Genomic DNA, 57671 nt, shown 5'->3' with positions numbered 1-57671 from the left:
TCGTCATCGGCGTCTCGGTCGGCATCGTGACGTTCATCAGTGGCGGTATTCGCCGTGCGACCGAAGTGCAGCAGGCAAAGGTCGGTGAGCTAGCTTCGGGTGTCGAGCGAGCGGTCGGTTCAATTCGCACGATACGTGCGGCTGGCGCAGCCGCTCGCGAGCAGGCCGCGATTACCGAAACGGCCAGCGATGCCTACGACGCCGGAGTGAAAGTGGCGAAAGCCTCGGCCTTCGTCGTGCCGATCGCTGGCGTGGCTCTGCAACTTTCACTTCTCGCTGTGCTCGGCGTGGGCGGGTTCCGAGTGGCATCCGGCGCCATCACTATCGCGAGTCTCGTGACGTTCGTCATGTTCCTCTTCTTCTTGATCCAGCCGCTCGCAACATTCTTCGGTGCGATCACCTCGGTGAATCAGGCTTTGGGCGCGCTCGGACGCATCCAGGAGGTTCTCGACCTGCCCACAGAGACGCAGCAAGATGCGCAGTTGGCCGCGATCGTGCGTTCAGAGGCTGTCCCGACTAGCGCCGGCATGGCGGCTATTGAATTTCGCGACGTGCACTTCGCCTACCCCGAAACCGTGGTCGAAGCGCGGCGCAAGGCCGAAGCCGAAGCACGTGCACTGCTCGAAAGCGTGCACGTCGAGGCGTCGGCGGTCACCGTTGGCGACGAAACGGCGACTTCCGGAACAGACGAAACCGAGAGTGTGCTGCAGGGCGTTTCGTTCTCGGTGCCGCGGGGCGCGCGTGTCGCACTCGTCGGCCCATCCGGTGCTGGCAAAAGCACAACGCTCTCGCTCATCGAGCGCTTCTACGACCCCACTTCAGGCGCGATTCTGCTGGCGGGTGAAGATGTGCGCACCCTTGAGCGCGATGCTCTTCGCGCGCAGCTGGGCTATGTCGAACAAGATGCGCCCACGCTCGCTGGCACGCTGGGCGAGAATCTTCGCCTCGCCTCGCCCCACGCGTCTGACGACGAGTGTGAACGGGTGATGCGCGCCGTCAATCTTGGAGACGTTCTCGATCGAAGCGCCCTTGGACTCGAAGCCCCGGTGGGCGAATCGGGCGTCAAGCTTTCGGGCGGCGAGCGTCAGCGACTCGCGATCGCGCGCGCGCTGCTCGCGGCTCCGCCCATCCTGCTGCTCGACGAATCGACATCATCGCTTGACGGGCTCAACGAACAGCGCATGCGCGAAGCCATCGATGCGGTCGCTGCGGGGCGCACGCTCATCGTCATCGCGCATCGGCTGTCAACCGTCGTCGACAGCGACCTCATTGTGGTGCTTGATCGCGGCAAGGTCATCGGGCAGGGCACTCACTCCGAGCTGATCGCCTCTACCCCGCTCTACCGAGATCTCGCCAAGCACCAGCTGCTGGTGTGACCGGCGGGGCGCGCCCCGGCTAGGCGCGTTGCAGGCGGTAGCGCAGTGCCGAAAGCTCCGCCCACAACGGCGCCGGCACTCGTCCGTCGAAGGTGCGGTAGAAATCTTCGGTCAGCTCAGACTCCCGCATCCACGAGTCGCGGTCAATCGAGAACAGTGCCTCAACGTCGGCGTCCGAGATTTCGACACCGTCCAAGTTCAGCTCGTCAGTCTTGGGCAGTCGACCGACCGGGCTGTCCACCGCGCCGACCGAGCCTTCCACGCGGCGAATGATCCAGTCGATCACGCGGGCGTTGTCGCCGAAACCCGGCCACAGGAAGCGTCCATCATCGCCCTTGCGGAACCAGTTGACCTGGAAGATACGCGGGGCGCGATCGAAGCGCAGCTTCTGACCGATGCGCAGCCAGTGCCCGAAGTAGTCGGCCAAGTTGTAGCCGCAGAACGGGAGCATGGCGAACGGGTCGCGGCGAAGCTCGCCGACGGTGCCCTCGGCTGCGGCAGTGCGCTCGGAAGAGATGTTAGAGCCCATGAAGACTCCGTGCGTCCAGTCGGTTGCCTCAACGACGAGCGGAACGTTGGTCGCTCGTCGCCCACCGAAGAGGATCACGTCAAGCGGCACGCCCTCAGGGGCGTCCCAATCGGCGGCGATCTGCGGGCACTGTGATGCGCGAACGGTGAAGCGTGAGTTGGGGTGCGCGGCAGGGCGTCCCGAATCTGGCGTCCACGGCTTGCCTTCCCAGTCGGTGAGCTTGGCCGGCGGGGTATCTGTCAGACCTTCCCACCAGACATCACCGTCAGGACGCAAGGCAACGTTGGTGAAGATGGTGTTGCCCCAGAGCGTCTCGACCGCAGCGACGTTGGTTGACTCCCCAGTTCCGGGAGCAACGCCGAAGAACCCAGCCTCCGGGTTGATCGCCCACAGACGTCCGTCGTCGCCCGGGCGCAGCCACGCGATGTCATCACCGATGGTTTCTACACGCCAGCCGGGAATCGTGGGGCGAAGCATCGCGAGATTGGTCTTGCCACACGCCGAGGGGAAGGCAGCGGCCACGTGGTACGCCTTGCCTTCGGGCGAGATGACGCGGATCAGCAGCATGTGCTCGGCCAGCCAGCCCTCGTTGCGGCCGATCACCGAGGCGATGCGCAATGCGAAGCACTTCTTGGCAAGAATGGCGTTTCCGCCGTAGCCAGAGCCAAACGACCACACCTCGAGCGTGTCGGGAAAGTGCACGATGTACTTCTCGTCATTGCAGGGCCATGCGACATCTTGTTCGCCCGGCGCCAGCGGAGCACCCACCGAGTGAACCGTCTTGACCCAGGGCGCGCCGTCTGCGATCTGACGCAGCACATCGGTGCCGACACGGGTCATGATGCCGATTGAGACTACGGCGTACGCGCTGTCTGTGATCTGAACGCCAATGTGCGAGAGCGGGCCCCCGACCGCACCCATCGAGAACGGCACGACGTACATGGTGCGGCCACGCATCGATCCTTCAAACAGCGGGTTGATGGTGGCGCGAATCTCGTCGGGCTCAGCCCAGTTGTTCGTCGGACCAGCGTCGGTCTCGCGTTGCGAGGCGATGAAAGTACGCGCCTCAGTGCGAGCAACGTCGCTCGGGTGAGAGCGCGCGAGGTACGAGCCTGGTCGCCATTCCGGGTTGAGTTTGATGATCTTGCCCTCGTCGACCATCTCGCGCAAGAGGGCATCGTTCTCGGCACGCGATCCGTCGACCCAGTGCACTCGGTCTGGCGTGGTCAACGCCGCGACCTTGTCTACCCAGGCGACGAGATCTGCCATCCCCTCGCCATACACCGCGGGCATCTCACCGAATGTCGGCACGGTCTTGATGGTCGGCCTGGTGGTCTGCGGGACGATGTCTGCGATTGCCATGATTGCGCTCCTCTGCGTAGCAAATCGGTTCTGTTCCTCAAGATTGCGCCAGAATCAATGGGAATTTCTAAGAAATATGGCGTCAAGAACTTGATTTCTTTCGCTATTCTGAAGGAATGGCACCTAGCGCAATCGAGTTGTCCACTCTTGGCCATCGCATCCGGCATCAGCGCGTGTCGCGGGGGTACACCCTCGACGAGCTGGGGGCTCTTGTGGGCGTGGCAGGCAGCCAGCTGAGCCTCATTGAGAACGGCAAGCGCGAGCCGAAGCTCTCGCTGCTGCAGTCCATCGCCGGTGCCACCGGAGTCGACGTCACCGAGCTGCTTTCGACCGAGCCTCCGAATCGCCGAGCAGCACTTGAGATCGAACTGGAGCGGGCACAGTCGAGCACCGTCTTTCGTCAGCTCGGCATTCCGCCGGTCAGGATCACCAAGAGCACGAGCGACGAGACCATCGAGTCGGTGCTCGGCTTGCATCGCGAGCTGCAGCGCCGCGAGAGCGAAGCGATTGCGACCCCCGAAGAAGCACGTCGAGCAAATACTGACCTGCGCCACAAGATGCGTGCGGTTGACAATTACCTGCCCGATATCGAGAAACTCGCTGAAAAGCAGCTCAAGGCGGCCGGTCATGTCTCTGGTGCACTGACCCACCGCACCGTGAGCGTCATGGCTCAGCAGCTCGGCTTCGAACTCATCTACGCGAGCGATCTTCCTCACTCCGCGCGCTCCGTCACGGATTTGGAGAACGGTCGCATTTACCTGCCACCAGCATCCATCCCCGGTGGTCACGGACTTCGCTCAATGGCTCTGCAGGCGATGGCCCACCGACTGCTCGGTCACACCAGGCCGAGCGACTACGCCGATTTTCTTCAGCAGCGCCTCGAGATCAACTACTACGCCGCATGTTGTTTGATGCCTGAAACAGCATCGGTCGCTTTTCTCTCGCAGGCGAAGAAAGACCGCAACCTCGCCGTCGAGGACTTTCGTGACGCGTTCGGCGTGACGCACGAAGCAGCCGCTATGCGACTCACCAACCTCGCGACGGTTCACCTCGGCATCCGTCTTCATTTTCTGCGGGTGGATGGCTCGGGAGCCATCTCGCGTGTCTACGAAAACGACGATCTGCCCCTGCCCACCGATGTGACGGGTGCGGTCGACGGTCAGATCGCGTGCAAGAGGTTCTCAGCACGGGCTGCCTTCGCCGAGCAGAACCGCACCACCGAGCACTACCAATACACCGATACCCCCGCCGGCACGTTCTGGTGTTCGACGCAGACCGGCTCTACGTCTGACGGGGAGTTCTCGATCACCGTCGGCGTGCCGTTCGACGATGCTCGCTGGTTTCGCGGACGCGAAACCCAGAAGCGCGCGACCTCGCACTGCCCCGACGAGACCTGTTGCCGTCGGCCCCCGGCCGAAGTCACCGAACGCTGGGCGGGCAAGGCGTGGCCAAGTGCCCGCGTACATATGCAGATGTTCTCGCCGCTGCCCCGCGGGACGTTTCCCGGCGTAGACGACAACGAGGTCTATTCGTTCCTCGACCGTCACGCGTGACCAAAGGCCGCTAGCCGCGCTCGTCGTAGGCGGCGCGCGCGGCTTCAACCGCGGCATGGTTCTCAATGGCCCACTGACCGACGGCTTCAGCAATGGCGATGAACGTGCCGCCGAGCTGAGTGAGTTCGTACTCGACGCGCGGGGGAACTTCTGCGTGCACGGTGCGATTGATCAGCCCGTCTCGCTCGAGCTGCCGCAGCGTGCGGGTCAACATGCGCTGCGAGATCCCGGGGATGTGCCGCTGCAGCTCGCTGAAGCGCAGCCGTCCGCCGCGCAGTGTCGCGATCAGCAACAGCGACCATTTGTCACCCACCCGGTCGAGCACCTCGCGGATGGCCCGACCTCCCACCTCCGGGTCGCTCGCTCGCCCACAGGAATTCTCATATGCCGTCTGGGTTACCTCGATCGGGTCGTTCAACGTCATGACGTGTTCCTCACTTACACTCGTGTGCCTTTTGCAACACCGTCATCAATGACTGATGATGAGGTTACTTACTTATCGTAACCGACCTACTCAAGGGGAACTTCTTGATCATTGCACTGTGGATTCTGAACGGCATACTCGCCCTCGCATTTCTCGCGGCCGGCGCCATGAAGGCGCTGCGCTCAAAAGACGCTCTGCGTGCCAGCGGCGGCATGGAATGGGTCGACGGCTTCAGCCCGGCCGCAATTCGTCTGATAGGCGTCGCAGAAGTGCTGGGCGCGGTCGGACTCATCCTGCCGCTTCTCACCGGCATTGCGCCCATCCTTACGCCGATCGCTGCCACCGCGCTCACGATTCTCATGATCGGGGCTACGGTCACGCATGCACGCCGCCACGAGAAGGTTGTCCCGACGCTGGTTCTGACAGTGCTCACGATCGCGAGTGCGATCCTCGGCTTCGTGGTCGTCCTCGGCTGACGACGGCAGTCCTCGCAGGCGCACCGCGGCGAGCGCGGTGCGCCTGCGTCAGACGTGCGCAGCTAGGCGTGCGGGTTGGGTGTCAGCGTGTACTTGGTCTGCAAGTACTCGTGAATGCCTTCAGCCCCGCCCTCGCGCCCGAGGCCTGACATCTTCCACCCGCCAAAGGGCGCTGCGGCATTCGACACCACGCCGACGTTGAGGCCCATCATGCCGGTCTCGAGCTTGTCGATCATGCGCTGTCCACGCGACAGGCTTTCGGTGAAGACGTACGACACCAAGCCGTACTCCGTGTCGTTCGCGATGCTCACCGCTTCATCTTCGGTGTCGAAAGGCACAATCGCCAGCACCGGCCCAAAGATCTCTTCACGCAGAATGTCGCTGCCGGGCTGCACATCTGTCACAACGGTCGGCTCATAGAAGGTGCCCGGGCCATCGACTGCCTTGCCGCCGGTTTTGAGCTGTGCGCCGCGTGAGACGGCGTCTTCAACGAGCGATTTCGCCTTTGCGACCGCACGGTCATCGATCAGCGGACCAATGGTGACCCCCTCTTCGGTACCTCGGCCGATTGCGAAACCTTCGACTCGCTCGGTGACACGTCGCGCGAACGCTTCGGCAACGGAACGGTGGACGATGAAGCGGTTTGCCGCAGTGCAGGCTTGACCGATATTGCGGAACTTGGCGAGCATCGCACCCTCAACCGCTTTGTCGAGATCGGCATCGTCGAACACCACGAACGGTGCATTGCCACCGAGTTCCATCGAGGTGCGAAGCACCCCATGGGCAGCTTGTTCGAGCAGCTTCTGACCGACACCCGTCGAACCGGTGAACGACAGTTTGCGCAACCGCGGGTCGCGAATGATGGGCTCCGAAACAGCGCCCGATGTCGAGGTCGTGAAGACGTTGACAACCCCCTTGGGCAGACCGGCATCTTCGAGCAGCTTCACAAAGTAAAGGGTCGTCAGCGGTGTCAGCTCGGCCGGTTTGATCACGACCGTGCAGCCTGCGGCGAGCGCCGGCGCGATCTTGCGGGTAGCCATGGCCAGCGGAAAATTCCACGGCGTGATGAGGAAGCACGGCCCGACCGGATGCTGCGTCACAATCATGCGACCAGTGCCCTCGGGGTTTGCAGCGTACCTGCCCTGCACCCGCGCTGCCTCTTCGCTGAACCAACGCAGGAACTCGCCGCCGTAGGCCACTTCACCTCGGGCTTCTGCCAGCGGCTTGCCCATCTCGATGGTCATGAGAAGGGCGAAGTCCTCTTTGCGCTCCTGCAGCAGGTCGAACGCACGACGCAGAATCTCGCCGCGCTCTCGCGCTGGTATCGCCGCCCACGCCGGGAAGGCATCGGCAGCAGCATTCATGGCTGCCTTGCCGTCGTCGACACCGGCATCGGCGATCTCTTTTACGACGAGGCCCGTCGCCGGGTCAAAGACCTCGAGTGTGTTGCCACTAGCGGCAGGCCGCCAGTCTCCGCCGATGAACAGCGAGTCGGGAACGGCTGCCAGCAGATCGGTTTCACGGTTGTCAGTCATTCGAGACCCCTTCATCAATCGGATGCCGCAGCGAACGGCGGTCGCCTACGGTCCCATTCTGCCGGGATTGCGCACTCACCCCGATATACGTGATGTACAGATGGCGCTACCCGTTCGCCTCTGCGGAGGCCGCTAGTACGACTCGGAGACGAGCGCAATGTCGTAGTGGGCGATTCGCTGCGGAACGCCCTCGAATGCCGCCGCTCGAGCTGCGGAAGCGACGTACACCTCTTCGAGCGCGAGGAACTCTTCTTTGGTTCCCTCGATGCTCACCGCCCACACGAACTCGTTCGATTCGCGCAGTCCGTAGGCGAACTCGATGGTGAAGCCCGCCGCGGGGCGAACCTCGGGCATGCAACCCTGCCACCAGGCGACGAATGCGTCGTACTCTCCGTCAACAAGGGCATAGCGGCGCAACTGAATCGTCTTCATTCTTCGATCATGCCAGCGACACGCATCGGCTCGCGCGCATATACTCAAAGTGTCCAGCGGTGTATTCCCCCGCCGGTGCTCGGAAAAGGGGCACGCAGCCGACGCTTGAAAGCGAACGCGAGACACATACGGAATCTCTGCTCCGTCGTCTCGAAAGGCTTTGTCATGCCCACTGTTCCTATGACCACCGTTTCTGCCCACGTCGCTCTCACCCTCGGCCGCCACGTCGACCATGTCTTCGGTGTGATGGGCAACGGCAACGCCTACTTTCTCGACGCACTGGAGCGATCGACTCGAGCGCAGTTCACCGCCGTGCGCCATGAGGCCGGCGGCGTTGTTGCAGCTGACGCGTTCTGTCGAGCGTCGGGTCGACTGGCTGCGGCCACCGCTACGTACGGTGCAGGCTTCACCAACACGCTGACCGCACTCGCCGAAGCAGTGCAGGCTCACGTTCCCCTGGTGCTGGTCGTCGGCGATGAACCGACCTCAGGCCCGCGCGCGTGGGATGTTGACCAGATCGCAATGGCATCTGCCGTCGGCGCGCGCACCTACACGGTGGGGCGCGCCGATGCCGCCGCCACGACTGTGATCGCCATCGAGCACGCGCTGACCTACCGCGTTCCCACCGTTCTCGCGATCCCCTACGACGTTGCCGCCCTCGACGCTGGCCCCGTTCCCGCCGCTCCCGATCCTCGCGTGCCTGCACCTCTCGCCCCGCGCGGAGCGTTTGCTGAAGCCTCGGTACGCGAACTCGCTGATGCGCTGGCTACCGCGAGCCGCCCGTTCCTGCTCGCGGGCCGCGGCGCGTGGATCTCAGGTGCCCGAGACGCTCTCGGGCACCTCGCCGACCTCACTGGGGCTGTAACGGCTTCTACCGCCCTGGGCCGCGGCATCTTTCCGCGGCCCGAGTTCGATCTCGGAGTCACCGGAGGTTTCGGCGCTGAGGGTGCGATGGAACTCGTGCGCGAAGCCGACGTCGCTGTGGTGTTTGGTGCGTCGCTCAATCAGTTCACCATGCGCTTCGGCGACCTATTCGCTCCCGGCACACGCGTCTTCCAAGTCGATGTGGCGCCAACAGCGACCCATCCGCACGTTGCCGGGTTTGTTCGGGCGGATGCTGCCAGCGTCGCCGAAACACTCGTGACCGAACTCATCGAAGCCAAGTCTGAGCCGAGCGGTTGGCGCGAATCGATCGATATCGCCGCGTTGCGGGCTTACGAACAGGGCGACTCGGTTGCCGCTGACGGCCGCCTGGATCCCCGCACCGTGGCCAACCGCATTGGTGAACTTCTTCCGCAGGACCGTGTGGTCGTGTCTGACGGCGGCCACTTCATCGGCTGGGCGAACATGTACTGGCCAGTCGCCTCGCCCGACCGCCTGATGATGATCGGCACCGCATTTCAATCGATCGGCCTCGGCTGGCCGTCTGTGCCCGGTGCAGCTCTCGCCAGGCCCGAGTCGACAATCGTTCTGACCACGGGTGATGGCGGCGGCCTGATGGCGCTTGCTGACCTCGAATCTGCCGTGCGCGTTGCTGCTGGCCGCGGAATTGCCGTGGTGTGGAACGACGCCGCATATGGCGCCGAAGTGAATCTCTACGGATTAAAGGGACTTGCCCGCGAACCCATGATGATCCCTCAGGTCGATTTCGCGGCGCTGGCCAGCGGTGTCGGCGCCGAGGGCGTTGTGGTGCGCACCATGGCCGACCTCGAAAGGCTCACCACGTGGACCGCGGAGCCCGAGGCATCCCGACGATTCCTCGTGCTCGACTGCCGAATCTCGGGCGACGTGATCGCGCCCTACCAACAGGAGATCATCCGCGTGAACTCCTGATCGCAGGGATTCACCCCTCGAAGACCGGCGCGAAGAAGTCTGCGAGTGCGGCAGGATCGCTCAGCGGAAGAACGGCCGCGACGTATTGATCGGGACGCACGACCACGACGACGCCGTCTCGCGACAGTTCGCGCTCGGCAAAGATGTCTGCGTCGTTCCAGTCGGTTTCTCCGGCTGCGAAGACTTTCTCCCAATCGGTGAGGGCGAGTGGACCCGTGCACGGGCGAAACAGTTCGGGCACGGCATTCCAGTCGACCTCAGCGGGCGACTGCTGATAGATGACCTTGATATCGAAGATCGCGTCGACATCGCTCTGCGAAGGGGTGAACTTCTTCAGCGGAGACTCGGGCGCGTTCGCAACCCACTCCGCCCAGCGCGAGAGCTGAGAGCCCTGCCCCGCGGCTGCCGCATCGGCGAACGCATAGATGCGCCAACGGCCATCTGCGGTCGCGTGATGGCCGAGATGAATCGCATTGCCGTCGCACACGAGCGACACCCGTGCCGACTTGAAGCGCTTGCCGAGAGGGAACCCCTCAGCCAGATGCTGGTGCGCAGCATCCATCACGATTGCCGACGGCCCGTACTGGGTCATGAACCCCGAGGGAAACTCCGCCGTAGCGAGGTAGTGCGTGGCGAGGTCTTGCGGGTCGGTGATCTCTTCTGGCTTGCGCGCCATGAGCGATGACCACTCTTTGTCGAAGTCGATCAGCTGCTGCGCGACCGGTTGCCGCTCCGCGGAATAGGTCGACAGCAGAGTCTCGGGGCTGAGCCCGGTAAGCACCGAGCCGAGCTTCCACCCGAGGTTGAAGCCATCTTGCATTGACACATTCATGCCCTGCCCGGCCTTCGCACTGTGCGTGTGGCAGGCGTCACCTGCCAGGAACACGCGCGGCGAGCGGTCATCCCCCATCGGCACATCATCGAACTTGTCGGTGACCCGGTGGCCGACCTCATAGACGCTGTGCCACGCGACCTGCTTCACGTCAATCGAGTACGGGTGCAGAATCGCATTGGCCTTGCTTATGACGTCTTCAATCGGAGTCTGGCGCACGCGATGGTCATCATCTGCTGCGACCTCACCCAGGTCGATGTACATGCGGCTGAGGTATCCGCCCTCTCGCGGAATGTGGAGAATGTTCCCCGCGGCAGAGTTGATCGCGCATTTCGTCCGCCAATCGGGAAAGTCCGTATTCACCAGCACATCCATCACACCCCAGGCATGCGCCGCGCTATTGCCCGTGTGCTTTCGACCGATCGCCTCGCGCACGCCACTGCGAGCGCCGTCACAGCCGACAACGTACTTGCACCGAACGGTGTGCTCCTCGCCCTCTCGCTCACCCGCCGTAGAGCGCACACGCACCTCGAGAGGGTACTCCTCGCCGTCGTGACGGGTGAGCGACACGAACTCGAGGCCATAGTCGGGCACGATGCGCCCAGGACCCTGCGCCGCAGCTTCTGCGAAGTAGTCGAGCACCCGCGCCTGGTTGACGATCAAGTGAGGAAACTCGCTGATCGAGTAGGCGTAGTCCGGGGTACGCGAGGTGCGAACGATGTTCTGTGGGTTCTCGGGATCGGGCCCCCAGAAGTTCATGTAGGCGATGTTGTACGCCTCGGCCACGATGCGCTCGGCGAATCCGAAGGCCTGGAACGTCTCCACGCTGCGCGGTTGGATCCCATCAGCCTGGCCAAGTGGCAACCGCCCGCCTCGACGCTCGATAATGCGCGTCGAGACGGACGGAAAGTGCGACATCTGGGCTGCGAGCAGCATGCCCGCGGGGCCGGAGCCCACGATGAGAACCTCGATCTCGGTCGGCAGCTGGTCGGGGCGATCGGTGCCGATCGCCGCGGCCGGCTGGAGGCGCGGATCGCCTGACACATACCCGTGGTGGTGAAACTGCATGCTGCCTTCTTCGGTCGACTTGACTCGGGTGCCGAGGGCTACGCCCGCGACATCCCGTAGATCGGGCTCTTGGTCTGCTCAGCTTCGTGATCCGGACCGAGCGGAATGCCGGAACGGTCACGCAGCAGCAGGGTTGCCGCGAGCCCGATGCAGGTCATCCCAGCGAGATACCACGTCACCGAGTCGGTCGATCCCGTCGCCTGCACGAGAGCGGTGGCAATGGTCGGAGCGAATGCTCCACCGAGGATTGCACCAAGGGCGTACGAGATCGAGACACCCGAGAATCGAATCGATGCTGGGAACAACTCCGAGTAGAGCGCTGCTTGCGGGCCGTAGGTGAAACCGAGGCCGATAGTGAGGATCGCCAGCCCGAAGAAGAGCGACATGATGTTGCCGGCATTGACAAGCGGGAACAGCAGGAAGACACCCGCAAGCTGCAGAATCCACCCGATGATGTAGGTGTTGCGTCGGCCCAGTCTGTCTGAGATCCAGCCAGCGAAGAACGTGGAGATCAACCAGGTGACTGCCGAGGCAGCAACCGCCCACAGCACGGGTCCACGCTCGAGCCCAACCGGTCCGTCGGGGTTTGTTGCGTAGTTCTGAATGTATCCACCGGTCGTCATGTAGCCGACCGCGTTGTTGCCGGCGAAGACCAGCGCGGCGATGAGAACGAGCATGGTGTGCTTCTTGAACAGCTGCACGATGGGCATGCGTGTCTTCTCTTTGCGCTCGGCGAGCTCGGTGAACACCGGGCTCTCCTCGACATGACGACGCACCCAGTAGCCCACGATGATCAGAATGAACGACAACAGGAACGGCACGCGCCAACCCCACTCGATAAACGCGTCACCCGGAGCGATCACGGCCATCAGCGCCATGATTCCCGATGCGAGCAGCAAACCGATCGGCACGCCGATCTGCGGCGAGGCGCCGAACATTCCGCGCTTGGCCTTCGGGGCGTGCTCGACTGCCATCAGCACCGCGCCGCCCCACTCGCCACCGGCCGAGATTCCCTGCAGGATGCGCAGGGCCACGAGCAGGATCGGTGCCGCGACGCCGATCTGCGCGTATGTAGGCAGCAGACCAACCAGAGTGGTCGCTCCGCCCATCAACACCAGTGTGAAGACAAGCACGACACGACGGCCGTATTTGTCACCGAAGTGACCCGCGAGGAAAGCACCGAGCGGGCGAAACAAGAAGCTCAGGCCCACGGTGGCGAACGAGAGCAGCAATGCCGCCTGCGCGCCCAGTGGTTCAAAGAAGATCTGACTGAAGACCAGACCAGCGGCCGCGGCATAGATGAAGAAGTCGTACCACTCGACGGTGGTTCCAACGACTGTCGCGAACACCACGCGTCGCCTGTCGGCTGACGTGGCAATGGTGCCCGTGGGGGTGAAGCCCTGTGGCGCGGAGGGGGAAGCGGACATCGTACGGTGACTCCTTCGTCATTCGAACCAGCGGGGTGGGCGGTCAAGAATGAGCACTTGCTCGCCTGCCGTCGATCATATACGATTTCAGATATCACGCAAGAGCGAGGGAGCTCATGAACGAAACCACACCGTCCGAGCCCGCATTCGACGACGCCCGTTTCGCCGCGCTCCCCCAGCGGCCGGGCAAGATCATCGCCGTCCACCTCAGCTACAACTCGCGAGCAGATCAGCGCGGCCGCACACCCGCTTCGCCGTCCTACTTCTTCAAGGCATCGAGTTCCGTCGCCGCCTCAGGAAGCACGATCGAGCGCCCTGCGGGCACCGAGCTGCTCGCTTTCGAGGGCGAGGTAGCGCTCATCATCGGAACTGCGGCTCGTCATGTCAGCACCGCCGAGGCATGGAACCACATCGCCGCGATCACCGCAGCCAACGACTTTGGGCTCTACGACCTGCGCGCAAACGACAAGGGTTCCAACGTTCGCTCGAAGGGTGGTGACGGCTACACCCCGATCGGACCACTGCTGATCGATGCTCGCGATGTCGACCCCGAAGCCGTGCGCGTACGCACGTGGGTGAACGGTGAGTTGGCTCAGGACGATACGACTGCGGGCCTCATCTTTCCGCTGACGCAGATCATCGCCGATCTCTCCCAGCATTTCACTCTCGAGCCGGGTGATGTGATTCTGGCTGGCACTCCGGCAGGCTCGTCGGTGGTCGTACCAGGCGACATCGTCGAGGTGAGTGTCGACGCGGCCGGCGCAAGCTCGGGACGACTCGTGACCCGAGTAGTGCAGGGCGAGACTGCGTTTGATGAATCTCTCGGTTCGCTGCCCTCGGTCGATGAAAAGCAACGCGTCGAAGCGTGGGGCTCCGCCGAGGCTGCGGGCGTCGCGGAGGTTGCGCCGGCTCCAGCCCTCACAGCCGAATTGCGCGAGAAACTCCATCGCGTGCCGGTCGCCGGGTTGTCTGCTCAGCTGCGCAAGCGTGGGTTGAACAACGTCACCATCGATGGCGTGCGCCCCCTGCACCCCGAAGCCAAACTGGTTGGCACCGCGAAGACGCTTCGGTTCGTTCCTCACCGCGAAGACCTGTTTGCGTCGCACGGCGGTGGCTATAACGCTCAGAAACGCGCGTTCGACTCTGTTGGCGACGGCGAGATAATCGTCATCGAGGCGCGCGGCGAGACCGGGTCAGGCACTCTAGGAGACATCCTGGCGATCCGTGCGCACGCGCGCGGCGCCGCGGGCATCGTCACCGACGGCGGCGTGCGTGATGCCGACGCAGTGACCGCGGTGGGCATCCCGGTATACACCGCGGGAGCGCACCCGGCGGTGTTGGGTCGGCGCCATGTGCCGTGGGATCTCGATGTCACCATCGGCTGCGGCGGCACCACGGTGCAGCCTGGCGATGTGATTGTGGGCGACCGCGACGGCGTCATCGTGATTCCCCCGAGCCTCGTCGAAGAGGTCGTAGATGCCGCCCTCACGCAAGAAGACGAAGACGCGTGGATTGCCGAACGGGTCGCCGAGGGCAACGCACTCGATGGCCTGTTCCCGATGAACGCTGAGTGGCGGGCACGCTTTGAAGCCGCCCACACCGAGGAGCCGCAATGAACGCGGCATCCACCAAGAGCAAATCCCAGCTGGCCTACCACTGGGTCAAGGAGCGCATCTCGAGCCAGGAGTTCACTCCCGGCTACCGACTCGTGTTGGGCAGCATCGCCAGCGAGCTCGATATGAGTGTCGTTCCGGTGCGCGAGGCGATCCGTCAGCTTGAAGCTGAGGGACTGGTCACCTTCGAACGCAATGTCGGTGCACGCGTATCGATGGTTGACGACACTCAGTATCGCTTCAGCATGCAATCGCTCAGCATCCTCGAAGGCGCCGCCACTGCCTTAGCCGCACGTCGCCTCACTGTGGACGACATCCGTCGCGCACGAGACATCAACGAACTCATGGTCGAGACGCTCGACCACTTCGATCCGCGCGCCTTCACCCGACTGAACCAAGAGTTTCACGCCACGCTCTTCGCCACCTGCGCGAACCCCCGGCTGCTTGAGCTGGTCGAAGCAGAGTGGGGCCGACTCGGGCACTTGCGTGATTCCACCTTCAGCTTTGTGCCCGGTCGCGCTGCCGAGTCGGTGCGCGAGCACGAGAACATCCTGCAGCTCATCGAGAACAGCGCACCGCTCGGCGAGATCGAGAAGGCCGCCCGTCGTCACCGATCAGCGACCCTCGATGCCTACATGATCCACGAGCATCCCGACGAGACCCTCGGCCTGCCGGCCTTCTAACCATCTCCCCCGGAGGAAATCATGACTGACACCACGACAGCGCACGACGCAGCACGCTATGTGCCCGCGGATCTTCCCACCCGCATTCAGCACTACATTGACGGCGAGTTTGTCGACTCTGTCGACGGCGACACCTTTGAAGTACTCGACCCGGTATCGAACCAGCCCTACCTGCGCGCGGCGGCGGGAAAGAAGAGCGACATCGACCTTGCGGTCGCTGCCGCACGCCGCGCGTTCGACGAGGGGCCCTGGCCGCGCATGCTGCCCCGCGAGCGCAGTCGTGTCTTGCACCGCATCGCCGACCTCGTTGAAGCGCGCGACGCCCGTCTGGCCGAGCTCGAGAGCTTCGACTCGGGTTTGCCCATCACGCAGGCGCTCGGCCAAGCTCGTCGCGCGGCGGAGAACTTTCGCTTCTTCGCCGACCTGATCGTGGCGCAGGCCGATGATACCTACAAGGTGCCCGGCCGCCAGATCAACTACGTGAACCGCAAACCGATCGGTGTCGCGGGCCTCATCACCCCGTGGAACACCCCCTTCATGCTGGAGTCATGGAAGCTCGGGCCCGCCCTCGCCACCGGCAACACCGTTGTGTTGAAGCCAGCCGAGTTCACCCCGCTCTCGGCGTCGCTGTGGGCCGGCATCTTCGAAGAAGCGGGCCTGCCCCAGGGAGTCTTCAACCTTGTCAATGGCCTTGGCGAAGACGCTGGCGATGCGCTCGTGAAGCACCCTGACGTTCCGCTCATCTCGTTCACCGGTGAAAGCAGCACGGGGCAGCTGATCTTCGGCAACGCGGCGCCATATCTCAAGGGTCTGTCGATGGAGCTCGGCGGCAAGAGCCCCGCAGTAGTCTTCGCCGACGCTGATCTCGACGCGGCCATTGACGCGACGATCTTCGGAGTGTTTTCTCTGAACGGCGAGCGCTGCACTGCTGGCAGCCGCATCATTGTGCAGCGCGAGATCTACGACGAGTTCGTCGAACGCTATGCCGCCCAGGCAAAGCGCGTTGTCGTGGGCTATCCGCATGACCCCGCCACCGAAGTCGGCGCGCTGGTTCACCCCGAGCACTACGACAAGGTGATGAGCTACATCGAGATCGGCAAGAGCGAGGCACGCCTCGTCGCCGGCGGCGGGCGCGCTGCCGGCTTTGACGAAGGCAACTTCGTGTCACCGACGGTGTTCGCCGATGTCTCCCCCGACGCGCGAATCTTCCAAGAGGAGATCTTCGGGCCCGTCGTTGCGATCACGCCATTCGATACCGATGAAGAGGCGCTCGCGCTGGCCAACAACACCAAGTACGGGCTGGCCGCCTATCTCTGGACCAACGACCTGAAGCGGGCTCACAACTTCTCGCAGTCGGTGGAAGCGGGCATGGTGTGGCTGAACTCGAACAACGTGCGCGACCTGCGCACCCCGTTCGGCGGAGTAAAGGCGTCGGGCCTCGGGCACGAAGGCGGGTACCGCTCGATCGACTTCTACACCGACCAGCAAGCGGTGCATATCACCCTCGGCAAAGTGCACAACCCGACCTTCGGCAAAGGCTAAGCCGCAAAAACCGGATGCTGCGCCGACTCATCCCGCCGCAGCATCCCTCCCCTTCTCTTTTTCTCACGCAAGGACGCTGATATGACCGACAAAACCCTCACCTCCTCCGGTTTCTATGTCTCGCAAGAGGCGCCGATCCACTCGGCCAACCCCGTGGCGACCCCCGCGGCCTCGCCGCCCGACATTCTGCGATGCGCTTACATGGAGCTCATCGTCACCGACCTCGCCGCCTCTCGCGAGTTCTACGTCGATGTGCTCGGGCTTTATGTCACCGAAGAAGACGACTCAGCGGTCTACCTGCGCTCCACCGAAGAGTTCATTCACCACAATCTCATTCTGCGAAAGGGCGACATCGCCGCCGTCGCCGCATTCTCATACCGCGTGCGCGCCCCAGAAGACCTCGACAAGGCGGTCGCGTTCTATTCAGAGCTGGGATGCCGCATCGAGCGTCGCGAGCAAGGCTTCGTAAGCGGCATCGGCGACTCGGTGCGCGTGACCGATCCGCTCGGGTTTCCGTACGAGTTCTTCTACCAGACCGAGCATGTGGAGCGGCTCTCGTGGCGGTATGACCTGCACACCCCGGGAGAGCTGGTGCGTCTCGACCACTTCAATCAGGTCACCCCCGACGTACCCCGCGCAGTGAAGTTCATGCAGGATCTCGGCTTTCGCGTCACCGAAGACATCCAGGATGACGAGGGAACCGTCTATGCGGCATGGATGCGACGCAAGCCCACCGTGCACGACACCGCCATGACCGGCGGCGATGGCCCTCGCATGCACCACGTCGCCTTCGCGACGCACGAAAAGCACAACATTCTCGCCATCTGCGACAAATTGGGCGCCCTGCGTCGCTCCGACGCGATCGAGCGTGGACCCGGCCGCCACGGTGTGTCGAACGCGTTCTACCTCTATCTGCGCGATCCTGACGGACACCGGGTAGAGATCTACACGCAGGACTACTACACCGGCGACCCCGACAACCCCGTCATCACCTGGGACGTGCACGACAACCAGCGTCGCGATTGGTGGGGCAACCCCGTCGTTCCGAGCTGGTACACCGAAGCATCGCTGGTGCTCGATCTCGATGGCAATCCGCAGCCCGTGGTGGCACGCACCGATAGCAGCGAGATGGCCGTCACGATCGGCGCCGATGGCTTCAGCTACACGCGTCCTGATGAAGACTCCATGCCCGAGTACAAACAGGGCGAGTACAAGCTCGGCCACCAGCTGTAACGTCGAAGCGAGGAGACCACATGCTGACAGCTGACCAGATCGCCGCGCTCGCGAGCGAGCTCGCCGAAGCCGCAGACTCACGCACGGTGATGCCACGCATCACCTCGCGCTACCCCGACGCGACGATCGGCGACTCATATGCCATCCAAGGGGTGTGGCGCGATCAGCAGGTCGCCTCGGGGCGCCGCCTCGTCGGGCGCAAGATCGGTCTCACTTCGAAGGCGATGCAGCAGGCTACGGGCATCAGCGAACCGGACTACGGTGTGATGTTCGACGACACCGTGTGGGCGAACGGTTCCGTGATTCCCTACGACGACTTCTCGAACGTGCGAATCGAAGTAGAGCTGGCGTTCGTGCTGAAAGAAGCCCTCACCGGACCGCACTGCACCCTCTTCGACGTGCTGCGCGCGACGGAGTATGTGACGCCCGCGCTCGAGGTGCTCAACTCTCACATTGAGCTTGAGGGTCGCACGATCGTCGACACCATCAGCGACAACGCCGCCTACGGCGGCATGGTGCTCGGGGGAATACCCATGCGGCCCGACCAGATCGATCTGCGCTGGGTGTCGGCGCTTCTCTACCGCAACGAGACGATCGAAGAGACCGGCGTTGCCGCGGGCGTTCTCAATCATCCCGCTACGGGCGTCGCATGGCTGGCGAACAAGTTGCACCAGCACGGCGCGCGACTCGAGGCTGGCGAGATCATCCTCGCCGGTTCGTTTACCCGCCCGATGTGGGTGAAGCGTGGCGACAGCGTGCTGTGCGACTACGGCCCCATGGGCACCATCACGTGCAGATTCGCCTGATCACCGCTCGCCCCTGCCAAAGACAGGACTGACATGCCGCTTCGACTAGCTCCCACGTTCCGCGATGCACTAGCGAACGCCGACCACCCGCTCGCGGGCATCTGGGTGTGCTCAGCCTCGCCGGTGTCGGCCGAGATCTGCGCGGGATCGGGCATGGACTGGATGCTGATCGATGGCGAGCACTCCCCCGTCGATCTGGGTTCCACGCTCGCCATCCTGCACGCAGTCGCTGCCTATCCGATCACACCCGTGGTGCGCGTCGCGAGCCTCGATGCGGTGACCATCAAACAGGTGCTTGATCTCGGCGCACAGAACCTGCTCGTACCGATGATCTCTTCGGCAGCCGAAGCGCACGCTGCAGTTGCCGCGGTGCGATATCCGCCTCGCGGCAAGCGCGGCGTGGGATCGGCGCTGGCACGCTCGGCGCGCTGGAATCGTGTCGACGGCTATCTCGAGAATGCCGATGATCATGTATCGCTCTTTGTGCAGATCGAGACTTCGGCAGGGGTGGATGCGGCGGCCGAGATCGCTGCCGTCGATGGCGTCGACGGCGTATTCGTCGGCCCCAGCGATCTGGCTGCGTCGATGGGATTGCTCGGCCAGCAGACTCACCCTGATGTCGTCGCCGCCGTCGTATCGACATTCGCTGCGGTGCGTGCTGTGGGCAAGCCGGTGGGAGTGAATGCTTTCGCCGAAAAACAGGCACAGGCGTACGTCGATGCGGGCGCGGACTTTATCGCCGTCGCCGCCGACGTCTCGCTGCTGGCTCGCGCTTCAGAATCGTTGGCGCTTCGATGGACGCCGGCGGTATCTGCTGAGAAGCGAGCGTCGTACTAGCTGGCGCCACGCCGCCGATCTCGCCAACCACACTCGGCGCAGTTACGCAACCGAGACACAGTGACGGTGAGTCCGTGGGATGCTTGCCGCATGAATAGGGAAGTCACCAGCCGCATTGTGCTCGATGTCACCGAAGCCGCCGATCTCGTCTTCGCCGTCGCCGTCTCAGACCATTACCAGCCGGTGACTGAAAGCTTCGAGGTCACCGTCGACGGCACCGCTATCGACAGCGAGGAACTCGCTGATGTGTCGGGCACTCGATTGAAGCGAGTGCGGCCAGGTGCGGGGCGCCTTGAGATGAATTACCACGCCGAGATCTCGGGTGCTGGGGCAGCCGATGAACCCACCGATACCGACCTGCTCGTCTACTCACGGCCCAGCCGCTATGCGGAGTCTGACGCACTCGCTGCGACGGCGTTTGCCGAGTTTGAGGGCATCGATGACCCCGCCAAGCTGCTCAAGGCGGTGTCGTCGTGGGTGGGTACGCATCTGGCCTACGTGAGCGGCTCCAGCTTGCCGACCGATGGAGCGGTGCGCACTCTGCTATCTCGTCAGGGCGTCTGCCGCGACTTCGCACACTTGACGATCGCGCTGTTGCGGTCGAAGGGAATCCCTACGCGACTGGCGGCCGTATATGCGCCTGGGCTCGACCCCATGGACTTCCACGCTGTCGCCGAGGCGTGGGTCGACGGCGCCTGGTGCGTCGTCGATGCCACCACGCTCGCACCGAGGTCATCGCTCGTGCGCATTGCGACCGGCCGCGATGCTGCCGACACGGCATTTCTCAACATCATGTCGGGGCGCACCAACCTGGTGAGTCTCGATGTCATGGCCACCGCAGACGAACTGCCCGCCGACGACCTCGACAAACTCGTGTCCATCTCCTAGTCCAGGGTGCGTGGCCGCCGAAGCCATGACAATCTAGGGGTATGAAAGCTTGGGTCGTGCGCTTTGCGGCGCTGTATGTCTACAACATCGCCGTGCTGTTGGTCATCGGCCTGCTCACGCCCGCAAAGGTGGGCTTCCACGTCTTCTGGGCCGCCGTCATCATGGTGCTCGCCGAAATTCTCGTGAAACCGTTCGTGCTGAAGATGTTCGCCAAATCAGCGGCCAAGTCTGCAGCACAGCGCACGCGTGTGGCCGAAGGCTTTGTTCAAGCGTTGATCGTGCTCGCCGTGGCAGCGATCATCTGGGTGATCGTCATGCTGCTGTCTAACGTGAACGCGGGCGGCAGCTGGTTCTGGGCGTGGGTGCTCCCCCCGGTTCTCATCACGATCGGCTGGTGGATCTACTCGCGCGTCAACAAGAAGTTCGAAGAACAAGCCGGCGCCATCTATGACCGCGCAATGGGGCCAAAGCCCGGTGCCGCCGAAGCTGCCCCGGCCACCACGCGCGTCGATACCGCCGCCGCGCACCAAGAACTGCACGACGGTCTCACTCCCGAGCAGCGAAAGATGCTCGACGACCTCGGCAAGAGCTGAGACGTGTGAGGGGATGCTGCGACCCGCGCGGCACCCCCTCGACAAGCGTTTCTGCTAACCGGCCATTCGCTCCGCCGCTTCGACGACGTTGGTCATCAGCAGAGCAACCGTCATCGGGCCCACGCCGCCGGGGTTCGGCGAGACGAAGCCCGCGACCTCTGCAACATCGGGATGCACGTCTCCGAACACCTTCGATTTGCCGCTCTCAGGGTCTATCTCGCGGGTGACACCGACATCGAGCACTGCCGCGCCCTGCTTGACGTGCGCCGCCTGCACGATGTGCTTGACGCCCGCCGCGGCGACGATGACATCAGCTTGTTGCAGGTGATGTGCCAGATCAGCCGTTGCGGTGTGTGTGAGCGTCACGGTCGCGTTGATCTCGCGACGAGTCAGCAGCAGCCCGATCGAACGGCCGATCGTGACGCCACGACCCACGACGACGACGTGCTTGCCATGGAGGTCATAGTCGTTGCGCAACAGCAGTTCGATCACGCCCCGCGGCGTGCACGGCAGCGGCGAGGTGATCGGCGAATTCACGTTCAGAACAAGCCTGCCCAGGTTTGTGGGATGCAAACCGTCAGCATCCTTCGCAGGATCGATTCGCTCCAAAATGGCATCGGTATCGATGTGCTTGGGGAGCGGCAGCTGAACGATGTACCCGTGGCAGTCTGGGTCGTCGTTGAGCTCATCAATCAGCGCCTCCACGTCGGACTGGGTGGCATCGGCCGAAAGCTCACGCTGGATCGAGTTCATTCCGATCGCTTCAGACTGGCGGTGCTTCATGCCGACGTACAGCTGAGATGCGGGATCGGCGCCCACGAGCACCGTTGCGATACCCGGCGTGATGCCCCGTGTCTTCAAGGCGGCAACCCGTTCGCGAAGCTCCTCGTTGATCGCGCCGGCTGCTGCTCGACCGTCGAGTTTGAGTGCAGTCATGCCCGCGGTGCCTTACTGCTCAAGGCCCGGGTAGAGCGGGAAAGCCTCGGTGAGCTTCGCCACGCGTGCGCGCAGCGAATCGACGTCAGCGCCCGGCAGGAGCGCCAGCGCAATGACGTCGGCGACCTCGGTGAACTCCGCGTCGTCAAAGCCGCGCGTTGCAAGCGCGGGCGTTCCGATACGCAGCCCCGACGTGACCATCGGCGGCCGTGGGTCGTTGGGCACCGCGTTGCGGTTGACGGTGATCTGGATCTCATGCAACAGGTCTTCGGCCTGCTTTCCGTCGATCTCAGCGTCACGAAGGTCGACGAGCACGAGATGCACATCAGTACCGCCAGAGCGCACCGCGATGCCAGCATCCTTCACATCTTGTTGCGAAAGGCGCTCGGCGAGAATATGTGCGCCGCGCAGGACTCGCTCTTGGCGCTCCTTGAACTCGGGGGTCGCAGCCAGTTTGAACGCGGTCGCCTTCGCCGCGATCACGTGCATGAGTGGGCCGCCCTGCTGACCGGGGAAGACCGCAGTGTTGATCTTCTTCGCGATGTCGGCATCGTTTGTCAGGATGAAACCAGAGCGTGGACCCCCGATGGTCTTGTGCACGGTCGAAGAGACCACGTGCGCGTGGGGAACCGGGTTCGGGTGCAGTCCGGCAGCGACCAGTCCGGCGAAGTGCGCCATGTCTACCCAGAGCAGCGCGCCGACCTCGTCGGCGATCTCACGGAACTTCGCGAAGTCGAGCTGTCGCGGGTACGCCGACCAGCCAGCGATGATGACTTTGGGCTTGTGCTCGACGGCCAGGCGACGAACCTCGACCATGTCGATTTCACTGGTCTCAGCGTCGACGCCATAGGCAACGATGTTGAACAGTCGACCCGAGAAGTTGATCTTCATGCCGTGGGTGAGGTGACCGCCATGGTCGAGCGAAAGCCCGAGCAGCGTGTCGCCGGGGCGTGCAATGGCGTGAAGCACCGCGGCGTTGGCCGATGCGCCGGAGTGCGGTTGAACGTTGGCAAACTCAGAACCGAACAGCGACTTCGCGCGCGAAATCGCAAGTTCTTCAGCGACGTCAACCTCTTCGCAGCCACCGTAGTAGCGGCGGCCGGGGTAGCCCTCGGCGTACTTGTTCGTCAGTACCGAGCCCTGCGACTGCAGCACCGACACGGGCACGAAATTCTCAGATGCGATCATCTCCAGATAGCCGCGCTGACGGTTGAGCTCCTTTTCAAGAACCTCAGCGATCTCGGGGTCTACCTCGGAGAGAGGGGCGTTGAAATACTGATCGGTCATAGCGATCTCCTGACACGGCGTTTCGGATAGCGGAAGTCCACATCGGCCCAGGCGTACGGTCGAATGCCATTGTCAGCCGCTCCCCGGTGGGTGCCCACCTGAACGCCAGTCGCGACTCTTTGAGCATAACGGATGGCGGCGGCGCGCACCCTAGCAATCCGACCGTGCAGTCACACGGCGCGAACCGACAGCACGATCGCATTTCCCGGCGCGAGTAGCGGCATCGCAAGACCGCCAGCGAGAAGCACACTGCCTGGAAGGGTTGTTCCCGCCCCAAGCCATTGCGGCGGGGCATCTTGGATGCTCGTGGGTGTGACTCCGAAATCGACGACTTCTACTCGGTATCGCCGCGAGGCATCGAGACCGGCGCACTTCATCGTGGGCGCTAGCGCCGCCCCGAAGCCCGCCATCGCCGCGTACGAATAGAGCGCTTCGCGCTGGTCGCGGCTGACTATGCCATGAACGAGGACCGAATCGTCCGCCTCGTCTGTCCGCACCGCGCGGCCGGAGTGCAGAAGATGGCGATGCTCCTTGTAAATCTCAGCCCAACGGGCGAGTGCCGAGCGGTCAACATCGGAGATTCTGGTCAGGTCAGCTTCGATTCCTGCGTGGGCGAAGAGTGCTGTCGCAAGGCGAAAGGAAAGCTCAGAAACTCGGCCGGTGGTGTGTGCGCGCGCGTCGCCCACGTGCGATCCCAAGAACTCCGGCGGAATCAGCACGCCAGTCCACCGCTGAATGCGCTGGCGCTCGAGTGGGTCGTTCGAGTCGCTGGGCCAAAACCGGTCGACACGACGAAGAATGCCGAGGTCGACGCGGCCGCCGCCTGATGCACATGACTCAATTTCTACGCGTGGATGAGCTGCACGTATTTCATCGAGCAAGGAGTACAGCCCTGCGACTTGATCTCTGGTGTTGTCGACGAGCAAGTCGCGGTTGTGATCCCATTTGAGATAGGAAATCGGATACTGGCAAAGCAATGCGTGCAGGCGCGTGAAGAGGTAGTCGCGCACCTCAATCAGGGAAAGGTCAAGCACGTGTTGCCAGCGCCAGGTAAGTGCGACGTCATTGGTGAGTAACCACTCCGGGTGTTCTCTGGCAAGATCAGAGTCGAGGCTGACCATTTCCGGTTCCACCCACAGCCCGAATTGCATTCCCGCAGCGATTACCCGATCAGTCAACGGCCCGAGACCGTCAGGCCACCGCGCAGCATCCACGGTCCAATCGCCCAATGCGCGCTTGTCGTCTGTGCGCCCGTGAAACCAACCGTCGTCAAGCACAAAGCGCTCGATACCCACCAATGCGGCAGCTTCGACGAGCGGCTCGAGACGTTCGATCGACTGGTCGAAGTACACGGCCTCCCATGTGTTGAGGGTGAGCGGCCGGGCGCCGCGCGCACCCGCCCAGCGGCGAACGTACTGGTGTAGGCGGTCGGAAAGCCCGTCGATGCCCGCATCGGAATATGTCGCGACTACCTGAGGAGCGCTGTATTGCGCGCCTGGTGCGATGGTCACTTCCGAAAAACGCTCGCCTGCTCCGAGCGTGGTCGAGCCAAGGGGCGAGCGCTCATACCACTGGCGTGTGTCGCCGCTCCAGGCAACGTGCGTTGACCAAATCTGACCATGCCGAAAGTCGAATCCCGCCGTGCCCGCCATCATGAGGAACGCGTCGTCATGGCCGCCCCGACCATGGCGCGATTCACGTGACCAGACGCCTCGGCCCGGACGAATACGTTGAGGCGCACGCTCGTGGGTCCAGTTGCCTGCGAAGTCGAGAACTTCCGTTGCGTTAGCAGAAATGGGCAACACGATCGCGCTGTCGCGCAATCGTAGGCTTTGATTCCCGGCATTCGTTATTCGTTGTTCAACCAGCAATACGCCGTCGCGGGTGAGCGTGAGCTTCAGATCGATGCGAGCATCGCCGCTCGCGACCACGATCTCAAGAGTGTCGTCGCGTCGAATAGTGCCCTGGTGATGCAGCGTGGGTGCGCCCCCCGCGACGGTGAGCGAGGGCATCCCGCTCCATCCGTTGCTGAGAGATGCCACCAGGTGTTGCCGGAAAGGCCGGTCGATGGAGCTGGGCGCCGTTGCTGGCAGAGATGCCTCAGCGTATGAAACACAATCAGCGTCTGAAATCTCGCCCAGATCTTCACCCCAGTGAAGAAGGGCGGGCACCTCCGTGCCGCGAGAGTCGAGGAGAACACTGACGCCCGCGGCACGAAGGTGGTGAATCACTATTCGCCTACTCTGCCACCGGAATGGACTGAGCCTCAAGCGTCGAGATTGTCGAAGCTTGTGCCGATTCCAAAGCGTCGAAGAGAGTGCCCTGACCGGTCACCGCCTGCTGAAAACCGTCGGACACATCGGCGTACGTCTGCGTCATGGTCGGCCCCCAGACGAAATCGGGGTTGACCTGAGCGGCTGCATCAGCGAAGACGTCGTAGATCTTCTGTCCGCCGTAGAACTCCACGCCTTCCTGAAGCGAGGGCAGGTCAAGACCCGCAGTCGTTGCCGGGTAGATGTTTGCCGACTCATTGAGCGCGGTCAACGCCTCGTCGGAGGTGTTGAGCCAGAGTGCAAACTTGGTCGCCTCGTAGAGGTGGTCGGTTCCTTTGAACACAGCGACAGACGAGCCGCCCCAGTTTCCGGAGCTTTCGCCGCCAGCTTCCCACTGCGGTGCTGCAGCGACTGACCAGTTTCCGGCGGTGTCGGGTGCGCCACTCGCGATGGAGTTTGCGCCCCAAACCGCGGAGTTCCAGCTCCAAACTTCGCCAGAGTTGTAGGCGTTGTTCCACTCTTCGGTCCATGCCGGGTAGGTCGAGACAAGATCTTCGTCAAGAAGCTCCTGCCAGTATTCAGCGACCACGGTTGACTCGTCGGCGGTAAGGTCAACTGTCCACGCGTCGCCGTCGTTGCTGAACCAGTCGCCGTTTGCCTGCCACACGAATCCAGCGAACTGGTTGATGTCAGCTGTGGAGAAGTTGGTGATGTAGCCACCAAGATCACGGATCGTTTGAGCCGCTTCTTTGTACTCGTCCCAGGTCGTAGGAACAGGAATCTCGTTCTCTTCGAACAGGTCGGAGCGGTAGAACAACGCCATCGGCCCGGAGTCCTGCGGAATGCCGTAGACGCCGTCTTCGCTGCCCAGCGTTACCTGACCCCAGGTCCACGGAATGAACTCAGCCTCGGCCGCGACAACATCTTCACAGCCCGCGAGGTTTTCGAGGCCATCCTGTACGCGGAAGCTCGATAGGGCGTCGTACTCGATCTGACCGAGATCGGGTGCGTTGCCTGCTTCGAGCTGGCTGAAGAAGCTCTGGTAGGTACCAGAGTTGCCGTTGGGGCCTGTCTGAACCTCTACCTGAATATCGGGGTTCTCCGCATTCCAGGTGGCGACGGTCTCCTCGATGCCCGGGATCCACGACGTGAATTCGAGCGTCACATCGCTGCCCGCGGGCTCGCACGCCGTGGCGCCTGCGGCGGTGCCGTCGGAGTCGCCTGTGCTACTGGCGCCGCACCCTGCCAGCGTCATCGCGCTGAGCAAGGCGACGCCGGTGACGACTGCTCTCTTGGTTATCTGCATGATCTTCCTTACTTCGTTGTGTGGTGGAGGGACTTGCTGCTGAGCGTCGGTTGAACACCGACGGCGGGGACTTACTTCACGGAGCCGGTGCCGAGTCCGTTGCGCCAGAAGCGCTGAAGAAAGAGGAAAGTGATGATGAGCGGGATGATCGAGATGAAGGACCCGACAAGAACGTAGGTGCGCAGCTCAGGAATCTGATTGAGCTGCGTGTTCCACGCGTAGAGGCCATATGTGACGGGGAACAGTTCTTCACTGCGGAGCATGATCAGCGGCAGAAAGAAGTTGTTCCAAATTGCAACAAACTGAAAGAGGAACACGGTGATCAAAGCGGGCATCATGAGACGGATCGATACTGTAAAGAACGTACGAACCTCGCCCGCGCCGTCAAGTCGGCTGGCTTCGATGAGTTCGTCGGGAACACTTGCCCCCGCATAGATGCGGCTGAGGTACACCCCGAATGGGCTGACGATGCTCGGCAGCAGCACTGCCCAGAACGTGTTCGTCAGATTGACCTGGCTGAAGATCAAGAACAGCGGCAGCGCGAGCGCGGTTGCGGGCACGAGCACGCCACCCAACACCACGTTGAAGTAGGCTTCGCGACCGCGAAACTGATACTTCGCGAGCGCGTAACCGCACATGCCGGCGAAGACGGTAGCCAATAGCGCGCCGATGCCTGCATACCCGGCAGAGTTCACCAGCCACCGGAGGTAGATTCCGTCTCCATAAGCAAAGAGGTCTTGCACGTTTTGCACGAAGTTCCAGTCGGCGAACCACAGTGCATTCGTGGTGAGCAGTTCACCACGATCTTTGGTTGCTGCGATGAACAGCCACCAGATGGGTACCAAGAAGTACAGCGTGAACACGGCCATGACGACCAGTGCTACGGTGCGCGACACCACACTCTCGCGTGGCCCGCGGGGGGAGAGATCGTCGGCGGTAGCGCCGCGCGTGCGAGTCAGCATGCTCATCGTTCTGCCTTTCGCTGCGTGAGTCGAAGGAACGTGAACGACAGCACACACGTTGCGACGGCAAGCACCACTGAGAAGGCTGCCGCGAGGTTGACATTGGGGATCGCGCTAGTGGCGTACACGGTCATGTTCGGTGTGAACGTGCTTGACACGGCCGAGCTGAATGACCGGAACACTTGGGGTTCAGCGAGCAGCTGCAAGGTGCCGATGATCGAGAAGACTGCGGTGAGCACAATGGCAGGAGTGATCATAGGGATCTTGATAGACCACGCGATGCGCACCTGACCGGCACCGTCCAGCCGAGCTGCTTCGTAGACTTCGCTCGGAATGGCCAGCAGCGACGAGTAGATGATGAGCATGTTGTAACCCACGAAGACCCACGTCACTACGTTCGCGATCGACCACAACACGAGCTCGGGTGAAAGAAAATCGATGCTGCGAGTGACATCGGTGAAAGGCGAGAGATTGGGCGAGTAGAGGAACCCCCACATGATCGCCGCAATGACCCCCGGCACGGCATACGGTGCGAAGAATGCGAGCCGAAAGAACCGCTTTCCCTTCAGTACTGGCGAATCAAGGAGCAACGCGAACAGCAACGCGAGACCAAGCATGACCGGCACTTGCACAATGCCGAATAGCAACACCCGCCCCACTGATTCCCAGAACGGACCGTTCTCGAACACCAGGAGATATTGGGTGAGTCCGCCGAACACCTGCCGCGGTTCGCCGTAGGTTCCATCGCGCTCGACGACCAGCAACGACTGCCAGATGGCATAGCCGATCGGAATCAAGTAGAAAAGCGTGAACAAGACGCTGAAGGGAGCCATGAACAACGCGATGGAGCCGCGATGCTGAATCTTCGGTCGTGGTAGACGAGGCGTCGACCTCTTGTTGCCTCGCGTAACGAGCAACTCTGTGGCGGTCATACAGCCGCCCCCTCTCTGATGATGCGAACCGCCCCGGCGGGTACATCGATGTGACCGACGACCGGGCTGCCCGTGATGATTTCGTTTCCTTGGCTCTGCACAGCGATCGCCTCGTCGGCGTGGTTGATGACGAATAGATACGAGTGGTCGGCGCCAACCCGCCTGACGACCTCAAGTTGTGAGAAGTCTCCATTGGCGACTGCCGCCGGGCGAACGTTCGCCGCTGCGGCCATTTCAGCCATCACGTTCTGGTAGCCCGCAGGCTCCAGTTGTGTCGCCACGTACCACGCAGTGCCGCTCCCCCACGCGTTGCTGGTGATGGCGGGATGCCCATTCGACGGACCGTCAGAAAACTCTGCGTGGGTGAGGGCCGTGATTGCACGACCGCGCTCTGACCACAGCCGCGAACGTTTTCCATCTGACAACGTGAGCACTTCGCCAGGCTCCACGGGCGCAAATTCTTCGATGCGAATACCTAGGGCTTCACGAAAGGGGCCCGTGTATCCACCAGTGAACACGCGATCGTTCTCGTCGACGGTGCCGCTATAGAAGGTGATGAGCGCGATACCGCCATCCGCGATCCAATCGGTGATCACTTTTGCATCACTCGCGCCCACAAGATGTAGGCCTGGAACGACGACCATCCGGTACTGCGACAGGCATGCTCCGGGCGGGACAATATCGACCGTGATGCCGAGCGCGCGTATTGCGGAGTATGCCGCGTGAATTTGGTCGAGATAGCCAAGCGATTGGCTCGGCCTTGACTCGGTCTGGGTCGCCCACCATGACTCCCAAGAGAAGATGATGGCGGCGTGCGCTTCCACGCGCGTTCCGGCAACTTCTTCGAGCTGATGGATCGTGGCTCCGAGCGCGGTCATTTCACGCCACAGGTCGGTGTCTACGCCCGCGTGCGGCAACATTGCCGAGTGAAACTTCTCACTCCCCTGCACCGATGCGCGCCACTGAAAGAAGCACACGCCATCTGCGCCGCGAGCGACGTGTGTAAGTGAATTTCTTGTCATCTCGCCTGGCATTTTCGCGAGATTCAGCGGTTGCCAGTTCACCGCGCCCGTGGAGTGTTCCATCAGAAGCCACGGGGCGCCTTGAGCGAGTCCACGCGAGAGGTCCGCAGCGAATGCGAGCTCCATGGTGGGGGCGGCCAAGCGCTGGTCAAGATAGTGATCATTCGCGACGATGTCGACATCGTCCGCCCACGACCAGTAATCCATGTTCTCGATATGCGCGGCAACCATGAAGTTGGTCGTCACCGGGATGTCGGTGAGCGTGCGCAGAACTTCAGCCTCGGCTCTGTAATGGTCGAGCAATTCGTCAGAGCTGAAGCGGTGAAAATCGAGCTCCTGACCGGGGTTGCATGTGGACAGTGTCGCGCGCGGCGTGTGCACTTCGCTCCACGCCCCGTAGGTCTGGCTCCAAAACGCCGTACCCCAGGCTGCGTTGAGCGACTCGAGGGTGCCGTATTTGTCCTGCAGCCAACGCCGGAAGGCGATCGCGCTTTCATCGCAGTAACAAAGAGCGTTGTGGCACCCAAGTTCATTTGACACGTGCCACAGCGCGACCGCGGGGTGTTGCGCATAGTGGTTCGCTACTGCCGTCACCAGACCAAGTGCAGCCCGGCGAAAGTCTGGTGAGCTGGGGCACCATGCCTGTCTGCCGCCGTGATAACGTCGCGTCCCGTCTGCGGCCATTGGCAGAATTTCTGGGTGAGCGGTCGTGAGCCACGCCGGCGGCGAGGCCGTTCCTGTACCCAGATTCACTCTGATGCCCGCGGCATGCAAGCGACCGATCACGTCGTCCAAGCGCGCGAAGTCAAAGTCTCCAGCGCGAGGCTCAACGTGAGACCAACCGAATATGTTGATCGCGACCAGATCGACGCCCGCGTCTCCCATGAGCGCAATATCTTCGTCCCACGTTTCGGGATCCCACTGCTCAGGGTTGTAGTCACAGCCAAACGCGATGCCGTCGTGTTCGAAGCTGCGGCGCGACAGGTCGGTCATGGTCTCCTCGGATCTGTGAACGTGCACAGATCCGTAAAGCTTTCCTCTGCATCGAGGGTCTGTGAACGTGTACAGACTTACATGTGACCGAGGACTTGTCAACAAATTCGCAAACACTGTGCGCGTGCACATACGATGAGCAGCGTGGAGGCAAGGAATCGTCGCCGGCGGGCAACCGTAAAAGATGTCGCTCTTGAGGCGGGCGTTTCCCGCGGCACGGTAAGCCGGGTACTGAACGGGCAGCCATACGTTTCTGAAGACGCGCGGACCGCTATCGACGCCGCTATCGCCAAGGTCGGGTTCATCCCAAACCGTGCGGCGCGTAGCTTGGTCCTGCAACGCTCCCAAGCGATCGGGCTCATCGTGCATGAGCCCCATTCACTGTTCGTCGAAGACCCGAACATTGGGTCAATTCTGATGGGTGCGAATGCAGCGCTCTCCGAAGCCGACTACCAGATGTCGACCCTCATTGCGGACACTCCTCGAGACGTCGACCGGCTGGCGAGATACCTCAGCGGCGGCCTCATCGACGGCGTCATCATCGTTTCTGCCCGTGTGGGCGACCCCATCACCGAAGCAGTTGCGAGGCTAGATCTCCCCGCGACCTTCGTCGGCCGCCCGCGCGACATTGGCAGCGCTGCGTCAGTGGCGATCGACAACCGGGATTCAGCTCGAAGGATAACGAACCGCCTTCTCGCTACCGGCCGCCGACGTGTCGGCATGATCGCCGCCGCGCTCGACCGAGACTCAGGCGCTGATCGACTGGCAGGTTTCGTTGACGCGGTGGGCGGTCGCTTCGACGCGGAGCTTGTCGAGCGCGTGCCCCTGTATTCCTACTCCGACGGCCAACGGGGCATGCGCACCCTGCTCGCGCGATGCCCTGACGTCGATGGCATATTCGCCTCGAGCGATGCTGTCGCCGCGGGGGCCATGGACGTGCTCCAAAGCGAGGGCCGTCGCATTCCCGACGATGTGGGAATCGTGGGCTTTGATGACAGCTCGTGGGCAATGAGGTGCGATCCCCCGCTGTCAACTGTGCACCAGCCAGCAACCGAACTCGGCCGCGCAGCCGCCGAATCAGTACTGAGACAGTTGCGCGGCGTCAGCGATGAATCCGAAGGGCGCCAACTCGAGTGCCCGATTGTCTGGCGTGGCTCTGCGTAGGCGCCTTTCGCTCTCTCGCCGCCGCGGCTCCCGGCGGTCTCTCGCTTCGCCGGGAGCGCCCTGGTAGGCTTGCGTCAACATTTTGTTAGGGGGCTTTACATGAAACTAGCGGACTCGCCTTCATGCTCCGATCACCGTGATGTGGCAGCCCTCCTCGGTCAGCAAGCTTGGAGCCATCGTGCCGATTCCGTCCGTCGTCCCCGCCCCCTCCACGATCGAAATTGCCGAAGGTGATCCGCCATTCACGTTCAGTGGCTCGACCGTCCTGACGGGCGATCCGGATGCCACCGCGCTGGCGGCGACGCTGCTGGCTCGCCGAACCGGGGTTGCCATGCCTGTTGCTCTCCGGCACCGCCAGGCGCCAGACGGGTTCGCGCCAAACCCTGTGCACATCGACTTCTCATTGACTCCGGGGCTACCTGCTGAGTCGTACCGGTTGCGGGTCAGAGACAACGGCATCGAAGCGACGGCGAGCGACGAAGCGGGGCTTTTCTACAGCATCCACACCCTGTCTCAACTCGTGCAGGGCCGCGACGGTGAGTTCAGCATTCCCTCCGTGCTGATCGAAGATTCCCCTCGCTTCGCCTACCGAGGTGTGATGCTCGACGTCGCGCGTCACTTCCACAGCGTCGAGACGGTTAAGGCGTACATTGATCGCGCCGTCAGCCTCAAGTTCAACGTGCTTCACCTTCATCTCACCGATGACCAGGGCTGGCGCATCGAGTTGCACTCGCGCCCTGAGCTGACCGCCATGGCCAGCGGCACTTCGGTGGGCGGGCACCCCGGCGGATTCTTCACGAAGTCCGACTACCGAGAGATCGTCGACTATGCAGCGTCGCGCCACATGACGGTCGTGCCCGAAGTCGATGTGCCGGGGCACACTCACGCTGTAGGGCTCGCGTACCCCGAGCTCGTCGAAGAACCTGTGCTGAGCGAGCATATTCACGAAGTCGTGCACGAGTATGGTGGCTCGCTCCCACAGAGCGGCACCCCCTATGACGGCTTAGCGGTCGGGTTCTCGTCGCTCAAGATTCACGATGAGAAGACCTACGATTTTCTGGCGGATGTCTTCGGCGAACTCGCCGGCATGACGCCAGGGCCATACCTGCACCTCGGCGGCGACGAAGCGCTCGGCACCGAGCCTGCAGACTTTGCCGAGTTCATACGACGAGCCAGCGAACTCATCGCTGACCTCGACAAGATTCCCGTCGCATGGCACGAAGCTGGCGCCGCCGCAGGTCTGCACGACAGCACGGTGGGCCAGTACTGGGGCTTTGTAACCCCGATCGACGGCATGGATGACAAGGCGCGCGCGTTCGCACGCAACGGCGCACAGCTGATCCTCTCTCCGGCCGACGCGATCTACCTTGATATGAAGCCGACCGCCGACGCCTCGCTCGGACTCACCTGGGCCAATGGGCCAACAAGCGTAGAACGGGCCTACTCGTGGGAGCCTGCGACAGTCATCGCTGGCATCACCGACGCAGACATTCTCGGAGTTGAAGCACCCCTGTGGACCGAAACGGTGCGCGACCTCGACGCTATCGACGCGCTCGCTTTCCCCCGCATCGCGGCGGCCGCCGAAGCTGCGTGGTCGCCGCCCACTGGCCACAGCAAACTGCGAACATGGGACTCGTTCCGTGCGCGGGTCGGCCGCTTGGGTCCACTGTGGACAAGCCAGGGCATTCGATTCTCGGCATCTGAAGAGATCGACTGGTCCCAGGAATGAGCACGCTGATCCATTCGGTGCGCCTCATCGACGGTGGCACCGAGATCGAGAACGCCTGGGTGCTCTTCGACGACGGCCGCGTCTCGTCGCGGGGCGAAGGCACCAGCTACCCGACCGCGCGGGAAGTGGTCGACGGTTCGGGATGCATCCTCTCACCCGGGTTCATCGATATCCACGGCCATGGAGCCGGCGGCGCAAGCTATGACGGTGGCGCGGATGCGATCGCCACCGGGCGCGCTGTGCACCGCGAGCACGGCACCACCGCCGCCCTGATTTCTTTGGTGACAACCTCGATCGACGATCTGGTCACCCGCGTTGGCATCATCGCAGATCTGGCAGAACGTGATTCGTCGATTCTCGGCTCGCATCTTGAAGGACCATTCCTCGATCCGGCTCACAAAGGGGCGCACACGCTTGAGCTCCTGCGGGCGCCCGATGCAGCATCCATCGAACGGCTCCTGGAAGCGGGACGCGGGACGATCCGCCAGGTGACGCTCGCACCCGAGCTGCCCGGCGCTGACGATGCGATCCAGCAGTTCATCGAGGCTGGGGTGGCTGTTTCGATCGGACACACCGATGCTGACTACGCCACCGCACAGCGGGCTTTCGACGCCGGGGCAACCCTGATGACCCACGCGTTCAACGCGATGCGCGGCATTCATCATCGCGCACCCGGCCCGATCGTCGCTGCTCTTCGCGACCCTCGCGTGACACTTGAGATCATCGCCGACGGGGTTCACGTCGATCTGAGCTTGATCGCGGTCGTGTTCTCGGCAGCCCCTGGCCGAGTGGCGCTCGTGACGGACGCGATGGCAGCCACCGGCGTCGGCGATGGATGCTACGACCTCGGCGGTCTTCAGGTAGAAGTCTCAGCCGGTGTTGCTCGTCTCGCGAGCGACGGTGCGATTGCGGGGTCGACTCTCACCCAAGATGAAGCCCTTCGGCGCACCGTCGATGCGGGCGTGCCCGTCGTCGAGGCGATCCGAGCCCTGACCTCTACTCCAGCACGGAGCATCGGCCGACCGGATATCGGCCACCTCGAGACGGGCGCTAGCGGTGACGCGGTGCTGCTCGACACTGATCTGACAGTCAGGCGAGTCTGGGTCGCCGCGCAAGAGGTTATTCGTTGACGTCGGAGCGGCCGCCGCATCCCCAACGCGACGGCCGCCGACCCCCCGGAGTGGCGGTGAGCTCAGTCCCTCCCCCGAGTTTCTGATCTCACCATCGGCTGCTCGGGTGTACCCCCGGGTACCGAACAACCTTCTCCTGACATATGAGACGACGTAACAGCCGTTCTATTACGCGACTTTGGAAAAAACAATCTGGATGCTCCCGTTGCTCACCCGCCTGGCGAAACTGAGCAATAGCCGTAAGAATGGAAAGGTTGCGTGATACGACGCCGTATTCACCGTCTCTTGGTCGAACAGACATAACGCAGCGTCCCCCCGACGACCGGAGATATCAGTGCCCGAAGACGAAGCAATCAGACCCCGCGGAGCCGCCGCAATGGCCGACGCGGATCTCGTGTTGCGCGCCCGCTCGGGTGATACCGATGCGTTCGGTGAACTCTGGAGACGCCACTATCGTTCCGGCATCACCGTCGCGCGCAACATCTCACCGGGCACCGACGCCGATGACCTCGTGCAAGAGGCATATACGCGCATCTACAAGTCGATCATCGCGGGGGGCGGCCCGAGCGGGTCTTTTCGCGCCTACCTTTTCACCAGCATTCGAAACACCGCCGCTGCGTGGGGCCGCTCGAATCGCGAGACCGCCCTCGACACTCTGGAGCTAGTCGAAGATCCGGCGAGCACCGAACAGGCCACCTCAGAGGCGTTAGACCGCGGGCTCACTCATCGCGCTTTTCGCAGTCTGCCCTCCCGCTGGCAAGAAGTGCTCTGGTACTCCGAGATCGAGCAGATGAAGCCTGCCGAGATCGCTCCGTTGCTCGGCATGAAGGCGACCGCTGTCGCGCAATTGACCTTCCGCGCTCGAGAAGGGCTTCGCGAGGCGTGGATTCAAGCGCACCTGCAGTCGGTCGCCGACGGATCCGACTGCCAATGGACGATTGAGCGCCTCGGCGCCTACGCCCGCAACAACGTCGGCATCCGGGATCGATCCAAGATCGACAAGCACCTAGAAGACTGCCCTCGATGTGCGATCGTCGCAGGCGAGGCGCAAGACGTCGGCAACCGCTTGGCGCTGGTGCTGCTGCCGTTGACTGTCGGCGTTGCCGGCACTGCTGGCTACCTGGCCTCTTTGCAGGGCGCCGGAGTTCCGGTGCTCGCTCTGGCTGCAATGCCCTCTTCGGTCATCGAGGGCGCAGTGAGCGCGGGCGCCCCGATGTCTGTGGCGGGTAGCGCCGCAGGCTCCGCCACCGCGGGCTCCGCCACCGCGGGCGGCTCCAGCACGAGCGGGGCGGCTGGAGCGGCGGCGAGCGCTGGTGCGTTCTCGAGCGTCGGCGGAGCGGTCGGTCTGGTGGCTGCCGGCGTGGTCGTCGCGGCCGCCGCCATGACCGCCGCCATCGCGTTGCCGCAGCTCGCAGATTCCACCAACGCGGCATCGTCGGCAGCCCAGCAAGCGCAACAGGCTGCCGCCGGATTGCCGTCCATCACGCTGTCTGACGAAGACGCCCCGGATGCAGCCGCAACTGAGCCGCTCGATGAGCTGGCACCCACGGTTCCTGACCCGCCGGTCGAAACCGAAGAAACGCCCACGCCAGACGCAGCGTCACCCGACACCGCACCTCCGGACGGTGCGCCGGTGCCCGACACTGAACCAGTGACGCCAGAAGCTATCGCGCCTGAGACGATGGTGCCCGCCGAGCCGCCCACGGTCACTCCATCGCCGGAGCCGACACCCGCGCCGACGCCTGAGCCCGAGCCCACGTCTGAACCCACACCCGAGCCGACGCCGACGCCCGAACCCACGCCAGCGCCGATACCCGAGCCGACGCCAACACCGACACCGACACCGACACCGACACCGACACCAGAGCCGACACCGACACCAGAGCCGACGCCAACACCTGACCCCGGGACCGGCGAGGACGAGTCCACGCTGCCGGATGGCACTCCGTCAGTGGGCGCTGCAACGGCGAGCTTCAACGGCACGCGCCTCACATTGCAGATTCCCGTCACGGGTGAGCCTGATGCGACGGCGCGAGTCTCGTTCGCAGGTTCGTCTCTGGGCGACCTCGTGCTCGACGCCGATGGCAGCGCCACCGTCACCATTCGACCGAGTCTCGCCCAGCTGCTGGCCAACTCGAGCGTCGTTGTGAGCTACGTCGCCGGCGACGAGGTGGGAGCGTCAAACTCGGTCAGCCTCGGCGATATCGTCAGCCTGCGAGACCTTATTGCGGCGATTCGCGCCTAACCACAACCGTCCGGCGCCCCGCAACAGCAGTCGAGAGAACCTCCTAGACTGGAAACCATGCCTGAGTCCGTTGCCTCCGAGTCTGCCGCGCAGCCCGCGCCGGGAACCCGCGCGCCACTCGCAGCGATTGACATTCTTGCCTTTCTGACCGAGCTTGCCGCCTTCGCAACGCTCGCGATCTGGGGTTTCGCTTCGTGGTCCTTCCCCTGGAACATCGTCGCCGGTATCGGCGCGCCCGCGCTGGCCATCGTGGTGTGGGCGCTGTTCGTGTCACCGCGAGCAGTCTTCCTCGTGCACCCGTTCATTCGGGCGCTCGTCGAGATCCTCGTCTACGCCTCGGCGACTCTCGCCTGGTGGAGCATGGACTTCGCCTGGGTCGGCTTGGGCTTCGGCATCGTGGCCGTCACGGTCGGAGTCTTGGCGGGCCGGCGCCGCTTCGCATGAGCGCGGCGGTCGTCAACCAGCTCATCGCCGCCCTTGGCGATGCCGTCGACATCACTGAGACAGCACGAGAGTCGGCACGCGCAGACAAATCAGGCCACGCCGCGCACGGACTCCCCCTCGCCCTCGTGCACGCGCGCAGTGTTTCAGACGTTCAAGAAACGCTGCGCATCGCCTCGGCGACCGGCACTCCTGTGGTCACGCAGGGCGCACGTACCGGCCTGGCCGGCGGCGCGAACGCCGGCGAAGGTGAGATCGCGCTGTCTGTTCGCACCATGGATCGCATTCTCGAAGTGCGCCCCGACGACCTCGTCGCCGTTGTAGAGCCAGGCATCCTAAACGCCGACCTCAACACGGCGCTCGCCGAACACGGCATGTGGTGGGCACCCGACCCTGCTAGTCGAGCGATCTCAACCGTCGGCGGCAACATTGCGACCGGAGCGGGCGGGCTGCTCTGCGCAAAGTACGGCGTGGTTCGAGATGCGGTGCTGGGCGTCGACGTCGTGCTCGCTGACGGACGCCTGCTTCGACTCGGACACCGTACTGTCAAGGGCGTCACGGGACTGGATCTGACATCGCTGATGATCGGCTCAGAGGGCACTCTCGGCGTCATCGTCGGCGCGACGTTGAAACTGAGGCGCACGATACCTGGCCAGGTGTGCACTCTCGCGGCGACTTTCGTGAACGTCAGAGCCGCGGCCGTGGCATCGGCAGCCGTCACCGCTTCGGGAGTGCAGCCAGCCATTATGGAGCTGATGGATGCTGCTTCGCTTGCCGCCGTGCACGATCTGCTCGACCTCGGCGCTCCTGCGCCGGGGGTAGCCCAACTGACGATTCAAACCGACGGCGTCGCCGCGGTTGCCGATGCCGAAGCGATCGCGGCGATACTGCGCGCAGCGGGCGGCACCGTCGCAGTGTCACACAACGCTGAGGAGGGCGAGCGCCTGCTGGCCATCCGCCGGTCGATGCACCCCGCGATGGAGCGACTGGGCACGACTCTCATCGAGGATGTCTCGGTGCCGCGCAGCGCCATGCCGGCGATGTTCGACGAGATCGCGCGCATCGAACGCGAACGCGGTGTCGTGATTCCCACCGTGGCTCATGCTGGCGATGGCAACCTGCACCCGAACTTCATCTTCGACGCCAAACCGAATGTTGCGGGGATCGTCGATGTGCCGGAATACATCTGGGAGGCAGCCGACGAGCTGTTCACCGCCGCGCTGAAGCTGGGTGGCACGCTCACGGGCGAGCACGGTATCGGCGTACTCAAGCGGCGTTGGCTTGCCGACGAGATTGGCGACGACCAGTGGGAGCTGCAGCGCCAGCTCACTCGAGTGTTCGACCCGCAGGGCATTCTCAATCCCGGCAAAGTATTCGCCCCGTGATCGACGACACCCGAAGCACCGAAAGCAGCGGGCCCCACCGGGTCGTACACGTGAGTGCCATGGTCGTCAGCGACGAGCATGGGCGGGCTCTCGTCGTTCGCAAAGCTGGAGCATCCGTCTTTCAACAGCCAGGCGGAAAACCTGACCCCGGCGAGACTGCGCTAGAGACGGGCCTTCGCGAGTTGCAAGAAGAGACAGGAATCACTGTCGACGCTGCGAATGTCGAAGCACTGGGCACCTTCACCGACATCGCCGCCAACGAGCCCGGGCACTCCGTCGTTGCGCAAGCATTCGCGGTGAAAGTGCAGGGGGTCAACGCCGCAGCCAGCGCAGAAATCGCCGAGCTGCGATGGGTTCGCGAGCACGAGGTTGCCGACACTCCCCTCGCTCCGCTGAGCCGCAACCAGCTCATCCGCTTCGCCTGGCGCTGACGACTTCCCCAGCAAAACGCCGCGCGCCCGGGCGTTCCAGCGAAACGCCGCGCGCCCCAGCACACGGCCGGGCATTCCGGCGACACGCCGTGCGCGACGCGGGTTTGGCCGTCTCGCAACCAAAGGCCCGGCCATTTCGCAACCAAAAACCCGGCCGTTTCGCCCGATTGCGCCAAGCGAAAGCGAACACGCGCGCCCCAGCGAACGCCGCGCGTTCCAGCGAACGCCGCGCGCCCCAGCGAACGCCGCGCGCCCCGGCAAACGCCGCGCCCCAGCACACGGCCGAGCGTTCCAGCAAAACGCCGCGCCTTCCGTCAAAACGGCCGGGCGTTCCAGCGACACGCCGTGCGCGACGCGGGTTTGGCCGTCTCGCAACCAAAGGCCCGGCCGTTTCGCAACCAAAGGCCCGGCCGTTTCGCAACCAAAGACCCGGCCGTTTCGCCCGATTGCGCCGAGCGAACTAGATCCCCTGCCAGGCGGGCTTGTTCGCAAAGGTGTACCGGTAGTAGTCCGCGTTCGAGAGCTCGGATGCCGCAGCTTCGTCAACCACCACAGTGACGTGTGGATGCAGCTGGATGGCCGAACCGGGAACAGATGCGGTGAGCGCACCTTCAACGGCGGCGGCGACAGCCTTGGCTTTGCCGCCGCCGAAAGCGAGCAGCACCAGGTGTTTGGCGCGAAGAATCGTGCCGAGCCCCTGGGTGATGCAGTGGCGCGGCACTTCATCTACCGAGGCGAAGAAGCGTGCGTTGTCTTCACGCGTCTGTGCGGTCAGCGTCTTGACCCGGGTGGCCGAGGCGAACGACGAACCGGGCTCGTTGAAGCCGATGTGGCCGTCAGTGCCGATTCCGAGAATCTGAAGATCGACGCCGCCTGATGCTTCGATGGCGCGCTCGTAGTCTTCGCCCGCGTGCTCAATCCCATCGGTTGAGCCGTCGGGCGTGTGAATGCGCGCGGCGTCTAAACCGAGGGGTTCGACAACCTCGCGGGTGATGACCGCGCGGTAGCTCTCGGGGTGGCCCGCGGCGATACCGACGTACTCATCGAGAGCGAACCCGCGTACCTGCGACACATCAATGCCATCGAGATGCTTGGTCAGCGCTTCGTATACGGGCAGGGGCGTTGAGCCGGTGGCCAGTCCCAAGACGGTTTCGGGATTGCTGCGTACCAGGCGCGCAATCTCACGGGCGACGATCTCGCCGCCAGCTGCCTTGTCGTTGACGATGATGACCTCAGCCATGAGCAAGAACTCCTTCTGTGTTTCGGGCGTCACCGAGCAGCGCAGCGCCGAGTGCGGCCGCGGGTGAACCGGCGGGCAGCAGCGACACTCGAGCCGACAGCGAGAGCGAACGCATGAACGGCGACGCAGTCGCGCTTGCGTCGAGGTCTGCGGCGATGTCATTCAGCAGCCGCGTGCCGAGGTTGGTAACCCCACCGCCCAGCACCACGGTGTCGACGTCGACGGTGAGCACGAGCACTCGCACGGCCGCTGCGGCGCCCGCCGCGAGGTCGTTGCGAAGCTCGGTCGCGAGAGGATCGCCTGCGTCAGCGGCATCGAATACGTCGAGCACGGGAAGTGCCGACACTCGACCCCATCGCTCGGCGATTGAGCGGCCGCCGGCGAGAGCTTCGATGCAGCCGCGCTGCCCGCAACGGCACAGCGGGCCGTTCGGATCGACCGAGATGTGGCCCACCTCGCCAGCGGTGCCGTGACGACCACGCATGAGCACACCGTCTTCTACGATTCCCGCCGCGATGCCCGTGCCGAGATTGAGATAGCCCATGCGGCCCGTCGCGCCGTGCAGGGCATAACCGCCCAGTGACGCAGCCTTCACGTCGTTCTCAACGTGCACTGGCACGCCCAGGGTGGGCGACACCGCAGCCGCCAAGTCGAGTTCATCGACCCCGAGGTTGACCGCATGAGTCACACGAGTCGTGCCGGGAACCACTTGACCGGGAATGCCGATGCCTACCGACCGAAACTCAGGCCATGCAGCATCAATCTGCCCGCGCAAAGCTCGCACCGCTTCGAAGACTGTCGCTACAACAGCGTCTGGGCCCCATCCGGTGGCGATCCGCACCCGCGACACCACAGTGCCAGCATCGTCAATTGCGACCGCATCGGTTTTCGTTCCGCCGACGTCAAGCCCAACCCTCATTTGCCGCCCTCCCGACGGGAGGTGGCGAATATTCGTGCGTGCATCAGCCCTTGACCGCTCCAGCGACGAGACCACCGGTCATGCGCCCCTGCACGAACAGGAAGAAGATGACAACAGGAATCGCGATCATTGTTGAACCTGCCATGATGGCGCCCCAGTCCACCTGTCCGCCGACGCTTGAGGACTGGAATGCGTTCAACCACGTCGGCAGGGTGAGGTTATAGCCCTTCATGAGCAGCAGCGCCATTGTGAACTCGTTCCACGACTGAATGAAAGCGAAGATTCCTGTCGATACGAGGCCGGGGGCCAGCAGCGGGAAGGTGACCTTCCAGAATGCTTGCGATTTGGTGCACCCATCAATCATGGCGGCCTCTTCAAGGTCTGCGGGCACGCCGGCGACAAAGCCGCGCAACGTCCAGATCGTGAAGGGAATGACCATCGCCACATAGACGATGCCGAGTCCGAGCATCGTGTTCATCAGCCGCCAGTCATCGATCATCCCGTAGATCGTGAACATCATGGCCTCGCCGGGGATCATCTGGATGATGAGCACCGAGACAATGAACCCGCGGCGCCCCTTGAAGTGGAAGCGTGCGACCGCGATCGACGCGAGGAATGCGAACAACAGGGTGACGATCAGCACACCAGCGGTGACGGTGACTGACGTCATCAACGCGTGGGGAAAGTCCGTTTGCCCGGGGGCTGCCTCACGCGTCCACGCGGTGATGTAGTTGTTGACCGTGAGGTTGAAGGGCAGAAAGCTCGGCGTACGCGAAACAATCTCGTTGTTCGGCGTGAGCGACATGTTCACCATCCAGTAGATGGGGAACACCGACATGGCGAAGACGATCGCCGCGGCGATGTTGAGGCCGGTGCGGTACGCAATGCGCTTGCCAGAGGGGCGACGGGCGTCGATTGAGCGACGCTTGGGCGTCTTGGTGTTGCCTACTTCGCCGACGAGGTCGTCGACCCCGATCGTGCCGAGCTGGGTGCCAGCAGTGACTTGAGTACTCACAGCTCTTCCTCCTTCAAGGTGGTGCGCACATAGCCCCATGAGAGGGTGAGCAGCAGAATGACCATCACGACACCGATGGCCGCGGTTGCGCCGAACTCGCCCACGCCCTGGCGGAACAGGTAGGTTCCGAGCACGTTGGTCTCGGCGGCGATGCCACCACGTGTCTGCAGCGCGTAGACCTGCGTGAAGATGCGCAGATTCCAAATGATCTGCAGCACCAGAACCACGGTCATGATGCTCCGGATGTATGGAAATACGACGAGCCGGAATCGCTTGAACCCGTTCGCTCCGTCAAGGGATGCTGCTTCGAGCACCTCACTGGGAACCTGACCCAAGCCGGCGTAGGTGGTGAACGCCACGAAGGGAATGCCCTGCCACACGACGATGATGGTCAACACGAAGAAGAACGAGAGCGGGTTGAGCAGCCACGAGTGGTTCGTCCAGTCGCTGGTGCCGGTGATCGTGTTGAGAGCCCAGTTGACGACGCCGTACTGCGTGTCGAAAATCCAGCCCCACACGACGGTTGCCGTCAGCGGCGGCATCGCCCATGCAAGCAGCAGCCCGACCGACACCAGAATGCGCCAGCCACGGCTCAGTCGCGTCATCAGAACCGCCACCAGCGTGCCCATGACAACGATCAGCACGGTCAACACGACCATCAGAGCGAGACTGCGCACCAGCACGGCGGGAAAGTCACTCTTGGTGAACAGGTCGACGTAGTTCTCGAACCAGACGAAGTTGGGCAGGGTGCCCTGCACCTTGTTCTTGACGGTGTAGTCGCTGAACGACTGGATCACCATCAGCACAGCGGGGTAGCCAACCATCACGCCAAGGATGATGAGCGATGGGGCAAGCAGGCTCCATGCACCTCGCGCTTCGCGACGTGCGCGAAACTTCTCTCGGCCGCTCGCAGGCTTCGCACCGGGCTTCACTGCACGGACCGCGGTCTGAGTTTCACTCATGTTCGCCTCCTCTCTACGGATGTCTCTGGGCACGTCGAAACGTGCTCGGTGGGATAGGTGGTTGGTACAAGACCGCTCTCCAGGTCAAGCTCAGCTTTCGCGTGATCGCGCTTCTGCTCCTGACCGAGGGATCGGTCCTGACACGGGGCTCCGGCCCGTAAGCCGGGGCCCCGTGTCACGAGACGTGACTAGTCGTTGAGGATTGCCTCGATAGCGGTGTCGAGCTCGGCCGCAATAGCCGCGACATCGCCACCCTGTGCGATCTTCACGAGCGCGTCGGGGATGAGCTGCGCTGCTTCAACCTCAGACCACTGGGGGCTTGCCGGCGTGCCCTTCGAGTTTGCAAGAGCCTCACCCTGCGCCTTCGCCGAAGCGGTGTCAGGCAGCGCCGAAGCAGCCGAGAGCAGTCCGGGAACGAGCCCCTGCGCAGCCAGGAGCTCCTGGTAGCCGTCCGACAGCATGATGGCCAGAGCGGCCTTCGCCTTTTCAGGCGAATCGCTCTTGTACGCGACACCGAGGTTTGATCCGCCCGCGAAGATCGGAGCGGTTTCACCAGCGGTCATGCCCGGGAGCGCGAATGCAGAAAGGTCAGATGCGTAGGTGTCGGGGCAACCTTCGGAAACCTCTTCACCAGCAGCCTCGTCACCCCACGGCCATGCGCCGGTGAGGTTGCCCTCTGCCCACGCGGGGCTCGAGAGGAATCCGACCTCACCCGCACAGAACGCGATGTTTCCGAGACGCTCGTTGCCGTCAACCGGCGCAACGGATGCGTTCTCGTAGACGTCCTGCAGCATTTCGAGGCCCGTGATGCTCTCGGGGCTCGAGAACTGTGCGTCCCAGACATCACCGTCTTGAACAGCAATCTCGCCGCCGTTCGCCCAGACGTAGGGAAGCGCGTTGTACCAGTCTTTGCCCGGCGCGAAGATGCCCGAGACGGTGTCTGTGGTGATGGCGGTGCCCTGTGCAACGTACTCATCGAGCGTGGCAGGCAGCGTGTCACCTACGATCTGAGGCGTGTAGAAGACGATGCGTCCGCCGGCATAGTAGGGCGCTGCGTACAGCGAGCCGTCGTAGGTGCCAGCGTCAACCAGCCCCTGCACCATGTCTCCGAGTTCACCCTCGATGTCGCTCAGGTCTGCGAACAGACCAGCGTCTGCGAATCCGAGCGCCTGGGTGTTGCCGACCTCGACGACATCCGGTGCGTCATTCGACGACAGCGCTGCGGTGTACGTGTCAGAAACGTCTGCCCACGTCTTTTCTTCGATGTTGATGGTCCAGCCATCGTTTTCTTCGGCGAACGTGTCGACCAGGTAGTCACGAGCAGTCTGAGGCGTGTCGGTGCCGACCAGCCAAACCGTCACTTCGCCAGTGGACGGCTCTTCAGGGGCGGCAGCGGTGCCGCCGGAGCAACCGGCGAGAACGACGGCCGAAGCGCCTACGAGCGCAATGGCTCCGAGCTTCTTGTTCATGGGTGTGTTCCTTCGTTTCCTTGGTGGATTCCGGGAGGGTCGGGTGACCCATCCGGGGGGGGATTTTGGGGCCTCGTGCTATGACACCCCGAGTTGTCCAGACAGGACCATGACGGCAGCACCGCGCAGGACGATGTCCTGGCCCTGCTCCGTCATCCGCACACGCACCCCGTCATGGAACTGGGCGAGAGTTCGTGCGCGGAGGGTCTCGACGGCTTGTTCCGCAAGCGGACCGTCAAGAAGTTCAGGGGGACCAGAGAGAACGATCTCTGATACGTCGAGCGCACCGACAACAGGAGCCAGAGCAATACCGAGCCTCTCCCCCGCATCACGCAGCACGCCCTCACGTTCGGCGTCGGTGCCCGCTGCGTCTAGTCGCGCCGTGAGGGCGGGCACTGATAGCCACGCTTCGAGGCAGCCGATCTTGCCGCACACGCAGGCCGGCCCACCGTCGGTGCCGACAGTGACGTGGCCGATCTCGCCCGCAGCGAAGTGTGCGCCGCGCATGGGCTGCCCGCCTGAGAGCAGGCCGGAGCCCACACCGCGACCGACTTTCACCAACAGCACGTCGGCACCCGATCCGCCGAAGGTGTACTCCGCGAGCACTGCGGCATTCGCATCGTTGGCAACGAGAACGGAAAGCCCGAGAGCTTCTTGAAGCGAGCCCTCGAGGTCGAATCCCACCCAGCCGAAGTTGGGGGCGGCGAGGACTACGCCGCGGCCGTCGACGACACCCGGCGCGCCTACACCTACGCCGAGCACGGGAGCGTGTGAATCAGCGACAAGCGAACGAGCGAGTTCGATCACAGTGTCGACAACGGCCTCGGCGGACGGCAGGGCAACCTCGCTGCGAACGACGACGTCGCCGTCAAGCGTGAGCACCGCGCCGATGATCACGTCGCTTCCAGACAGGTCGATGCCGACGATGCGATGGCCCGCACGATCAAGATCAACCAGCATCGCTGGTTTGCCCGGGCCGGATGCCTCGCGCATGCCGATTTCGGCGACAAACCCGTCGGAAATCAATTCGGCGATGAGATCTGAGATGGTGACGCGAGTCAGGCCCGTCTCACGTGAGAGATCGGCTCGGCTCATTGCTCCCTGATGAAACAAGGTCTGCAGAAGCAGCGAACGGTTGTGCCCGCGTGCGTGCTCTGGCAGCACCTTCGCTCCTTGGCGCAGTGCGCGACCGGGAACGAAAGCGCGAGAACGTGCGCTGAGCGGGTGCTGCGGCGAATCCAGAGTGGAATTGCCATGCGCTTCGGTTGACATGTTTGTTAGTGAACCTTACGAACAAAACTACCGCAACCCTCATCTCGATTTTGTGTGGCGTATTTACAAAACTGTTACATTCCGCGCGAGCTCGACAGATCGTAGGGTGGACGCATGCGTACGCTCTCCCTCGCCCGGCGCTTCGCAGTGCTGGCGGTAGCCACAAGCCTCGTGTTCGGTGCCACGGCGTGCACCGCAACACCCGAAGAAGCTGACTCGGCAGCATCCACCAATTCGAACGGTTCGACGAGCGACTGGGTCGACGCTCAGGGCGACGAAGGCCAGTCCACAGACGACGCCTGCGCTCTGGTTCAAGACACCATCACCTCGGCCACTGACGACTTCGATGTCGCGAGCGAAGATGACCCGAGCGCTGTTGTTGACGCGATGCAGGCCGCCGCCGATCAGCTTGCCGAACTCACCCCCGCCGTGACCAACGACGAGGTGGCAGCGCTCGTGCCTTCGCTTGAGACGCTCTTCCGTCAAATCGGCGAGTCGATGAACGACATTCTGAACGGCGACACCGAGAGCCTCGAAGAGCTTGACCAGCTCGGCGGTGACTATCAGGCCACGATCGCAGAGTTTCAAGCTCTCTGCACTCCCTGATCGGAGGCCATTTCATGCACCTGCTTGTTCCCAGACGTTGCACGGGACATTCACACGCATGCGTCCCTTACCATAGGTACAAACGTCGCTGACTGTACGGGGGTGCCACGTGACGGATCTCGCAACCAAACCAGGTTCTGATGAGACCTCGCCGGGTGAGAATTCCGACGCGCCCGCAAGCGAAGATACTCCGGTCTACGAATGGGCTCCCGCGGAGCCCAAGAAGAAGCGCCGTGCAGGGCTGTGGATCGGCGTGGGCGCCGCGGCGGCCGCCGTCTCACTTGTCGCAACCTCTCTCGTGCTGATCGCTCCCGGCACCGCCGTGGCGGGCGTACCCGTCGGTTTTCTCACCGTGGGCGCCGCTGCAGACGCGATTCAACAGCAATTGAGCGACACCACCGTCATTCTCACCGGCGAGGGCGCAGATGCGGTTGTCACCGGAGCCGATCTCGGCGCATCGGTCGACGCTCGCGCTCTTGCCGATCAGGCATATGCCGAAAACCCACTGTGGAATGTCACCGCCTGGTTCTCGGAATCGGCAGACGCCACCATCGTCGTCGACGAGGCTGCCGCGTCATCGACCTTGCGTGCGGCGCTCCCCGGACTCTATGCAGACCCGACCAACGCGACGATCGCATATGACGCTGATTCAAAGGCCTACGTAGCTACCCCCGCCGTTGACGGCACCGGTGTGGGCCCTGCCGCTGTAGTCGCTGCGCTTGAGGAGGCTTTCCTCGCTGGCGAGGAAAGCGCCGAGATTGAGATCAGCGCGGCGCCCGTGAGCGCAGAGACCACGACTGAGGTGGCCGAGGCAACGGCAGAGTCTCTCAACGCGGTCCTATCGCGCGCGGGTTTCTACATCGGCGATGAGCGCGTCGTGCCATTCAGCCGGGCTGACACCGCAGAGCTGCTGACTGTTGCCCCCGTTCCCGGCGGCTTCGACATCAGCGCAAACGCCGAGGCGATCCAAGCCATCGTCGACACACTTCCCGAACAGATCAACCGTGACGCCGTCAACGCGGTGGTCATCACCGATTCTGGCGGTGGCGTCTTGCGTGAAATCACTGCTGGAGTGAGCGGACGCGAGCTGGGCGACACCTCTGGCATCGCAGCAGCCTTCGCCGCGCAGCTTGCCGCGGGCGAAGCGGTGTACGAGCTCCCTGTCGAAACGACGGACTTCACCACAGCTGCCACCGAGCGTCGCATCGAAGTTGATCTCGGCGCGCAGACGACCTACCTTTTCGAGAACGACAGTGTTGTCAACTCGTGGCCGATCTCGTCTGGGCTTCCGGGTGAAACGGTCACGCACACGGGCAGCTACCGCATCTTCGCTCACGTGCCCATTCAAGATATGGGTTGCTTCGACGGCGCCGAGTACTGCACCGAAGACGTTCCGTGGGTCATGTATTTCAACGGAGACCAGGGCTTTCACGGAACCTACTGGCACAACAACTTCGGCACTCCCATGAGCCATGGCTGCGTGAACATGCCTGTCGACGTGGCCAAGTATGTATACGATTGGGCACCGACCGGCACCGAGGTGTGGGTACACGCCTAAGCACTGAACCTGGTGCTCGCACGGCAACGTTTGACACCCGTTCGCCGGGTAGAACAGGATCCGATGTATATCCAGCTGACGAACGCGCCCCGCAACTATGCCTGGGGATCTCTCGAGGCAATCGCCGAGTTTCGAGGCACCACCCCCAGCGGCGATCCAGAAGCGGAACTGTGGTTCGGCACACACCCCGGCTCCCCCACCCAGGCAACCGCCACGGTTCCTCCCGCCCAAGATGCGTACGAAACGCTCGCGGAGTGGATTGATTCCACCCCCAGCTTGCTTGGCGATGCACTCAGCGCCGAGCGCCGCGATCTGCCGATTCTGCTCAAAGTGCTCGCAGCAGCCAGTCCGCTGTCGTTGCAGGTGCACCCGACCCCCGAACAAGCCAAAGCAGGATTCGCCCGTGAACAAGAGCAGGGCATCGCGCTATCTGATCCTGCCCGCAATTACAAGGATCCCTACCCGAAGCCCGAGATCATCGTGGCCGTCAGCGAACGGTTCGACGCGCTCTGCGGATTCCGACCAGCAGCCGAGGTTGCGCAGATCGTCGACGCCCTGAGTGCGGCGAACGAGCCTGCTCTTGCTCCGCTGGTTGACCTGCTCAGCGACCCGACCAACATCGCCGTCGCCCTGGATTGGCTGCTTGCCGGATCCACCGAGGTCGGCGCGTGCGTCGCTGCCGTCACTCAACTCGCATCCGCTCCGACTGCCGCTGACTCCCCCATAGCCGACACCTTCGCAACGGCACGCGAGATCAGCACGCACTATGCCGGCGACCCCGGCATCATCGTCGCGATGCTGATGAACCGTGTGTGCCTGAAGCGCGGCGAGGGACTCTATGCGCCCGCGGGGCTGCTGCACGCGTATCTTTCAGGACTCGGCATCGAGCTGATGACCGCGAGCGACAACGTCGTGCGCGGTGGCCTCACACCTAAGCACATCGACACCGCGGAGCTGCGGAGCCTGCTCTCATTCGAACAGGCCCCGGCAGATCTGCTCGTGCCGGTTGAGACCGGCCCCATGACGCTCTATTCGCCCCCTGCACCGTTCTCGCTCGCGCTTGTCTCGCCGAGCGGCACCAGCACAGAGGTCGCTCTCGAGGGCCCGTCGATCATTCTCGCCGACAGCGACGAGATCACCGTAACTGATCCATCTGGATCGACAGCCACTATCAGTCGCGGCGATGCTGCCTTCGTCTCGGGAGACGTCGACACCGTCAGCATCACCGGCCCGGGTCGCGCCTGGGTGGCAGTCGCACACGAGTAGCTCATAGAGAAAGGCGGTGTGGATGCTGCTGCATCCACACCGCCTTTGCTATCGCAAGGTCTACGCGAGGGCGTCAATCACCGAATTGAACGTCGCCGAAGGGCGCATCACGGCAGTCACGAGATCGCTGTTGGGACGGTAGTAGCCGCCGATCTCGGCGGGCGAGCCCTGCACGGCGATAAGCTCGGCCACGATCTTGTCTTCATCAGCGGCCAGCGTCTCGGCAACCGGCGCGAAGGCAGCGGCCAGGTCGGCATCGTCGGTCTGTGCAGCCAGTTCTTGCGCCCAGTAGAGGGCGAGGTAGAAGTGGCTGCCGCGGTTGTCGATGGTTCCCAGCGCTCGACCCGGCGACTTGTCGTTCTCAAGGAACGTGCCCGTCGCGGCGTCGAGCGTGTCGGCGAGAACTTTGGCGCGACTGTTGTCGGTGAATGTGGCGAGGTGCTCGAGCGAAGCGGCCAACGCGAAGAACTCGCCGAGCGAGTCCCACCGCAGGTAATTCTGCTCGACCAGCTGCTGCACGTGCTTGGGCGCCGAGCCGCCCGCGCCCGTCTCGAAGAGACCGCCGCCAGCAAGCAACGGAACGATCGAGAGCATCTTGGCGCTGGTGCCGACCTCAAGAATCGGGAACAGGTCGGTGAGGTAGTCACGCAGCACGTTTCCGGTCACCGAGATGGTGTCTTCGCCCTTGCGCAGGCGATCGAGCGTGTAGAGCGTCGCTTCGGCGGGAGCGAGAATCTTGATCTCGATGCCGTCGGTGTCTAGCAGCGCAATGCCTTGGTGAACCTTGGCGATCAGCTGCGCGTCGTGTGCGCGGTTGACATCGAGCCAGAACACCGCGGGCACTCCCGTCGCATGAGCACGGGTGACGGCGAGCTTCACCCAGTCCATCACGGGAATGTGCTTGGTCTGCGTCGCACGCCAGATGTCGCCCGTCGAGACGTCATGCTCAAGAATGACGACACCGTCGCCATCGAGAACCTGAACGACTCCGGGGCTCGCAATTTCGAACGTCTTGTCGTGGCTGCCGTACTCCTCGGCAGCCTGTGCCATCAGCCCCACGTTGGGAACAGTGCCGATGGTGGCGGGATCGAGCGGGCCGTGGGCGATCACGTCTTCGATGACAGCTTGATAGACGCCCGCATATGAAGAGTCGGGGATGACCGCGAGGGTGTCGTCTTCGCCGCCGTCGACGCCCCACATCTTGCCGCCGTTGCGCACCAGGGCAGGCATCGATGCGTCGACAATCACGTCAGAGGGCACGTGCAGGTTCGTCGTTCCCTTGTCAGAGTTGACGTACGAAAGACGGGGACCGCTCGCGAGACCTTCGATGAACGCCTTCGAAATCGCGTCGCCGTTCTCGACAGCGGACAACCCCGACAGAATCGATCCGAGTCCGTTGTTGGGGGTGAGGCCCGCCGCGGCGATCGCGTCGCCGTACTGCTCGAAGACGTCGGCGAAGTACGCCTTCACCACGTGGCCGAAGATGATCGGGTCGCTGACCTTCATCATCGTCGCCTTGAGGTGTACGGAGTAAAGCACGTCGTCACGCTGTGCGAGCTCAAGCGTTTCGGCCAGGAATGCGTCGAGCGCATCGGCCGAGAGGAACGTCGCGTCGATGATCTCGCGCGGCAGCACCTTGAGGTCGTTCTTCAGCATCGTCACCGTGCCATCAGCGTCGACATGCTGAATGGTCAGAACGTCATCGTGTGCGGCAATCCACGACTTCTCATTGCTCTTGAAATCACCGGCGTGCATCGTCGCGACGCGTGTCTTTGATCCCTCAGAGAATGCCTTGTTGCGGTGCGGGTGCTTGCGTGCGTAGTTCTTGACCGACAGCGGCGCACGACGGTCGCTGTTTCCCTCGCGCAGAACCGGGTTCACGGCCGATCCCTTGATGCGGTCGTAACGAGCACGCACATCTTTGTCTTCGATCGAGGTTGCCTCGTCGGGGTAATTCGGAACGTCAAAGCCCTGCGCCTGCAGTTCGGCGATCGTCGCCTTGAGCTGCGGGATGGATGCTGAGATGTTGGGCAGCTTGATGATGTTCGCCTCGGGCACGGTGGCGAGGCCACCCAGTTCAGCGAGCGAATCTCCTACCTGCTGCTCGGGCGAAAGGCGCTGCGGAAACGCCGCCAGAATACGACCGGCTAGCGAGATGTCACGCGTTTCGACAGCAACGCCCGCCTGCCCCGCGAAGGCCTCGATAATCGGCAAAAACGAGGCGGTAGCTAATGCTGGCGCCTCGTCGGTGTGGGTGTAGATAATGGTCGAGTCGTTCATGCGTGGCTCTCCGTTCACAAGTCAGCATCCAGCCTATCGCAGAGCGCAAAGTATCTCGACGTCAAGATATCTCTGCACGTGAAGTTCGTGTTAACCCCAGACGTTTTCTCTGCCGCAACTTGACGATCACGGGTACCGTGTAGATATGTCAGAACTTCGTCTGGTCGAGCTGTCCGCCTCCACTATCGTCGCGGTCAACAACCTGTCCCTCAAGCCGGGGCAGGAGCAGTTCCTCGCACCGGTCAGCTATGGCATCGCTGCCACGGTGGTCAATCCTCAATCGACATGGCAACGCGTAGTGCTCTCCGGCGACGAGGTCGTCGGATTCGTCAGCGCGAACTTCGATGAAGAAGAGCCCGAGAAGCACTTCCGCTCGGTGCTGTGGCGCATCAACGTCGACGCAGACGATCAGCGCCAGGGTGTGGGCAGCTTTGCGGTTTCGTCACTGCTCGACGAAGCGCGCAGTCGCGGCATGGAATGCGTCTATGTGATCTACGAAGCCGGCGAGGGTGGCCCCGCCGCGTTCTTCGAGCGCGTGGGCTTCACGCCCGTGGGCGAGACCGAGTACGGTGAGGTCATCGCAGAGATTCGCCTCTAACGGACTCGGCGCACTCAGACCGGCGGCGGGGTCTCGGATTCCCCTCCCCCACCGAGACCTCGTCGCCCTCCGTCTAGACCAGTGTGTCTTGCCACGCAGCGTGTAGCTGGGCGAATTTACCCTCACCCGCGATCAATGCCGCCGGAGTGTCATCCTCGATGATGCGACCGTGCTCCATCACGAGCACACGGTCGGCGATCGCGACGGTCGAAAGCCGGTGGGCGATGATGATCGCCGTGCGGTCAGCCAGCAGCGTCTGCAATGCGTCTTGAATCATCCGCTCGCTTGGCATGTCGAGTGATGCCGTTGCCTCGTCGAGAATCAACACCGCTGGGTCGGCGAGGAAGGCCCTCGCGAACGAGATCAGCTGGCGCTGGCCCGCAGAGACGCGGCCGCCGCGCTTGTTCACGTCAGTGGCATAGCCGTCAGGCAACGCTTCGATGAACGCTTCGGCGCCTACCGCACGGGCTGCGCGCTTGATCTCGTCGAGCGTGGCATCGGGCTTTCCGAGGGCGATGTTGTCGGCGACCGTGCCACTGAACAGGTAAGCCTCTTGCGTCACCATCACGATCGCACGTCGCAGATCCTTCGGGTGCATCGCGCGCAGATCTACACCGTCGAGTGACACGGCGCCGCGCGTGGGATCGTAGAAGCGCGAGACCAATTTGGCGAGCGTCGATTTACCGGCCCCGGTCGTGCCGACCAGCGCAATCGTCTGCCCTGCCGGGATGTCGAGCGAGAAGTCCGGCAGGATCACCCGGTCTTCTGAGTAGCCGAACAGCACGTCGTCGAACCGAACGTTGCCGCGTGCGGTCCACAGGTCAACCGGTTCGCCGGGGTCGGGAACGGTCGGTTCCTCTTCGAGGACGCCCGACACCTTCTCGAGAGCAGCCGTGGCCGATTGGTAGCTGTTCAAGAAGAAGGCCACCTCTTGCAGCGGAGCGAAGAAGTTGCGCACGTACAGCACGGCCGACAGCAGGGTTCCCAGCAGAAGCGTCCCCTCGACGACGCGAACACCGCCCCAGAAGACGATGATGGCCAGCGTGATTGATGCGATGGCCATGAGACCCGGCTCGAAGGTGCCGAACAGACGGATCGAGCGGATGTTGACGTCGCGGTATCGCAGCGACAGCGTGCCGAACTCACCGTCGTTGCGCTCTTCCTTGCGGAATGCCTTGACCGCACGGATGCCTGTCATCGTCTCGACGAACTTGACGATCACCTGAGCACTGACGACGCGCGACTCGCGATACACAGCCTGCGAGCGAAGGTAGAACCAGCGCATCAAGAAGAACAGTGGAATGCCCATGGCCAGCAGGATGAGCCCCGACTGCGGGTCGATCAGCAGCAGTGCGATCAGGGTGAACAGGCCGTAGAGCACCCCGGAGACCAGCTCGTTGAGACCGCCGTCGAGCAACTCGCGGATCGTGTCGAGGTCGCTCGTCTGTCGCGAGATGATGCGACCCGACGTGTATGACTCGTGAAACTCGAGGCTGAGCCGCTGCGTGTGCAAGAAGATGCGCTTGCGCAGATCGAGCATGATCGCCTGCGTCAGACGGGCGGTGACGACGACATACCAGCCGATGAGGCCGGCGCCGCCGAGGGCGGTGAATAGGTACACCGCCACCACACCGATGGTGGGCAGCCAGTCCATGCGGTCGACCGCCGCGGGTAGCGCGGTGTTGATGCCGTAGGCGATCAGAGCGGGGCCAGCGACACGCAATGCGGTCGAGACGACCAGCACGATGCCGGCGAGCCACAGCTGCGCCTTGACGGGGCCGAGAAGCGACCCGAGTAGCCGCAGCGAGCGTCTGCGGATCGCTTTGCTCTCTTCGCGCGTGTAATCGGAGCGGTCTTCGCCGCTGGTTCCGGTGACAGTGGTGCTCACAGGTTCACCTCCCTCTCCCGCATGCGGGTTTCGTCGTCTTCGAGACTCGAGATCACGTGCCGGTAGTGCGCATTCGTGCGCAGCAGTTCGCTGTGCGGCCCGATCGCCGTGACGCGCCCGGCTTCGAGCAGGGCGACTCGATCGGCGAGCGTAACCGTCGACGGACGGTGAGCGACCACCAGCGCGGTCGTGTCTTTGAGCACCTCTCGCAGCGCATCTTCGACGAGGGCCTCGGTGTCGACATCGAGCGCCGACAGCGGGTCGTCAAGCACCAGCACTGCGGGGCGTGCCGCGACGGCACGTGCGAGCGCGAGCCGCTGTCGCTGCCCGCCCGACAAGCTCATGCCCTCTTCGCCGATGACCGTGTCGACGCCGTTCGGCAAGTCGTCGACGAACGTCGCCTGCGCGACGCCGAGCGCTTCGCGAAGCACAGCCTCTGCGTCGTCGCTGCCGGGCACCAGGTCTTCTCGACCCAGCAGCACGTTCTCACGCACGGTCTGCGAGAACAGCGTCGCGTCTTCGAACGCCATTCCGATGTGGGTGCGCAGCTCTTTCAGCGTGAGGTCGCGCACGTCAACGCCGTCGAGCGTCACACGCCCACCCGTCACGTCATACAGTCGCGTGGGCAACGTGGTGAGCGTGGTCTTGCCGCTTCCGGTAAGACCCACCAGCGCCATGGTCTCACCCGGTCGCAATGCCAGATCGATGCCGTCGAGCAGATCACGCTCGTGGGCAGCAGCATCCTGATACCGAAAGCGCGCCCCCTCGAACACGAGCTCGCCGCGCGGCGATGCAATCGTCTGGGGCTCTGCGGGGTCTTCGATGGTGTTCTCTTCGTCGAACACCTCGAAGATGCGATCGGTCGCGGTGCGCGCGTCTAGGAGAAACGAGAACAAGAAGCCGATGGACTCCATGGGCCACCGCAGCACGGTCGCCATCGCGAAGAACGCGATCAGCTCGTCGACGCCCAGCTGGTCGAGCGCGACCAGATACACGCCTGCGCCGAGGCACAGCGCGAAGGCGATGTCAGGCAGCAGCACCAGCCAGAACCAGATGGAACCCACCGCGCGCGCCTTGTTGATCTCGGTCTCGCGCAGGGTCTCGGCCTGTGCGGCGAACTTCTGCAGTGCATGCGAACCGCGGCCGAACGCCTTGAGCACCCGAATTCCGTGCACACTCTCTTCGACCGAAGTGGCAAGGTCGCCCGCTTGGTCCTGACTCTGGCGGGCGAGCGTGCCGTACTTCTTCTCGAATCGGTAGCCCGTGTACCACAGCGGTGCAGACGTGATGAGGAAGATGGTGCCGAGCAGCCAGTGCCAGCGAAAGAGCAGCAGCGTGCCGACGGCGATGGTCAGTACGTTCACGACGAGCAAGACGAGCCCGAACGCCATCCATCGACGCAGCATGCTGATGTCTTGCATCATGCGGCTGAGCAGCTGGCCTGACTGCCACCGGTCGTGGAACGCGACGGGCAACCGCTGCAGGCGCTGGTAGAACGTGTGGCGTATCTCGTATTCGACCATTGTCGCCGGCCCCAAGACGAACCAGCGGCGCAACCACACCATCAGCGCTTCGGCGACGCCGAGAGCCAGCACCGCTGCAGCGCCCCACGCGATTGCGGTGAGGTTGCCCGAAGCGATGGGGCCGCCCACGATCACTTCGAGAACGAGAGGAATGGTCAGCGCGAGCAGGCTGGCTGCCAACGCGCTGAGCGCGCCAAGCGCGAGGCGTGGCAGCACAGGTCGGGCGAAGGGCAGGAGCCTGCCCAGTGCCCTCGCAGTTGAGAGGTGGGGCCGGGGTGTTTCTGGGGTGGTAGCCATGATCCTTGTGGGAGCTGAGATGACGAATGCGATGCGTGCTGACCGAGTTTTCGGCCAGAGCGCGATGGCGCAACGGACGTTGCGAGAGAAGAACGCTCAGTTGACCGGCGGTGAGCGCCGGGCGGTGAGTGCCGGATCGAGGGGTGAGCTACCGACGACGACGCGGCGTCAGCAGTCCGGGCGCACCGAGGATGGCTGCGGTCTTCGCGAAAATAGCGACCTGGTTCATGACATCCTCCTGAGGGTGGGCGTGGACGGGGCTGCGCGCGAACGCGACAGCCCTCCAGAGTAGGCCCGAGAGCTCCACGAAAGCAAGGTCTGATTTTTCGCCACGACAGTGCGCTGTGGGCATACGGTGAAGAGATGGGTGAACTCGAGTACGACCTCATCGTTATTGGCGCAGGCGCGGTGGGCGAGAACGTCGCGGGACGCGCGGTGGAGCGCGGGTTGCGAACCGTGATCGTTGAAGCGGAACTTGTCGGCGGTGAGTGCTCGTACTGGGCGTGCATGCCGTCGAAGGCACTGCTGCGAAGCGCGGCAGCCCTGCGCGCGGTGAGCGACCTCGACGGCGCGAAACAGGCCGTCACCGGAACCCTCGATGCGGCAGGTGTGTTGCGGCGACGCGACGCGATGACCCACGAGTGGGACGACTCTTCGCAAGTGAAGTGGCTCGACGGCGCGGGCATCGATCTCGTACGCGGACACGCTGAATTCACTGGCGAAAAGCGCGTGCGGGTGACTGCCGACGACGGCACCGTCACCGATCTGGTCGCGCGATACGCCGTCGCGGTTTCTACCGGATCAGCGGCGCTGTTGCCCGATGTTCCGGGGTTGAAAGAGATCGAGCCGTGGACGAGCCGCGAGGCGACGAGCGCTCAACAGATTCCGAACTCGCTGGCGGTGATCGGCGGCGGAGTAGTCGCGGTTGAGATGGCAACCGCCTACGCCACCCTCGGGACCGCGGTGACGATGATCGTTCGATCTGAACTGCTCGGCGGCATGGAACCGTTTGCGGGCGAGATGGTTGAAGCATCCCTCAAGAAAATGGGCGTCACCGTTCGCGCAGGCGTCTCTGCTACCGCCGCCGTGCGCGAGGGCGATTCCGCGACGCTGACGCTTTCTGATGGCAGCGCGGTCAGCGCTGAGCAGGTTCTCGTCGCAACTGGCCGCACTCCTCGCACTGGCGACCTCGGTTTGGAGAACATCGGCCTCACCCCTGGCGACTGGTTGAGCGTCGACGACACAATGCTGGTTCACGGCACCGATTGGCTCTATGCCGTCGGCGATGTGAACCACCGAGCACTGCTCACCCACCAGGGCAAGTACCAGGCGAGGGCTGCAGGAGACGTCATCGCAGCCAGAGCGCAGGGCGAATCGGTAGACGATCAACCGTGGGGCGCTCATGTCGCAACAGCAGATCACTCCCACGTTCCCCAGGTGACCTTCAGCGATCCTGAAGTCGCTTCGGTCGGCCTGACCGAAGCCGCCGCGCGGAAGGCC

At 63.3% G+C, this 57671-nt stretch carries 46 protein-coding genes and 1 riboswitch (2 of these 47 cut by a window edge); of the genes, 24 read left to right on the top strand and 22 right to left on the bottom strand.

The features are described from left to right. Positions 1 to 1376 carry the 3' portion of an ABC transporter ATP-binding protein gene (locus tag WDU96_RS11340; protein WP_337338625.1) on the top strand. It extends 553 nt beyond the left edge of the window, so only the last 1376 of its 1929 coding nucleotides appear in the window; its start codon lies off the left edge, out of view; it ends in the stop codon at positions 1374 to 1376. Positions 1377 to 1395: 19 nt separating this feature from the next. Here WDU96_RS11340 and WDU96_RS11335 read toward each other — a convergent pair whose 3' ends face one another. After that, the gene (locus tag WDU96_RS11335) at positions 1396 to 3267 is read right to left on the bottom strand and encodes a phosphoenolpyruvate carboxykinase (GTP) (protein WP_337338624.1); all 1872 of its coding nucleotides are present in this window, start codon (positions 3265 to 3267) and stop codon (positions 1396 to 1398) included. Positions 3268 to 3383: 116 nt separating this feature from the next. On the opposite strand from WDU96_RS11335, the gene WDU96_RS11330 reads away from it, so the two are divergent. Continuing rightward, positions 3384 to 4820: a helix-turn-helix domain-containing protein gene (locus WDU96_RS11330; protein ID WP_337338623.1), complete on the top strand. Its 1437-nt coding sequence runs from the start codon at positions 3384 to 3386 to the stop codon at positions 4818 to 4820. 10 nt (positions 4821 to 4830) lie between these two features. Here the strand turns inward: WDU96_RS11330 and WDU96_RS11325 are convergent, their stop codons facing one another. Further along, positions 4831 to 5244 (bottom strand): winged helix-turn-helix transcriptional regulator, encoded by a 414-nt coding sequence (locus WDU96_RS11325; RefSeq protein WP_337338622.1) that lies wholly within the window; start codon positions 5242 to 5244, stop codon positions 4831 to 4833. Between the two features lie 104 nt (positions 5245 to 5348). Between WDU96_RS11325 and WDU96_RS11320 the strand changes: the two genes are divergently transcribed. Next, complete coding sequence (locus WDU96_RS11320) at positions 5349 to 5720, top strand: DoxX family protein (RefSeq protein ID WP_337338621.1); 372 nt, start codon at positions 5349 to 5351, stop codon at positions 5718 to 5720. 62 nt (positions 5721 to 5782) lie between these two features. On the opposite strand, the gene WDU96_RS11315 is transcribed toward WDU96_RS11320, so the two are convergent. Then, positions 5783 to 7255, bottom strand: a complete 1473-nt coding sequence (locus WDU96_RS11315) for an NAD-dependent succinate-semialdehyde dehydrogenase (RefSeq protein ID WP_337338620.1) — start codon at positions 7253 to 7255, stop codon at positions 5783 to 5785. Positions 7256 to 7387: 132 nt separating this feature from the next. Beyond that, positions 7388 to 7687 carry a hypothetical protein gene (locus WDU96_RS11310; RefSeq protein WP_337338619.1) on the bottom strand — a complete coding sequence of 100 codons (300 nt, stop codon included), beginning with the start codon at positions 7685 to 7687 and terminating at the stop codon, positions 7388 to 7390. A gap of 180 nt (positions 7688 to 7867) precedes the next feature. Between WDU96_RS11310 and WDU96_RS11305 the strand changes: the two genes are divergently transcribed. Next, complete coding sequence (locus tag WDU96_RS11305; RefSeq protein ID WP_337338683.1) at positions 7868 to 9520, top strand: thiamine pyrophosphate-binding protein; 1653 nt, start codon at positions 7868 to 7870, stop codon at positions 9518 to 9520. A gap of 10 nt (positions 9521 to 9530) precedes the next feature. Here WDU96_RS11305 and WDU96_RS11300 read toward each other — a convergent pair whose 3' ends face one another. Both WDU96_RS11300 and WDU96_RS11295 read right to left on the bottom strand, forming a co-directional pair. Further along, positions 9531 to 11420, bottom strand: a complete 1890-nt coding sequence (locus WDU96_RS11300; protein WP_337338618.1) for an FAD-dependent monooxygenase — start codon at positions 11418 to 11420, stop codon at positions 9531 to 9533. Between the two features lie 38 nt (positions 11421 to 11458). Beyond that, positions 11459 to 12847 carry an MFS transporter gene (locus WDU96_RS11295; protein ID WP_337338617.1) on the bottom strand — a complete coding sequence of 463 codons (1389 nt, stop codon included), beginning with the start codon at positions 12845 to 12847 and terminating at the stop codon, positions 11459 to 11461. 116 nt (positions 12848 to 12963) lie between these two features. Between WDU96_RS11295 and WDU96_RS11290 the strand changes: the two genes are divergently transcribed. The 8 genes from WDU96_RS11290 to WDU96_RS11255 all read left to right on the top strand — a co-directional run bounded on the left by WDU96_RS11290 (position 12964) and on the right by WDU96_RS11255 (position 21042). After that, positions 12964 to 14463, top strand: a complete 1500-nt coding sequence (locus WDU96_RS11290) for a fumarylacetoacetate hydrolase family protein (RefSeq protein WP_337338616.1) — start codon at positions 12964 to 12966, stop codon at positions 14461 to 14463. After that, positions 14460 to 15143: a GntR family transcriptional regulator gene (locus tag WDU96_RS11285; protein ID WP_337338615.1), complete on the top strand. Its 684-nt coding sequence runs from the start codon at positions 14460 to 14462 to the stop codon at positions 15141 to 15143. The genes WDU96_RS11290 and WDU96_RS11285 overlap by 4 nt, the downstream gene beginning before the upstream one ends. 21 nt (positions 15144 to 15164) lie before the next feature. Beyond that, a complete protein-coding gene (gene hpaE / locus WDU96_RS11280) occupies positions 15165 to 16685 on the top strand; it encodes a 5-carboxymethyl-2-hydroxymuconate semialdehyde dehydrogenase (protein ID WP_337338614.1) in 1521 nt (506 codons plus the stop codon). A gap of 81 nt (positions 16686 to 16766) precedes the next feature. Beyond that, entirely contained in the window at positions 16767 to 17918 is a 1152-nt protein-coding gene (gene hpaD, locus WDU96_RS11275) for a 3,4-dihydroxyphenylacetate 2,3-dioxygenase (protein ID WP_337338613.1), read from the top strand. Positions 17919 to 17938: 20 nt separating this feature from the next. Next, positions 17939 to 18724, top strand: a complete 786-nt coding sequence (gene hpaH / locus WDU96_RS11270; RefSeq protein WP_337338612.1) for a 2-oxo-hept-4-ene-1,7-dioate hydratase — start codon at positions 17939 to 17941, stop codon at positions 18722 to 18724. A 33-nt stretch (positions 18725 to 18757) separates the two neighbouring features. After that, positions 18758 to 19561, top strand: coding sequence for an HpcH/HpaI aldolase family protein (locus WDU96_RS11265; protein WP_337338611.1), 804 nt, complete (start codon positions 18758 to 18760; stop codon positions 19559 to 19561). A gap of 90 nt (positions 19562 to 19651) precedes the next feature. Beyond that, complete coding sequence (locus WDU96_RS11260; protein WP_337338610.1) at positions 19652 to 20449, top strand: transglutaminase-like domain-containing protein; 798 nt, start codon at positions 19652 to 19654, stop codon at positions 20447 to 20449. 41 nt (positions 20450 to 20490) lie between these two features. Then, the gene (locus tag WDU96_RS11255) at positions 20491 to 21042 is read left to right on the top strand and encodes a hypothetical protein (RefSeq protein WP_337338609.1); all 552 of its coding nucleotides are present in this window, start codon (positions 20491 to 20493) and stop codon (positions 21040 to 21042) included. A 54-nt stretch (positions 21043 to 21096) separates the two neighbouring features. Here WDU96_RS11255 and WDU96_RS11250 read toward each other — a convergent pair whose 3' ends face one another. From WDU96_RS11250 to WDU96_RS11220, 7 genes are all read right to left on the bottom strand, one after another. Continuing rightward, positions 21097 to 21978 (bottom strand): bifunctional methylenetetrahydrofolate dehydrogenase/methenyltetrahydrofolate cyclohydrolase, encoded by an 882-nt coding sequence (locus WDU96_RS11250; protein WP_337338608.1) that lies wholly within the window; start codon positions 21976 to 21978, stop codon positions 21097 to 21099. A gap of 12 nt (positions 21979 to 21990) precedes the next feature. Further along, the gene (glyA, locus tag WDU96_RS11245; RefSeq protein ID WP_337338607.1) at positions 21991 to 23265 is read right to left on the bottom strand and encodes a serine hydroxymethyltransferase; all 1275 of its coding nucleotides are present in this window, start codon (positions 23263 to 23265) and stop codon (positions 21991 to 21993) included. A 38-nt stretch (positions 23266 to 23303) separates the two neighbouring features. Next, positions 23304 to 23388: riboswitch (ZMP/ZTP riboswitch) on the bottom strand. A gap of 47 nt (positions 23389 to 23435) precedes the next feature. Then, positions 23436 to 25436, bottom strand: a complete 2001-nt coding sequence (locus tag WDU96_RS11240; RefSeq protein ID WP_474199786.1) for an alpha-galactosidase — start codon at positions 25434 to 25436, stop codon at positions 23436 to 23438. Between the two features lie 67 nt (positions 25437 to 25503). Beyond that, positions 25504 to 26844: an ABC transporter substrate-binding protein gene (locus WDU96_RS11235; RefSeq protein ID WP_337338605.1), complete on the bottom strand. Its 1341-nt coding sequence runs from the start codon at positions 26842 to 26844 to the stop codon at positions 25504 to 25506. Between the two features lie 71 nt (positions 26845 to 26915). After that, positions 26916 to 27812 (bottom strand): carbohydrate ABC transporter permease, encoded by an 897-nt coding sequence (locus WDU96_RS11230; RefSeq protein WP_337338604.1) that lies wholly within the window; start codon positions 27810 to 27812, stop codon positions 26916 to 26918. After that, positions 27809 to 28738, bottom strand: coding sequence for a carbohydrate ABC transporter permease (locus WDU96_RS11225; protein ID WP_337338603.1), 930 nt, complete (start codon positions 28736 to 28738; stop codon positions 27809 to 27811). The genes WDU96_RS11230 and WDU96_RS11225 overlap by 4 nt, the downstream gene beginning before the upstream one ends. Next, complete coding sequence (locus WDU96_RS11220; protein WP_337338602.1) at positions 28735 to 30753, bottom strand: beta-galactosidase; 2019 nt, start codon at positions 30751 to 30753, stop codon at positions 28735 to 28737. Before WDU96_RS11220 ends, WDU96_RS11225 begins: the two co-directional genes overlap by 4 nt. A 144-nt stretch (positions 30754 to 30897) precedes the next feature. On the opposite strand from WDU96_RS11220, the gene WDU96_RS11215 reads away from it, so the two are divergent. The 7 genes from WDU96_RS11215 to WDU96_RS11185 all read left to right on the top strand — a co-directional run bounded on the left by WDU96_RS11215 (position 30898) and on the right by WDU96_RS11185 (position 39278). After that, positions 30898 to 31917 carry a LacI family DNA-binding transcriptional regulator gene (locus WDU96_RS11215; RefSeq protein ID WP_396668724.1) on the top strand — a complete coding sequence of 340 codons (1020 nt, stop codon included), beginning with the start codon at positions 30898 to 30900 and terminating at the stop codon, positions 31915 to 31917. A 178-nt stretch (positions 31918 to 32095) separates the two neighbouring features. After that, entirely contained in the window at positions 32096 to 33646 is a 1551-nt protein-coding gene (locus WDU96_RS11210; protein WP_337338600.1) for a family 20 glycosylhydrolase, read from the top strand. Next, positions 33643 to 34776, top strand: a complete 1134-nt coding sequence (nagA, locus tag WDU96_RS11205; RefSeq protein WP_337338599.1) for an N-acetylglucosamine-6-phosphate deacetylase — start codon at positions 33643 to 33645, stop codon at positions 34774 to 34776. Before WDU96_RS11210 ends, nagA begins: the two co-directional genes overlap by 4 nt. Positions 34777 to 35110: 334 nt before the next feature. After that, entirely contained in the window at positions 35111 to 37021 is a 1911-nt protein-coding gene (locus tag WDU96_RS11200) for a sigma-70 family RNA polymerase sigma factor (protein ID WP_337338598.1), read from the top strand. Between the two features lie 57 nt (positions 37022 to 37078). Then, a complete protein-coding gene (locus WDU96_RS11195) occupies positions 37079 to 37465 on the top strand; it encodes a YrdB family protein (RefSeq protein WP_337338597.1) in 387 nt (128 codons plus the stop codon). Then, on the top strand, positions 37462 to 38847 hold the full coding sequence (locus WDU96_RS11190) for an FAD-binding oxidoreductase (RefSeq protein WP_337338596.1): 1386 nt from the start codon (positions 37462 to 37464) through the stop codon (positions 38845 to 38847). Before WDU96_RS11195 ends, WDU96_RS11190 begins: the two co-directional genes overlap by 4 nt. After that, complete coding sequence (locus tag WDU96_RS11185; protein ID WP_337338595.1) at positions 38844 to 39278, top strand: NUDIX hydrolase; 435 nt, start codon at positions 38844 to 38846, stop codon at positions 39276 to 39278. The genes WDU96_RS11190 and WDU96_RS11185 overlap by 4 nt, the downstream gene beginning before the upstream one ends. 460 nt (positions 39279 to 39738) lie before the next feature. Here the strand turns inward: WDU96_RS11185 and WDU96_RS11180 are convergent, their stop codons facing one another. The 6 genes from WDU96_RS11180 to WDU96_RS11155 all read right to left on the bottom strand — a co-directional run bounded on the left by WDU96_RS11180 (position 39739) and on the right by WDU96_RS11155 (position 46155). Then, positions 39739 to 40518: a glucosamine-6-phosphate deaminase gene (locus WDU96_RS11180; protein ID WP_337338594.1), complete on the bottom strand. Its 780-nt coding sequence runs from the start codon at positions 40516 to 40518 to the stop codon at positions 39739 to 39741. Then, entirely contained in the window at positions 40511 to 41437 is a 927-nt protein-coding gene (locus tag WDU96_RS11175) for an ROK family protein (RefSeq protein WP_337338593.1), read from the bottom strand. Before WDU96_RS11175 ends, WDU96_RS11180 begins: the two co-directional genes overlap by 8 nt. A gap of 43 nt (positions 41438 to 41480) precedes the next feature. Beyond that, on the bottom strand, positions 41481 to 42452 hold the full coding sequence (locus WDU96_RS11170; RefSeq protein ID WP_337338592.1) for a carbohydrate ABC transporter permease: 972 nt from the start codon (positions 42450 to 42452) through the stop codon (positions 41481 to 41483). After that, a complete protein-coding gene (locus WDU96_RS11165) occupies positions 42449 to 43414 on the bottom strand; it encodes a carbohydrate ABC transporter permease (RefSeq protein ID WP_337338591.1) in 966 nt (321 codons plus the stop codon). The genes WDU96_RS11170 and WDU96_RS11165 overlap by 4 nt, the downstream gene beginning before the upstream one ends. Positions 43415 to 43602: 188 nt before the next feature. After that, positions 43603 to 44883, bottom strand: coding sequence for an extracellular solute-binding protein (locus tag WDU96_RS11160; protein WP_337338590.1), 1281 nt, complete (start codon positions 44881 to 44883; stop codon positions 43603 to 43605). A gap of 78 nt (positions 44884 to 44961) precedes the next feature. Next, the gene (locus WDU96_RS11155; protein WP_337338589.1) at positions 44962 to 46155 is read right to left on the bottom strand and encodes an ROK family transcriptional regulator; all 1194 of its coding nucleotides are present in this window, start codon (positions 46153 to 46155) and stop codon (positions 44962 to 44964) included. 114 nt (positions 46156 to 46269) lie between these two features. Here WDU96_RS11155 and WDU96_RS11150 point away from each other — a divergent pair, with 114 nt between their 5' ends. The 3 genes from WDU96_RS11150 to manA all read left to right on the top strand — a co-directional run bounded on the left by WDU96_RS11150 (position 46270) and on the right by manA (position 49585). Beyond that, positions 46270 to 46761, top strand: coding sequence for a hypothetical protein (locus tag WDU96_RS11150; RefSeq protein WP_337338588.1), 492 nt, complete (start codon positions 46270 to 46272; stop codon positions 46759 to 46761). A 109-nt stretch (positions 46762 to 46870) separates the two neighbouring features. Continuing rightward, positions 46871 to 48319, top strand: a complete 1449-nt coding sequence (locus WDU96_RS11145; RefSeq protein ID WP_337338587.1) for a L,D-transpeptidase family protein — start codon at positions 46871 to 46873, stop codon at positions 48317 to 48319. Positions 48320 to 48382: 63 nt separating this feature from the next. Next, positions 48383 to 49585 carry a mannose-6-phosphate isomerase, class I gene (gene manA / locus WDU96_RS11140; protein WP_337338586.1) on the top strand — a complete coding sequence of 401 codons (1203 nt, stop codon included), beginning with the start codon at positions 48383 to 48385 and terminating at the stop codon, positions 49583 to 49585. 60 nt (positions 49586 to 49645) lie between these two features. On the opposite strand, the gene WDU96_RS11135 is transcribed toward manA, so the two are convergent. Next, on the bottom strand, positions 49646 to 51865 hold the full coding sequence (locus WDU96_RS11135) for an NADP-dependent isocitrate dehydrogenase (RefSeq protein WP_337338585.1): 2220 nt from the start codon (positions 51863 to 51865) through the stop codon (positions 49646 to 49648). 145 nt (positions 51866 to 52010) lie between these two features. Here WDU96_RS11135 and WDU96_RS11130 point away from each other — a divergent pair, with 145 nt between their 5' ends. Then, positions 52011 to 52463, top strand: coding sequence for a GNAT family N-acetyltransferase (locus WDU96_RS11130; protein ID WP_337338584.1), 453 nt, complete (start codon positions 52011 to 52013; stop codon positions 52461 to 52463). Positions 52464 to 52536: 73 nt separating this feature from the next. Here WDU96_RS11130 and WDU96_RS11125 read toward each other — a convergent pair whose 3' ends face one another. Then, positions 52537 to 54351: an ABC transporter ATP-binding protein gene (locus WDU96_RS11125; RefSeq protein ID WP_337338583.1), complete on the bottom strand. Its 1815-nt coding sequence runs from the start codon at positions 54349 to 54351 to the stop codon at positions 52537 to 52539. Continuing rightward, positions 54348 to 56171, bottom strand: a complete 1824-nt coding sequence (locus tag WDU96_RS11120) for an ABC transporter ATP-binding protein (RefSeq protein WP_337338582.1) — start codon at positions 56169 to 56171, stop codon at positions 54348 to 54350. Before WDU96_RS11120 ends, WDU96_RS11125 begins: the two co-directional genes overlap by 4 nt. A 363-nt stretch (positions 56172 to 56534) precedes the next feature. Here WDU96_RS11120 and WDU96_RS11115 point away from each other — a divergent pair, with 363 nt between their 5' ends. Then, on the top strand, positions 56535 to 57671 hold the 5' portion of the coding sequence (locus tag WDU96_RS11115) for a dihydrolipoyl dehydrogenase family protein (RefSeq protein WP_337338581.1). Its footprint extends 282 nt past the window's final position; the window shows 1137 of its 1419 coding nt (coding positions 1-1137); its start codon is at positions 56535 to 56537; the stop codon falls past the right edge of the window.

The organism is Microbacterium marmarense, from assembly GCF_037204165.1.
Lineage (GTDB): Bacteria > Actinomycetota > Actinomycetes > Actinomycetales > Microbacteriaceae > Microbacterium > Microbacterium marmarense.
Note: the sequence above shows the minus strand (reverse complement) of the source record. Positions and strands in the feature narration are given on the sequence as shown.

What these genes read in the sequence shown, in the direction of transcription:
- WDU96_RS11335 (WP_337338624.1), bottom strand. Translation starts at nt 3,267, where the DNA reads ATGGCAATCGCAGACATCGTCCCGCAGACCACCAGGCCGACCATCAAG.
- WDU96_RS11330 (WP_337338623.1), top strand. Translation starts at nt 3,384, where the DNA reads ATGGCACCTAGCGCAATCGAGTTGTCCACTCTTGGCCATCGCATCCGG.
- WDU96_RS11325 (WP_337338622.1), bottom strand. Translation starts at nt 5,244, where the DNA reads ATGACGTTGAACGACCCGATCGAGGTAACCCAGACGGCATATGAGAAT.
- WDU96_RS11315 (WP_337338620.1), bottom strand. Translation starts at nt 7,255, where the DNA reads ATGACTGACAACCGTGAAACCGATCTGCTGGCAGCCGTTCCCGACTCG.
- WDU96_RS11310 (WP_337338619.1), bottom strand. Translation starts at nt 7,687, where the DNA reads ATGAAGACGATTCAGTTGCGCCGCTATGCCCTTGTTGACGGAGAGTAC.
- WDU96_RS11305 (WP_337338683.1), top strand. Translation starts at nt 7,868, where the DNA reads ATGACCACCGTTTCTGCCCACGTCGCTCTCACCCTCGGCCGCCACGTC.
- WDU96_RS11300 (WP_337338618.1), bottom strand. Translation starts at nt 11,420, where the DNA reads ATGCAGTTTCACCACCACGGGTATGTGTCAGGCGATCCGCGCCTCCAG.
- WDU96_RS11295 (WP_337338617.1), bottom strand. Translation starts at nt 12,847, where the DNA reads ATGTCCGCTTCCCCCTCCGCGCCACAGGGCTTCACCCCCACGGGCACC.
- WDU96_RS11290 (WP_337338616.1), top strand. Translation starts at nt 12,964, where the DNA reads ATGAACGAAACCACACCGTCCGAGCCCGCATTCGACGACGCCCGTTTC.
- WDU96_RS11285 (WP_337338615.1), top strand. Translation starts at nt 14,460, where the DNA reads ATGAACGCGGCATCCACCAAGAGCAAATCCCAGCTGGCCTACCACTGG.
- hpaE (WP_337338614.1), top strand. Translation starts at nt 15,165, where the DNA reads ATGACTGACACCACGACAGCGCACGACGCAGCACGCTATGTGCCCGCG.
- hpaD (WP_337338613.1), top strand. Translation starts at nt 16,767, where the DNA reads ATGACCGACAAAACCCTCACCTCCTCCGGTTTCTATGTCTCGCAAGAG.
- hpaH (WP_337338612.1), top strand. Translation starts at nt 17,939, where the DNA reads ATGCTGACAGCTGACCAGATCGCCGCGCTCGCGAGCGAGCTCGCCGAA.
- WDU96_RS11265 (WP_337338611.1), top strand. Translation starts at nt 18,758, where the DNA reads ATGCCGCTTCGACTAGCTCCCACGTTCCGCGATGCACTAGCGAACGCC.
- WDU96_RS11260 (WP_337338610.1), top strand. Translation starts at nt 19,652, where the DNA reads ATGAATAGGGAAGTCACCAGCCGCATTGTGCTCGATGTCACCGAAGCC.
- WDU96_RS11255 (WP_337338609.1), top strand. Translation starts at nt 20,491, where the DNA reads ATGAAAGCTTGGGTCGTGCGCTTTGCGGCGCTGTATGTCTACAACATC.
- WDU96_RS11250 (WP_337338608.1), bottom strand. Translation starts at nt 21,978, where the DNA reads ATGACTGCACTCAAACTCGACGGTCGAGCAGCAGCCGGCGCGATCAAC.
- glyA (WP_337338607.1), bottom strand. Translation starts at nt 23,265, where the DNA reads ATGACCGATCAGTATTTCAACGCCCCTCTCTCCGAGGTAGACCCCGAG.
- WDU96_RS11235 (WP_337338605.1), bottom strand. Translation starts at nt 26,844, where the DNA reads ATGCAGATAACCAAGAGAGCAGTCGTCACCGGCGTCGCCTTGCTCAGC.
- WDU96_RS11230 (WP_337338604.1), bottom strand. Translation starts at nt 27,812, where the DNA reads ATGAGCATGCTGACTCGCACGCGCGGCGCTACCGCCGACGATCTCTCC.
- WDU96_RS11225 (WP_337338603.1), bottom strand. Translation starts at nt 28,738, where the DNA reads ATGACCGCCACAGAGTTGCTCGTTACGCGAGGCAACAAGAGGTCGACG.
- WDU96_RS11220 (WP_337338602.1), bottom strand. Translation starts at nt 30,753, where the DNA reads ATGACCGACCTGTCGCGCCGCAGCTTCGAACACGACGGCATCGCGTTT.
- nagA (WP_337338599.1), top strand. Translation starts at nt 33,643, where the DNA reads ATGAGCACGCTGATCCATTCGGTGCGCCTCATCGACGGTGGCACCGAG.
- WDU96_RS11195 (WP_337338597.1), top strand. Translation starts at nt 37,079, where the DNA reads ATGCCTGAGTCCGTTGCCTCCGAGTCTGCCGCGCAGCCCGCGCCGGGA.
- WDU96_RS11190 (WP_337338596.1), top strand. Translation starts at nt 37,462, where the DNA reads ATGAGCGCGGCGGTCGTCAACCAGCTCATCGCCGCCCTTGGCGATGCC.
- WDU96_RS11180 (WP_337338594.1), bottom strand. Translation starts at nt 40,518, where the DNA reads ATGGCTGAGGTCATCATCGTCAACGACAAGGCAGCTGGCGGCGAGATC.
- WDU96_RS11175 (WP_337338593.1), bottom strand. Translation starts at nt 41,437, where the DNA reads ATGAGGGTTGGGCTTGACGTCGGCGGAACGAAAACCGATGCGGTCGCA.
- WDU96_RS11165 (WP_337338591.1), bottom strand. Translation starts at nt 43,414, where the DNA reads ATGAGTGAAACTCAGACCGCGGTCCGTGCAGTGAAGCCCGGTGCGAAG.
- WDU96_RS11160 (WP_337338590.1), bottom strand. Translation starts at nt 44,883, where the DNA reads ATGAACAAGAAGCTCGGAGCCATTGCGCTCGTAGGCGCTTCGGCCGTC.
- WDU96_RS11155 (WP_337338589.1), bottom strand. Translation starts at nt 46,155, where the DNA reads ATGTCAACCGAAGCGCATGGCAATTCCACTCTGGATTCGCCGCAGCAC.
- WDU96_RS11150 (WP_337338588.1), top strand. Translation starts at nt 46,270, where the DNA reads ATGCGTACGCTCTCCCTCGCCCGGCGCTTCGCAGTGCTGGCGGTAGCC.
- manA (WP_337338586.1), top strand. Translation starts at nt 48,383, where the DNA reads ATGTATATCCAGCTGACGAACGCGCCCCGCAACTATGCCTGGGGATCT.
- WDU96_RS11135 (WP_337338585.1), bottom strand. Translation starts at nt 51,865, where the DNA reads ATGAACGACTCGACCATTATCTACACCCACACCGACGAGGCGCCAGCA.
- WDU96_RS11130 (WP_337338584.1), top strand. Translation starts at nt 52,011, where the DNA reads ATGTCAGAACTTCGTCTGGTCGAGCTGTCCGCCTCCACTATCGTCGCG.
- WDU96_RS11120 (WP_337338582.1), bottom strand. Translation starts at nt 56,171, where the DNA reads ATGGCTACCACCCCAGAAACACCCCGGCCCCACCTCTCAACTGCGAGG.